The 49,258-nt window shown below is 72.3% G+C and carries 45 protein-coding genes, 1 tRNA gene and 2 pseudogenes; 22 read left to right on the top strand and 26 right to left on the bottom strand.

What is annotated here, in order from left to right:
* Positions 1 to 130: 130 nt before the first annotated feature.
* A complete protein-coding gene (locus tag ACFXAE_RS29705) occupies positions 131 to 403 on the top strand; it encodes a hypothetical protein (protein WP_384720492.1) in 273 nt (90 codons plus the stop codon).
* Between the two features lie 178 nt (positions 404 to 581).
* Here the strand turns inward: ACFXAE_RS29705 and ACFXAE_RS29700 are convergent, their stop codons facing one another.
* The 5 genes and pseudogenes from ACFXAE_RS29700 to ACFXAE_RS29680 all read right to left on the bottom strand — a co-directional run bounded on the left by ACFXAE_RS29700 (position 582) and on the right by ACFXAE_RS29680 (position 4,546).
* The gene (locus tag ACFXAE_RS29700; RefSeq protein WP_384720489.1) at positions 582 to 1,505 is read right to left on the bottom strand and encodes an alpha/beta fold hydrolase; all 924 of its coding nucleotides are present in this window, start codon (positions 1,503 to 1,505) and stop codon (positions 582 to 584) included.
* Between the two features lie 450 nt (positions 1,506 to 1,955).
* A complete protein-coding gene (locus ACFXAE_RS29695) occupies positions 1,956 to 2,486 on the bottom strand; it encodes a hypothetical protein (protein WP_384720486.1) in 531 nt (176 codons plus the stop codon).
* Between the two features lie 151 nt (positions 2,487 to 2,637).
* Positions 2,638 to 3,242: pseudogene (locus ACFXAE_RS29690) on the bottom strand (GntR family transcriptional regulator).
* A gap of 544 nt (positions 3,243 to 3,786) precedes the next feature.
* The gene (locus tag ACFXAE_RS29685; RefSeq protein WP_384720482.1) at positions 3,787 to 3,954 is read right to left on the bottom strand and encodes a hypothetical protein; all 168 of its coding nucleotides are present in this window, start codon (positions 3,952 to 3,954) and stop codon (positions 3,787 to 3,789) included.
* Between the two features lie 142 nt (positions 3,955 to 4,096).
* Positions 4,097 to 4,546: a hypothetical protein gene (locus ACFXAE_RS29680; protein WP_384720479.1), complete on the bottom strand. Its 450-nt coding sequence runs from the start codon at positions 4,544 to 4,546 to the stop codon at positions 4,097 to 4,099.
* A 69-nt stretch (positions 4,547 to 4,615) separates the two neighbouring features.
* Between ACFXAE_RS29680 and ACFXAE_RS29675 the strand changes: the two genes are divergently transcribed.
* The 6 genes from ACFXAE_RS29675 to ACFXAE_RS29650 all read left to right on the top strand — a co-directional run bounded on the left by ACFXAE_RS29675 (position 4,616) and on the right by ACFXAE_RS29650 (position 8,432).
* Positions 4,616 to 4,804, top strand: a complete 189-nt coding sequence (locus tag ACFXAE_RS29675) for a hypothetical protein (RefSeq protein ID WP_384720476.1) — start codon at positions 4,616 to 4,618, stop codon at positions 4,802 to 4,804.
* A 145-nt stretch (positions 4,805 to 4,949) separates the two neighbouring features.
* The gene (locus tag ACFXAE_RS29670) at positions 4,950 to 5,174 is read left to right on the top strand and encodes a hypothetical protein (RefSeq protein WP_384720473.1); all 225 of its coding nucleotides are present in this window, start codon (positions 4,950 to 4,952) and stop codon (positions 5,172 to 5,174) included.
* A complete protein-coding gene (locus ACFXAE_RS29665) occupies positions 5,155 to 5,646 on the top strand; it encodes a hypothetical protein (protein ID WP_384720470.1) in 492 nt (163 codons plus the stop codon). The genes ACFXAE_RS29670 and ACFXAE_RS29665 overlap by 20 nt, the downstream gene beginning before the upstream one ends.
* Complete coding sequence (gene istB / locus ACFXAE_RS29660) at positions 5,643 to 6,401, top strand: IS21-like element helper ATPase IstB (RefSeq protein ID WP_384720467.1); 759 nt, start codon at positions 5,643 to 5,645, stop codon at positions 6,399 to 6,401. Before ACFXAE_RS29665 ends, istB begins: the two co-directional genes overlap by 4 nt.
* A gap of 342 nt (positions 6,402 to 6,743) precedes the next feature.
* Positions 6,744 to 7,547 carry a class I SAM-dependent methyltransferase gene (locus tag ACFXAE_RS29655; protein ID WP_384720464.1) on the top strand — a complete coding sequence of 268 codons (804 nt, stop codon included), beginning with the start codon at positions 6,744 to 6,746 and terminating at the stop codon, positions 7,545 to 7,547.
* Positions 7,548 to 7,877: 330 nt separating this feature from the next.
* Positions 7,878 to 8,432, top strand: coding sequence for a hypothetical protein (locus ACFXAE_RS29650; RefSeq protein WP_384720461.1), 555 nt, complete (start codon positions 7,878 to 7,880; stop codon positions 8,430 to 8,432).
* A gap of 178 nt (positions 8,433 to 8,610) precedes the next feature.
* Here the strand turns inward: ACFXAE_RS29650 and ACFXAE_RS29645 are convergent.
* Positions 8,611 to 8,683 (bottom strand) — tRNA-Arg (locus ACFXAE_RS29645).
* A 321-nt stretch (positions 8,684 to 9,004) separates the two neighbouring features.
* Between ACFXAE_RS29645 and ACFXAE_RS29640 the strand changes: the two genes are divergently transcribed.
* From ACFXAE_RS29640 to ACFXAE_RS29605, 8 genes are all read left to right on the top strand, one after another.
* On the top strand, positions 9,005 to 10,615 hold the full coding sequence (locus ACFXAE_RS29640) for a dynamin family protein (protein ID WP_384720458.1): 1,611 nt from the start codon (positions 9,005 to 9,007) through the stop codon (positions 10,613 to 10,615).
* A 3-nt stretch (positions 10,616 to 10,618) separates the two neighbouring features.
* Positions 10,619 to 12,418 carry a GTPase gene (locus ACFXAE_RS29635; protein ID WP_384720455.1) on the top strand — a complete coding sequence of 600 codons (1,800 nt, stop codon included), beginning with the start codon at positions 10,619 to 10,621 and terminating at the stop codon, positions 12,416 to 12,418.
* A 242-nt stretch (positions 12,419 to 12,660) separates the two neighbouring features.
* Entirely contained in the window at positions 12,661 to 13,140 is a 480-nt protein-coding gene (locus tag ACFXAE_RS29630; protein ID WP_384720452.1) for a single-stranded DNA-binding protein, read from the top strand.
* A gap of 280 nt (positions 13,141 to 13,420) precedes the next feature.
* Complete coding sequence (locus ACFXAE_RS29625) at positions 13,421 to 14,833, top strand: TQXA domain-containing protein (protein ID WP_384720449.1); 1,413 nt, start codon at positions 13,421 to 13,423, stop codon at positions 14,831 to 14,833.
* A gap of 229 nt (positions 14,834 to 15,062) precedes the next feature.
* Positions 15,063 to 15,428 carry a VOC family protein gene (locus ACFXAE_RS29620; protein WP_384720446.1) on the top strand — a complete coding sequence of 122 codons (366 nt, stop codon included), beginning with the start codon at positions 15,063 to 15,065 and terminating at the stop codon, positions 15,426 to 15,428.
* 198 nt (positions 15,429 to 15,626) lie between these two features.
* On the top strand, positions 15,627 to 17,291 hold the full coding sequence (ettA, locus tag ACFXAE_RS29615) for an energy-dependent translational throttle protein EttA (protein ID WP_384720444.1): 1,665 nt from the start codon (positions 15,627 to 15,629) through the stop codon (positions 17,289 to 17,291).
* 4 nt (positions 17,292 to 17,295) lie between these two features.
* On the top strand, positions 17,296 to 17,715 hold the full coding sequence (locus ACFXAE_RS29610) for an acyl-CoA thioesterase (RefSeq protein ID WP_384720441.1): 420 nt from the start codon (positions 17,296 to 17,298) through the stop codon (positions 17,713 to 17,715).
* Positions 17,712 to 18,377 (top strand): hypothetical protein, encoded by a 666-nt coding sequence (locus ACFXAE_RS29605; RefSeq protein WP_384720438.1) that lies wholly within the window; start codon positions 17,712 to 17,714, stop codon positions 18,375 to 18,377. The genes ACFXAE_RS29610 and ACFXAE_RS29605 overlap by 4 nt, the downstream gene beginning before the upstream one ends.
* A gap of 111 nt (positions 18,378 to 18,488) precedes the next feature.
* Here ACFXAE_RS29605 and ACFXAE_RS29600 read toward each other — a convergent pair whose 3' ends face one another.
* The 9 genes from ACFXAE_RS29600 to ACFXAE_RS29560 form a co-directional block, all read right to left on the bottom strand.
* Entirely contained in the window at positions 18,489 to 18,902 is a 414-nt protein-coding gene (locus tag ACFXAE_RS29600; protein WP_384720436.1) for a globin, read from the bottom strand.
* 351 nt (positions 18,903 to 19,253) lie between these two features.
* The gene (locus ACFXAE_RS29595) at positions 19,254 to 20,960 is read right to left on the bottom strand and encodes an FHA domain-containing protein (RefSeq protein ID WP_384720433.1); all 1,707 of its coding nucleotides are present in this window, start codon (positions 20,958 to 20,960) and stop codon (positions 19,254 to 19,256) included.
* 82 nt (positions 20,961 to 21,042) lie between these two features.
* Positions 21,043 to 22,392: a VWA domain-containing protein gene (locus tag ACFXAE_RS29590; RefSeq protein WP_384720430.1), complete on the bottom strand. Its 1,350-nt coding sequence runs from the start codon at positions 22,390 to 22,392 to the stop codon at positions 21,043 to 21,045.
* Positions 22,393 to 22,506: 114 nt separating this feature from the next.
* Positions 22,507 to 24,111 (bottom strand): PP2C family serine/threonine-protein phosphatase, encoded by a 1,605-nt coding sequence (locus tag ACFXAE_RS29585; RefSeq protein WP_384720427.1) that lies wholly within the window; start codon positions 24,109 to 24,111, stop codon positions 22,507 to 22,509.
* A 3-nt stretch (positions 24,112 to 24,114) separates the two neighbouring features.
* Entirely contained in the window at positions 24,115 to 26,637 is a 2,523-nt protein-coding gene (locus ACFXAE_RS29580; RefSeq protein ID WP_384720424.1) for a tetratricopeptide repeat protein, read from the bottom strand.
* A gap of 22 nt (positions 26,638 to 26,659) precedes the next feature.
* Positions 26,660 to 27,994, bottom strand: a complete 1,335-nt coding sequence (locus tag ACFXAE_RS29575; protein ID WP_384720421.1) for a hypothetical protein — start codon at positions 27,992 to 27,994, stop codon at positions 26,660 to 26,662.
* A gap of 66 nt (positions 27,995 to 28,060) precedes the next feature.
* Positions 28,061 to 29,104, bottom strand: a complete 1,044-nt coding sequence (locus tag ACFXAE_RS29570; RefSeq protein WP_384720418.1) for a glutamate ABC transporter substrate-binding protein — start codon at positions 29,102 to 29,104, stop codon at positions 28,061 to 28,063.
* Between the two features lie 35 nt (positions 29,105 to 29,139).
* Positions 29,140 to 30,579: a hypothetical protein gene (locus ACFXAE_RS29565; RefSeq protein WP_384720415.1), complete on the bottom strand. Its 1,440-nt coding sequence runs from the start codon at positions 30,577 to 30,579 to the stop codon at positions 29,140 to 29,142.
* Between the two features lie 234 nt (positions 30,580 to 30,813).
* Positions 30,814 to 31,899, bottom strand: coding sequence for a mechanosensitive ion channel family protein (locus ACFXAE_RS29560; RefSeq protein ID WP_384720412.1), 1,086 nt, complete (start codon positions 31,897 to 31,899; stop codon positions 30,814 to 30,816).
* A 314-nt stretch (positions 31,900 to 32,213) separates the two neighbouring features.
* Between ACFXAE_RS29560 and ACFXAE_RS29555 the strand changes: the two genes are divergently transcribed.
* Complete coding sequence (locus ACFXAE_RS29555; protein WP_384720409.1) at positions 32,214 to 32,750, top strand: HNH endonuclease; 537 nt, start codon at positions 32,214 to 32,216, stop codon at positions 32,748 to 32,750.
* Between the two features lie 74 nt (positions 32,751 to 32,824).
* Here ACFXAE_RS29555 and ACFXAE_RS29550 read toward each other — a convergent pair whose 3' ends face one another.
* Positions 32,825 to 33,394, bottom strand: coding sequence for an ATP-binding protein (locus ACFXAE_RS29550; protein WP_384720406.1), 570 nt, complete (start codon positions 33,392 to 33,394; stop codon positions 32,825 to 32,827).
* A 196-nt stretch (positions 33,395 to 33,590) separates the two neighbouring features.
* On the opposite strand from ACFXAE_RS29550, the gene ACFXAE_RS29545 reads away from it, so the two are divergent.
* Both ACFXAE_RS29545 and ACFXAE_RS29540 read left to right on the top strand, forming a co-directional pair.
* Entirely contained in the window at positions 33,591 to 34,475 is an 885-nt protein-coding gene (locus ACFXAE_RS29545) for a DUF5753 domain-containing protein (protein WP_384720403.1), read from the top strand.
* A 3-nt stretch (positions 34,476 to 34,478) separates the two neighbouring features.
* Positions 34,479 to 34,691, top strand: a complete 213-nt coding sequence (locus tag ACFXAE_RS29540) for a DUF397 domain-containing protein (protein ID WP_384720400.1) — start codon at positions 34,479 to 34,481, stop codon at positions 34,689 to 34,691.
* On the opposite strand, the pseudogene ACFXAE_RS29535 reads toward ACFXAE_RS29540, so the two are convergent.
* From ACFXAE_RS29535 to ACFXAE_RS29505, 7 genes and pseudogenes are all read right to left on the bottom strand, one after another.
* A pseudogene (locus tag ACFXAE_RS29535) lies at positions 34,664 to 35,316 on the bottom strand (class I SAM-dependent methyltransferase). The gene ACFXAE_RS29540 and the pseudogene ACFXAE_RS29535 sit on opposite strands and share 28 nt — an antisense overlap.
* A gap of 465 nt (positions 35,317 to 35,781) precedes the next feature.
* On the bottom strand, positions 35,782 to 36,387 hold the full coding sequence (locus ACFXAE_RS29530) for a hypothetical protein (RefSeq protein ID WP_384720397.1): 606 nt from the start codon (positions 36,385 to 36,387) through the stop codon (positions 35,782 to 35,784).
* A complete protein-coding gene (locus ACFXAE_RS29525; RefSeq protein ID WP_384720394.1) occupies positions 36,384 to 37,739 on the bottom strand; it encodes a hypothetical protein in 1,356 nt (451 codons plus the stop codon). Before ACFXAE_RS29525 ends, ACFXAE_RS29530 begins: the two co-directional genes overlap by 4 nt.
* The gene (locus tag ACFXAE_RS29520; RefSeq protein WP_384720391.1) at positions 37,736 to 38,548 is read right to left on the bottom strand and encodes an ABC transporter ATP-binding protein; all 813 of its coding nucleotides are present in this window, start codon (positions 38,546 to 38,548) and stop codon (positions 37,736 to 37,738) included. The genes ACFXAE_RS29525 and ACFXAE_RS29520 overlap by 4 nt, the downstream gene beginning before the upstream one ends.
* A gap of 29 nt (positions 38,549 to 38,577) precedes the next feature.
* On the bottom strand, positions 38,578 to 39,603 hold the full coding sequence (locus ACFXAE_RS29515; protein ID WP_384720388.1) for a zf-HC2 domain-containing protein: 1,026 nt from the start codon (positions 39,601 to 39,603) through the stop codon (positions 38,578 to 38,580).
* Positions 39,600 to 40,208, bottom strand: coding sequence for an RNA polymerase sigma factor (locus ACFXAE_RS29510; RefSeq protein ID WP_384720385.1), 609 nt, complete (start codon positions 40,206 to 40,208; stop codon positions 39,600 to 39,602). Before ACFXAE_RS29510 ends, ACFXAE_RS29515 begins: the two co-directional genes overlap by 4 nt.
* A 72-nt stretch (positions 40,209 to 40,280) precedes the next feature.
* Positions 40,281 to 43,178, bottom strand: a complete 2,898-nt coding sequence (locus ACFXAE_RS29505; RefSeq protein ID WP_384720382.1) for a beta-N-acetylglucosaminidase domain-containing protein — start codon at positions 43,176 to 43,178, stop codon at positions 40,281 to 40,283.
* A 297-nt stretch (positions 43,179 to 43,475) separates the two neighbouring features.
* On the opposite strand from ACFXAE_RS29505, the gene ACFXAE_RS29500 reads away from it, so the two are divergent.
* From ACFXAE_RS29500 to ACFXAE_RS29490, 3 genes are all read left to right on the top strand, one after another.
* Positions 43,476 to 43,757, top strand: coding sequence for a hypothetical protein (locus tag ACFXAE_RS29500; RefSeq protein WP_384720379.1), 282 nt, complete (start codon positions 43,476 to 43,478; stop codon positions 43,755 to 43,757).
* Position 43,758: 1 nt separating this feature from the next.
* A complete protein-coding gene (gene malQ / locus ACFXAE_RS29495; protein WP_384720376.1) occupies positions 43,759 to 45,816 on the top strand; it encodes a 4-alpha-glucanotransferase in 2,058 nt (685 codons plus the stop codon).
* Between the two features lie 187 nt (positions 45,817 to 46,003).
* Positions 46,004 to 46,279, top strand: coding sequence for a hypothetical protein (locus ACFXAE_RS29490; protein ID WP_384720373.1), 276 nt, complete (start codon positions 46,004 to 46,006; stop codon positions 46,277 to 46,279).
* A gap of 169 nt (positions 46,280 to 46,448) precedes the next feature.
* On the opposite strand, the gene ACFXAE_RS29485 is transcribed toward ACFXAE_RS29490, so the two are convergent.
* Positions 46,449 to 46,955, bottom strand: a complete 507-nt coding sequence (locus ACFXAE_RS29485) for a MarR family winged helix-turn-helix transcriptional regulator (protein ID WP_384720370.1) — start codon at positions 46,953 to 46,955, stop codon at positions 46,449 to 46,451.
* A gap of 110 nt (positions 46,956 to 47,065) precedes the next feature.
* Between ACFXAE_RS29485 and ACFXAE_RS29480 the strand changes: the two genes are divergently transcribed.
* On the top strand, positions 47,066 to 48,025 hold the full coding sequence (locus tag ACFXAE_RS29480) for an EamA family transporter (RefSeq protein ID WP_384720367.1): 960 nt from the start codon (positions 47,066 to 47,068) through the stop codon (positions 48,023 to 48,025).
* 202 nt (positions 48,026 to 48,227) lie between these two features.
* Here ACFXAE_RS29480 and ACFXAE_RS29475 read toward each other — a convergent pair whose 3' ends face one another.
* Together ACFXAE_RS29475 and ACFXAE_RS29470 are read right to left on the bottom strand one after the other, a co-directional pair.
* The gene (locus ACFXAE_RS29475; RefSeq protein ID WP_384720364.1) at positions 48,228 to 48,593 is read right to left on the bottom strand and encodes a hypothetical protein; all 366 of its coding nucleotides are present in this window, start codon (positions 48,591 to 48,593) and stop codon (positions 48,228 to 48,230) included.
* A 2-nt stretch (positions 48,594 to 48,595) separates the two neighbouring features.
* Complete coding sequence (locus tag ACFXAE_RS29470; protein WP_384720361.1) at positions 48,596 to 49,084, bottom strand: TetR/AcrR family transcriptional regulator; 489 nt, start codon at positions 49,082 to 49,084, stop codon at positions 48,596 to 48,598.
* Positions 49,085 to 49,258 lie beyond the last annotated feature (174 nt).

The following is a 49,258-nucleotide window of genomic DNA, read 5'->3' as shown; positions in this document are numbered from 1 at the left end:
TCTTACGCACGCCCCGGTACTGGGCCCATGGGGCCGAGTCCCGGGACTTGCCAGGCCTATGTGCTGATTCGAACATTCGGAACGACGCCGCTGCCCAGTCAGGCGGGTCGACCGTAAAGGAAAAGAGTAAATGGTTACTTCGAAGAAGATCGCAGCGGTAGCGGGAGTTCTGGGGAGCCTCGCTCTGGTCGGCGCCGGGGCCGGCCATGCCTTCGCCGAGAGCGAGCCCGCGAAATGCGTTGAGGACGACAAGGGCAACGTGCGCTGCGTTCTGGTCAGCGAGTACCGGTTCACCGACAAGGACGGAAAGGTCCAGGTCGTCAGCCACTCCTCGCAGACCTGCTCGGGTTCGGGTTACGTCAGCTGCAGCAGCAACGTCGTCCTTCCCGCCAAGAAGTCCTGACTTCCCGCCGAGGCGGCCGAGGCGTTCCTCCGGCACCGGCACCCGGCGTGTGAACCACCCGGCAACGGCCGGGATCCGACATCGGATCCCGGCCGTTCGGTGCTGCCCGAGTGTCGAACGGGACAGGCCGCCTCCTGCCGATGACGGCGCATCACCGGCAAGAGGCGGCTTCTCCGTGTCAGGCCGTCGCGCGGACGGCATCGGCGCACGGTGACTCGACCGGGGTGCAGTACGGCAGGCCGTCGATGGAGCGGTCGGTGCAGAAGCGGGTGATCAGGTCCGCGGACTCCTCACGGCGTTCGACCGTCACCAGGTGGTCCGCCTCCTTGATGGTGACGAACCGCGCCCCCGGCATCGTCGCGGTGAGTTCACGCCCCATCTGGGGGGTGCACAGGGTGTCGTACTCACCGGTGAACACCAAGGTCGGCACGTAGGGGACCGGCAGGGGTTCGTAACAACCGTGCCTCACCAGCCTGGTGTTGTGCTCGACGGCCTTCCTGATCTCGTCCGGCGTCTGGGCCATGAACTGCCGCTGGAGAAGCCGTGCAACGGCCGCGTGCCTACGGACCTTGCCGGCGCTCGGGTTCGACATGAACAGCCGTACCAGTCCGTCGGCGGCCCCCTCGATGTCGCCCCGGCCAAGCGCGTCCGACAGTCGCGGCACGGCGTCGGTGTAGACGTCGGGAAGACGGATCGCCGCGCCGGAGAAGACGATGCGCCGGACGGACTCCGGATGGCGCTGCGCGAAGCGGAGGCCGACGACCTCGCCGAAGCAGCCGCCGAACAGGTTCACCTCGGGTACGTCGACCTCCGTCAGCATGTGCTGGACGGCGTCGGCGAGGAAGCCGATGTCGTAGCGGGCCGGCAGGAAGTCCGAGTCGCCGTATCCCGGAAGGTCCACGGTGATCAACGTGCACAGCGGCGCCAGCCATCTCTCGTGTCCCTGCCAGGAGTACCGGTTCTGCGACGACCCCCCGAGCAGCAGCAACGGAGCCGTCCGCGGCGCACCCTGATGGACGATCCGGCACGTGTACGCGAAACCCTCGAAGGTGAGGACCCGCTCCTCCACGGAGTCCTGGACGGCGGTGACGGCAGTACGCATGAACGGCTCCGGGAAGGGCGAAAGACAGCGAACCGTTCCATGATTACCAGGAGCCCGGTGAATCCGGCGTAATCACTCCAAGGTGGGCGATCCGGGACCCGTGGTGCGACACGACGCGAAAGGGCCGGTGTTTCCGCCGGCCAGAAGGTGGTGGCGCCCCCGGCAGGACTCGAACCTGCGGCCAAGCGCTTAGAAGGCGCTTGGCGGGTTGGGCGCCGTACCCTTGCTGGCCTGCTTCTCTTCTCCCACTCGGCGTCCCGACGACCTGCCTTCGGCATGGATTCGACACGCAATGCAGGCGGGCCCTGTCGCTTCTGGACGGCTCCACAGCCGGCAACGGGATCAACCGAATACCGGCGCAGCCGACCGAGCTGCCGTTCCGGTGCCGTGGTCGCGTCGGGCCAGTGATCTCTCGCAGCGCAGGTTGAGCGTTCACACCGAAAGCTGGAATCACACCTGGCGGCGCCGGTAGTACGCATACGTGAGAACCAGGAGCAGCGGGCCCCACAGGTTCATCAGTCCGCTCATCGTCATTGCGACGATGTCCCAGCCCTCGTCGTACGGCCAGGCCGCCGTGCCGACGGTAACGGCCTCGTACAGCCAGTGGATGCCTATTGCGGTGAAGAAGAGGCCGCCGAAGGTTGCGGGGACGATCGCGGCGGCCGGTGGGATGCGTCGCCCGCCCAGCCTCGGCACCCAGTGCGGAACGACCTCGCCCCAGCGGCGGACCAATCCGAAGCTGAGTAGCGCGAGGATCTCGGTGAGGACCGTCAGTCCGATGACGTAAGGGGCGTTGTACCAGGCAGGGGGCATGGGCTCTCCGCCCATGCCGTACCCGAAGGCGAAGGGCAGTCGCCAGATGCCGACGGGCAGCACAACCAGTGGGATGGCGTGTGCGACACGCTCCGCCCAGACGGGCACGCTGTGATGTGCGGGGCCCGTCGCTTCGAGGGCCAAGTGGGGGTGCCTTGTCGTCGTCATGCATCCAGCCTGACGTGAGGCATGGCGTCGCGGATCAGCTCGGAGGGCGGCTTTGTTCCGCCCCGCGTCCGCCCCGCGGCGGAGCAAGGTCAACCTGCGAGATGAGGGGGCGCGGCTTGAAGCCGCGTCACCAGGAGGCGCAGACGGGCCGCTACCGACGGTTGATCGGAATCTCGTAAACGATCTCGCAGTGAGCGGCGGGCACCACGATGTCCGCCGTCTCCACGGGCCGCCCCTGGTCGCTGTAGTACGTCCGGCGGATGTGCGTGACGAGCGCGGACTTCTGGATGCCCAGGAGTGACGCCTCCTCGGCGGTCGCCTGCCTCGGCTCCGGCTGCTCCACGGCATGGCTGACGGTGATGCGGATCGCGGCCATGCGGTTCACGACCCCTGCCCCGGCGTGCGGCCCTCCCTCGGGGAGGACGACGAGCGTGCCGCCAGTGAGGTCGTACGGCTCCCAGCTCGTCGACAACTGCATCGGTCTGCCGTCGGCCAGGAACTCGTACGTCGTGCGGACGCACAGGTCGCCCTCGGCGATGCCGAGCCGCCCGCGATGTCCGCGGGCGCCGACACCTTGGCGTCGGTCCGGCTCTCCCAATCCCCTTGCCTGCCCAAGGCCTTCATGTCCGCCCGGAACGGCGACCCGTCAGGCCGCTCACGCGCGGACGACCGGACCATACGCACGCGCTGCCGGGGCTCGGAGACGTACGTGCCCGAACCGGCGCGGCCCTCCAGCACGCCCTGGGAGATCAGCAGCTCCTGAGTGGAGCGGCCACGTACGAACGACCTTTACGCCCGGTGCCGTGTCTGCTCGGCTCTGCCTGGGGCGATGGCAGACAGGATGGGAGTTCCCCCACCGCGACAACCCACCGGCCGGCACCCGCCTGCGGGCCCCTCCATCCCGGTCCGTGATCTCGGGATTTGTGTTGGAGCGGGTGGCGAGAATCGAACTCGCGCTCTCAGCTCGGGAAGCTTGGGTTTCTTGGCGGCGGTTGCTGCGCTGACCGGCGGTGAAGTGGTGAGAGGACCTGCTTGACCGCCGGCCTGGCCCCCGCTATTCCCCGTGGTTCCCCGCACGATCTGGCACGCACCTGGCACGTGGGTCTTGGGTGGTTGCCGCCTCGTGGTCGTTGACCAAGTGGTTAGAAGATGCGGGCACACCTTGATGGGACGGCCCGCCGGCACTCTGCCGTTACCGTGCCGGGCCGCCCAGCACCGCTGACGTCCGCTGTCGTTGCCGTCACTGCCGTCGGTACCTTGGCGGCGAAGAGACGACCGGGCAGCCGTGGCGCCGGCACAACTACCTCTTGCAGTGCCGGCAGGCTGCAAGCCCCTGCTCCTTGGCCTTCTCCTCGGACATCGACTCCTGACCCATGTAGGTGCCTTGCTTCCCGTTCAGCGACGGACAGTCGACGTCCGTGTGGTACTTGGTCCGGTAGTCCCCGGTGCGTACGTGGACAATGCCCATGAGGCCTCCTGAGTTGGCCGCTTGACGGCGTGTAAGCCGGACGCAGTAAGGAAACACCCCATCCCGCCGCACCGCCGCCCCTGGGCGGAAGGTCGTGTCCCTTGATGTGCAACACCGTTGCCTTTGGAGAGGGACGCTGCTGTCAAGGGGCCCATCCGTCAGGGATCACTTCGGTGTGGAGGGTGTACTTCTGGGCTTTCCGGGGGTGCCCTTTCCGGTTGAAGGGGTACTTGCTGTACCTCTTCGGCATTCGTGACTTCATCCGCCACCTCCGTTGCTCTGGGACCAGGTTTGCCAAGACAACATGGCCGATGGCGCCGACCAGCGTCACCGGCTCGGTGCCGGTGGTCCCGTTCCCGGCGACGATCTGGTCTGCGGCAGCCTGCAACAGGATCGTGAAGCTCACCTGCCGGGGAGACAGCTCGGGGTGTGCCGTGGTGAGGTCGCCGGCCATCCGGATCAACGCCTGGTAGACGGTCAGCAGGGCGTAGATCTCCTGCTCGAGGCCCTCAAGGGACTTACCCGAGGTCCCGTCCTGCTGTTCGCCTCCTTGACGACCCACCCACCGGCCTAACGCAACGGTGTTGCACATCAAGGGACACGACCCAGGCAAGCGGCGGCCTGGTCCCGGAAGCGCAACCGCCGGATCCTCAACGTCGTCATGAAGTACGCGGTCCGGCGGCGCATCCTGCGGGTCAATCCTCTTCCCAAGGGCAAGGAGTCGACGGCGGTCACGAAGACCTCGAACGCCGTGGACAAGCGGTCCCTGCTGAACCCCGAGCAGGCGGCGGCGATCCTCGTGTCGACGATCAAGTTTTTCCCCAGGTTGGGCGGTTTGAGCGTCATGTAATTCCCCATGCCGAATTCTCCTAATTAGCCATGGATAGCGCGGAGGTTGGGATCGAGGGACCTGGTCGTCGCGGAGCTGGTCAAGTTCCTCGTCCCGTGGTTCGGATGGCCGATGGGCAGCCCGGATGGCGAGGAGAACATTCGTCGTGGTCGACATCACTGAGATCTACGTCCACTGGTACGCAGGCCGCTCGAAGAGCGAACTGGCCGCGTCGCTGGGGGTGGACCGCAAGACGGTCAGGAAGTACTTGGCCCCGGCCGAAGGGGCCGGGATCAGCCCGGGCGGCCCGCCGATGAGCGAGTCCGACTGGTCGAAGCTGATCAAGGAGTGGTTCCCGGTCGACCGCGACGATGGTCCAGGTCTTCCATGACGGCTCCCTGGTCAAGACCCACACCGCTCTTGACCAGGGGAAACGCACGGACAAGAGCGACTATCCGCTGGAGAAGATCGCGTTCCAGATGCGGACGCCGGTCTGGTGCCGCAGCCAGGCGTCCGAGGTCGGCGACGCCTGCCGCGAAGTCGTCGACCAGCTGCTGGAGGTCAACGTCCTCTATAGGCTCCGCGCAGCCCAGGGGGTCCTCGGGCTGCGGAAGAAATACGGCGACACACGTCTGGAGGCCGCCTGCGCGAGGGCCATCGCGGTTGGCGACCCGTCCTACCGCACCATCAAGGGCATCCTCATCGCCGACCCCGAGCCCGAGCCCGAGACCAGCGGTGATGCCGGGGCCGCGGCCTTCCTCCACGGCCCGGCCCGGCTGTTCGCCACCGTCGCGACCCCCGAGACGGCGGATAACGACCACGACGACCAGGTCCACGACGAAGCCGAGGTGGAAGCCCGATGACCGTGATGGATGCCGCCCTGCGGGAGTCGCTCAAGGCCCTGCGACTGTCCGGCATGCTGGAGACCCTCGACGCTCGCCTCGCCCAGGCCCACGGAGGCGAGCCCGGCCACCTGGACTTCCTCCAGGTCCTCTGCCAGGACGAGATCACCCGTCGCGAGACCGTAGCGTTCCAACGGCGCTTGCAGCGAGCGAAGTTCGAGCAGCAGGTCACCCTGGAGGAGTTCGACTTCACCGCCTCCTCGAAACTGCCCGCCGCCCAGATTCGCGACCTGGGAGCCCTGCGCTGGCTCCACGCCGGCGAGTCGGTCATCCTCTTCGGCCCCGTCGGCGTCGGCAAGACCCACATCGCCCAGGCCCTCGGCCACCTCGCTGTCCGCCAGGGCGCCCACGTCCGCTTCGCCAAGACCAGCCGCATCCTCGCCGACCTTGCCGGCGGCCACGCGGACCGTACCTGGGAGAAACGCGTCCGCGAACTCGTTCGCCCCGACGTCCTCATCCTCGACGACTTCGCCATGCGCCAACTGTCCGCGGCCCAGGCCGACGACCTCTACGAACTCGTCTCCGAGCGTCAGGGCCGGTCTCTGATCATCACGAGCAACAGGGCGCCCAGCGACTGGTATCCCCTCTTCCCCAACCCCGTCGTCGCCGAGTCCCTCCTGGACCGGCTCATCAACACCAGCCATCAGGTGATCATGAATGGGCCCAGCTACCGCCCGAACAAGCGGCCCAGGAACCCCACCGACAAGACCAAGTAGGAAAGGCCGGCGGACGTCGTCGGGATACTTGGCAGTAGAGGTGGTCGCTGGCGGTCCTTCATCCGGACGCGGCGTTTCGGCAATCAGTTTGGATGGCTGTGCCTATAGCGCTCCGCAGTGAACGCGCGCTTGCTGGCCGCGGTCCCCATCGTGGCCGATGGGGCGCCGGTGGAATGGGGACCTGCGTCGGTGCGGCGTGCCGCAGTTTCCCACGAAATCCGGTGGAGTTTCAGCGGCCGGAAGTGGTTGGGTCCTGCTCAATGCTTCGCTGACACGGCCCGGCACAGTGCGAGGCGCAAGGTCCGAATCGCAGGCGCGGTCTAGCCCGAGTGTCGTCGAGTGATGGAGGTTGTCGCGGTGGCTGGTTATGGGGCGCTTTCCGACGTATACGAGTGGCTGATCGGGGACGACAGGTTGACCCCCGCCAAGGCAGCCGCGGTTTACTACAGCGATGTCGTGGGCTCTCTGCCGCCCAACGCGCGCGTCCTCGACTGTGCGTGTGGAACCGGCCAGCTCGCCGTTGGTCTCGCGAGTCTTGGCCTTGACGTGGTTGCCGCAGACGCCAGTGATGGGATGGTTCGCCGGACCGAGAAGGCCGCCGACGAGCAGGGTGTCTCGCTTCGAGTCCTCCGCGCGAGCTGGGACGAGCTGCCTGACCACCTGGAGGACTCCACGTTCGATCTGGTGTTCTGCGTCGGTAATTCGCTCGGGCACGCCGAGGGCGCAACCGGGCGCCTGACCGCGCTGGACGCGATGTCGCGGCTGCTGAATCCGGGCGGACGCCTTGTGCTCCACTCACGCAACTGGGAGCTCGTGCGCTCCGCCGGCTCACGGGTAGACGTCCGCGATCGACTCATCCGCCGCAACGACCGCGATGCGGTCGTCAGCTACTGCTGGCAGATCGAGCAGCGTTGGGAGCAGGAACACTTCCTCGAGATCGTGGTCGCCCAGATCGAGCCGGATGGGGCAGTGCGAGCCTGCTCGGAGCGGTTGTCCATCTGGCCCTACCGGTACGAGGACCTCGTGGCGCAGTTGCGCAGTGTCGGGCTCACGGTGCAGTCCACCACCTTCGACCCCGAGAGCAATGGATACCTGGTGGTCGCCAGCCGCGACCAGGCGCGAGGCACGTCTGAGCCGGTGCGTTGATCTGCCTTTCGTCGTTGTCGTTGCCGACCTGCCGGCTCGCGACCGCCTGCAGCGGGTTCTTCGCGAAGTGTTCAGCGATTGAAGCGGTTGCTGCGGGTGCGGCCCTCACCTTGCATCTGACCTGCTCAAGCTGATGTTGGAAACAGCTCGCGATCTTCCTTCCGTCAGCTCGCGTCAGTGGCTGGGGAATTACGTGAACTTCCGCCTGGGGAATTTCGCGATCGTCCACACCTCGACTGGATACGGTGCCGGCCGCGCGGTGGCAGGCGGCTCCACGCCTTCTTCGCCACGCTGTACTACTGCGGCCCGCGCCCCGAAGAAGCCGTGGTCATGCGAGTGGAGGACGTCAGGCTGCCCCGACCCGACGCCGAGGACCAATGGTGCGAGCTGCTGATCCACACGGCGACTCCGGAGGTCGGGAAGCAGTGGACCCACACGGGGGAGATCCACGAACGGCGTGATCTGAAGGGCCGTGCGGAGGGCGAGACACGCACCGTGCCGGGGCATCCGGCCCTCAGGCGCATCCTGCGGCAGCACATCCAGGACGAGCGGCTGCGGCCGGGCGATCTGTTGTTCCAGGGGGAGTCGGGCGGCATCCTCGCCGGGTCGGTCATCCGTCGGGCGTGGCGTAGTGCGCGGAAAGCCGTGCTGCCTCCACACGTCTTCGAGTCGCCGACCGGACGGCGCGTGTACGGCAACCGGCACACGCGCCTGACCAAGTGGCTCAACGACGGCATCCCGCCCGCCCAAGTGGCGGAGTGGGCCGGGAACAGCGTGGCTGTGCTGCTCGCCACATACGCCCGCTGCGTCGACGGGCAGTTGCCGGACCTGAAACGGCGGCTCGAAGCCGCGGGCGACCTGCCGGAGGCGCCCGGCGCCGGCTGATCCTCCGGCCGGGAACTTCGACACGTATTCGACACGGCCACCCGCGAAAACCCGGTGACAGCCGGACGGCCCCGGAGTCCGCCCTTGATCATCAAGAGGGCGTCCGGGGCTTCGTCGTGACAGCTGGCACTGGGCCTGACCAGCAAAAAGCCCTCCCTGGCGGGAGGGCAGAGACTTGCGCCCCCGGCAGGACTCGAACCTGCGGCCAAGCGCTTAGAAGGCGCCTGCTCTATCCACTGAGCTACGGGGGCCGGTGTGGTGGCCTGTCGTCGCGGTGCCCGGGTCCGGGCCCGTCCGTGACGTCGCCGGAGACAAGGATAGGGCTCCCGCATCCTTGCCCCTGTTGCCTCGCCTCCGTGGCTCGATGTGGAGGTTCGGTGAAGCGGTCCTGATAATCGCAGGCAGGTACGAATCGTGCACCGTTTTCGGTCTCTCGCGCACCGGGTGTTGTGCACTCGTTATGCCTGGAGCGCGCATGCGTCGCGGTCGTCCCTTCCGTCCGTTGTGTCCTGTCGGCGCGCAGGCATACTCATATGCTTCAGAATTCCCCCAAAATTGGGCATTCTTCGCATGTGGTGACCTTGGACGTACGGCCCCAGCTGCTCGACGCACTCTCCGCCCTGCGCGACCGTGTCGCCGCCGCACGCTTCCCGCTGCCCCTGGCGGGGGCCGCACGCGCGCGTGCCAACCGCGACGAACTGCTCGCGCAGCTCGACGACTATCTGGTGCCCCGGCTGAGAGACCCCGAAGCGCCCCTGCTGGCCGTCGTCGGAGGATCCACCGGAGCCGGGAAGTCCACCCTGGTGAACTCCCTGGTGGGCCGCCGGGTCAGCGAGGCGGGCGTGCTGCGGCCCACGACCCGGACGCCGGTGCTCGTCTGCCATCCGGAGGACCACCACTGGTTCAGCGGGATGAGGGTGCTGCCCGACCTCACGCGCGTGTGGGTGCCCCACCACCGGGACCCCGCGGACGACCTGCTCCTGCCCGGCGAGAACCCCGCGCGGGTGCTGCGCGTCGAGACCGCCGACACCCTGCCGCCCGGCCTCGCCCTCCTGGACGCGCCCGACATCGACAGCCTCGTCTCCGACAACCGGGTCCTCGCCGCCGAACTCATCAGCGCCGCGGACATCTGGGTCATGGTCACCACCGCCGCCCGCTACGCCGACGCCGTGCCCTGGCACATGCTGCGCACCGCCAAGGAGTACGACGTCACCCTGGTGACCGTCCTGGACCGCGTACCCCACCAGGTCGTCTCCGAGGTGTCACGGCAGTACGGCGCCCTGCTCACCAAGGCCGGACTCGGCGACGTACCGCGCTTCACCGTGCCCGAGCTGCCCGAGTCGGCCTGGGGCGGCGGACTGCTGCCCGCCACCGCCGTGGCCTCGCTGCGGACCTGGCTGGTCCACCAGACGCTGGATCCCGCGGCCCGGCAGCACGTGATGGCCCGCACCGCGTACGGCGTCCTCGCCTCCCTCGACGCCCGCATGCCCGGACTGGCCGGTGCCGCCGCCGCGCAGTACGCGGCCGCGCTGCGGCTCACCGCCGCCGTCGACGGGGCGTACGACAGCGAGCACGCGCGCGTGCGGGGCCGGCTGCAGGCCGGGGCCGTACTCGCCGGCGACGCGCTCAGACGGTGGCGCGCCTTCCCCCTGGACTGCACCCCGGGCGAACTCCTCGACACCCTGGTGGAGAGTCTGGGCGCGCTGCTGCTGTGCGCCGTCGCCGCCGCCGACGAGCGCGTCGACGACGCCTGGCGGCGCGAACCCGCGGCGGCCGCCCCCGAGCTCGCCGGCCGTGACACCGCGCCCGAGAGCGCCGAGCACCGCATCGGGCTGGCCGTACGGCGCTGGCGGCGCGAGATCGAGGAGTACGCCGAGGACGAGGTGCGGCAGCTGGACCGCAGCGCCGCGCCCGACCCCGAGACGGTCGCCGCGCTGGTCGCCACGGCCCTGCTGGGCGGCCGCCGGGCCCGGATCGCCGGGGAGGGGCTCGCCGAGCGGATCGGCGCCCACGGCGCGCTGCGGCTGCGCGACCGGGGCGGACGGCTGCTCGTCGAACACGTGGACCGTGTCATGCACGCCGAACGCGAACGCCGGCTCGCCCCGCTCGACGCGCTCGAGGTGCACGCGGAGCCCCAGGCCGAACTCATCGCCGCGTTGTCCGTACTGCAGAAGGAGAGGTGACCGGTGACCGCCGTCACTGACCAGGACCACACCGAGCACCCCGAGCACCCCGAGCACTCCGACCGCGACGCCGGAGGACCACCCCGTACGGACACCGCGAGCCCTTGGGACGACGGGCTGATCGCGCGCCGGGTGGACGAGAGCGCCGGTGAGGAGCAGGGCGGGGTGGCGGCAGCCCGCACACCCGCGCCGCAGACCGTGACCCCGCTCGCGTACGACCCGTGGCTGCGGTCGCGGCTCGACGCGCTGCGCGAGCTGGTGGGGCTCTCCCGCGCCCGGCTCGACAACCGGACCCTCGCGCAGGCGGGCCGGGTCCTGGAGGAGGCCACCGCGCGGCGCCGGCTCTCCGGACAGCACACCGTCGTCGCCCTCGCGGGCGCCACCGGCAGCGGCAAGTCGCAGCTGTTCAACGCGCTGGCCGGAGTGCCCGTCTCGGAGACCGGTGTACGGCGGCCGACCACCGCCGCACCCATCGCGTGCAGCTGGAGCGACGGCGCGGCGAGCCTCATCGAACGCCTCGGCATCCCGCCCCGGCTCAGGCGGCGCCCCCTCCAGGCGACCGCGGACGCCGACGAGCGGCTGCGCGGACTGGTCCTGGTCGACCTGCCCGACCACGACTCGGCGGCCGTCCAGCACCGGGAGCAGGTGGACCGCGTCCTGGGACTGGTCGACGCGGTCATCTGGGTCGTCGACCCGGAGAAGTACGCCGACGCCATGCTGCACGAGCGCTATCTGCGGCCCATGGCGGCCCACGCGGAGGTCATGTTCGTCGTCCTCAACCAGACCGACCGGCTGCCCGGGGAGGCCGCCGAGCAGGTCCTGGACGATCTGCGGCGACTGCTCGACGAGGACGGCATCGCCCTGGGGGAGTACGGCGAACCCGGCACGACCGTGCTGGCGCTGTCCGCGCTCACCGGGGACGGGGTCGGCGAACTGCGGGAATCGCTCGCCCGGTTCGTGGCCGAACGCGGGGCCCCGGCCCGGCGGATCTCCGCGGACGTGGACATCGCGGCGGCCCGGCTGTGGCCCGTGTACGCCACCCACCGGCGCACCGGACTGAGCGAGGAGGCGCGCGAGGAGTTCGCCGACCGGCTCGCGGACGCCGTGGGGGCCACCGCCACGGGCGAGGCGGCCGAACGCGCGTGGCTGCGCAACGCGGGCCGCGCGTGCGGCACGCCCTGGCTGCGGCTGTGGCGCTGGTGCCAGGAGCGGAGCGAGCCGTCCACCGGCCGGGTCGCCCTGCGCGGTCAGCCCGACGAGGAGACGACGGCCCGCCAGCGCGTGGAACAGGCGGTACGCACGGTGGCCGACCGCGCCTGTACCGGACTGCCGGCGCCGTGGGCACAGGCGGTGCGGGAGGCGGCCGTACGCGGCTCCCAGGGCCTGCCGGAGGCGCTGGACGAGCTGGCCGTACGCGCGGGACTGCCGCCGGGGCGGCCGCCGCGGCCCGGGTGGTGGCCGCTGGCCGTGTTCGCCCAGGTGTCGATGACGGTCCTCCAGTTCGTCGGTGGTCTGTGGCTGCTGGCGCAGATCATCGGGATCATGGCGCCGAACCTGGGGGTGCCGGTGCTGCTGATGGTGATCGGCATCGTCGGCGGCCCGCTCGTCGAGTGGAGCTGCCGCATGGCGGCCCGGGGGCCCGCCCGGCGGTACGGGCAGGAGGCGGAGAGACGGCTGCGGGAGGCGGCCGCGGGGTGCGGGCGGGCCCGCGTCCTGGATCCGGTGGCGGCGGAGCTGCTGCGCTACCGGGAGGTACGGGAGCAGTACGGGCGGGTCGTGGGGGCGGGGACCGGCCGCGCTTGACGCCGGCGGGGTAAGGCGGATCCGGGGCGGAACGCCTCGTTCGGGTGGCGGGGATGTCCACAGGCCGGAGGTGGTCCACAGCGCTCAGCGGGCCCGGCCCGGCGGAGGCAGTCTGGCTTCGCGGCGAGCGCGGGACGGTTCGCGGTCGCCCTGCCGGACGGCAGCCGTACGGGACGGACCCGTACGCGTACCGGCCCGGCGCCGGTGTCGTAGCCGGCGGGCGGGCGAGGGAGGGAAACACGATGAACGAGACGATGGTGTGCGTGGTGGGCAACGTGGCGACGCGGCCGGTGTACCGGGAGATGGCGTCCGGCCCCGCGGCCAGGTTCCGGATCGCGGTCACGTCCCGGTACTGGGACCGGGAGAAGAGCGCCTGGGCGGACGGACACACCAACTTCTTCACGGTGTGGGCGAACCGGCAGCTCGCCACCAACGCGGCGGCGTCGCTGTCGGTGGGCGAACCGGTGATCGTGCAGGGCCGGCTGAAGGTGCGTTCGGAGACGCGCGAGGGACAGCAGGGGTGGATGTCGGCGGACATCGACGCGGTGTCGATCGGTCACGACCTCGCCCGGGGCACGGCCGCCTTCCGGCGCGCGCAGCGACCGGAGCGGGCCCCCACGCCGGAGCGTCCCGAGCCCAACTGGGAAAGCGAACCGGAGAATTCGGCGACCGCGGACGGAACCGCGCCCCAACAGCACCCGGAGCCGGCGGCGGTGACATGAGGTCAGCGACCCGGCCTCGACACCGGTGCTGACCGAACTGAGGCTTATCGGCAGATGCGCCCCGAACCATCCCGGGTGGATTTGTCGATAAGCCCCGCTCGCGGCGGCTTCCGCGATAACGATTCCGAGTCGGATCACTCCTCCGACGCGATCATCGGCAAGCGCGCATCGCCGTCTCCTTAGGATGCCGGGCATGGCTCCCGGGACTCTCGGGGCCGGTGATTCTGCTGGTGGGACCATCACCCCCCACGTCAACGGGTCCCGCCCGGGAAGGATTTCGGTGTTTTCTTCGTTCTCCGCGGGGCCCGCGCGCGGACGCGGGGCGGTCCGCCCCGCCGCAGGGACGCTGGTGTCCGGACTCGTCGCCGCAGCCGTACTGGCCGGTGCCGGGACGGCAGCCGCCGACGAGGAGACGGCACCGGATCACAGCGGAGCGGCCGCGACCGTAGGCGGACTCAAGACCTACGGCACGGCCGTGATACGCGGCGCCGCCGGGGACCAGCAGGTGTCGGCGGGACTGTTCGAGATGTCCGTCGAGGGCGGCGGCATGCTGCAGACGTACTGCGTCGACATCCAGACGCCCACGCAGAAGGACGCCAAGTACCACGAGACCGCCTGGAGCGGGACCTCGCTGGGCGCCAACAAGGACGCCGGCCGGATCCGCTGGATCCTGCGGAACTCCTACCCGCAGGTGAACGACCTCGCGGCGCTCGCGAAGAAGGCCGGCATACGCGGCAGGCTCACCGAGCAGGACGCGGCGGCCGGCACCCAGGTGGCCATCTGGCGGTACTCCGACGACGTCTCCGTGGACGCCGCCGACCCCCAGGCCGAGCAGCTCGCCGACTACCTGCAGGAGAACGCCCGCAACGAGGAGGAGCCGAAGGCGTCGCTGGCCCTGGACCCGCCCGCGGTCTCCGGCCGCCCGGGTGAGCCGGTCGGTCCGGTGACGGTGCGCACGGACGCGCGCAGCGTGACCATCTCCCCGCCGGCGGACGCCGCCACGAGCGGGGTGCGGATCGTGGACGAGAACGGCGAGCCCGTCACCACCGCGGCCGACGGCAGCCAGATCTTCTTCGAGGTGCCCGAGGACGCGGCGCCGGACACCGCGGAGCTCACCGCGCAGGCATCGACCACGGTGCCCGTCGGCCGTGCCTTCGTCTCCGACAGCCGCAGCCAGACACAGATCCTCGCCGGTTCCAGCGAGTCGACCGTATCGGCGACGGCGAGTGCCACCTGGGCGCTCAAGGGCGCGATACCCGCGCTGTCCGCCCGCGAGAACTGCGCCGAGGGCGGTGTGGACGTCACCGTCACCAACCAGGACGACGAGCCGTTCACCTTCGAACTGGCGGGTGCCGAGCACACCGTCGCGGGCGGAGAGTCCCGGACGGTGACGGTTCCGCTGAGCGAGGACCGGCCGTACGACTTCACGGTCACGGGTCCGGTCGGCTTCGAGCAGCGGTTCACCGGCATGCTCGACTGCCTCACCCGAGCCGCCGAGACCGGCACCACCACCCACACCCTCACGGGCCCGAGCCCCACCCCCCTGGCCGGCACCCCCACCGACACCAACCTCGCCGAGACCGGCTCCTCCGGCGCCACCCCGTGGATCGCCGGCACCGCCATCGCCCTGGTCGTCCTCGGCGGCGCGGGCCTGGTCGTCACCCGCCGCGGGAACACCCCCTCCGGCGCCTGAGCGCCCTTCCCCGATCCACTCGGCGGTCCCGGGGTGCACGATCGCCTGCCTCGGCGTGGAGGGCCCGGACGGCGGCCTTCTCCACGTGGAGATCGTCGCGGACCACGCGAGGTCGCAGTGGTGCTGGACGCCGACGACGGCGAACACCGTCACCGGGCCGGCCGACCGGGTCCGCACGGAAACGGAAAAGGACCTGCTCTCCGAGCCCTGGCGGGTTTAGGCTCGGCCGATGACCTTGCAGTGGCAGCATGTCATCGTTCACTCGGCGGATCCGGTGGCCCTGGGGCAGTGGTGGGCCGAGGCTCTCGACTGGGTCGTGGTCCACTCCTCCGAGGAGGAGTTCACGATCCGCGCCGAGCCGGATCGTCTGCCGGGGCTGGAGTTCATCCGGCTCGACGAGGCCAAGAAGGCCAAGAGCCGACTGCACCTCGACTTCGTGCCCGATGACCAGGACGCCGAGGTGGCCCGCCTCGAAGCCCTTGGCGCGAAGCGTGTCGACATCGGTCAGGGCGACCAGTCGTGGATCGTCATGGCCGACCCCGAGGGCAACGAGTTCTGCGTCCTCGGCCGCCGGGGTCAGCAGACGGCTCCCTGAGACACCTGTCCCCGGGGCGTGCGAGAGGGTCCGGGAGCGGTCGACACCGGCCGCCGGTGACAGGTGGCGTGCCGACGTCGTCCGCGAAACGCAAGGTCAGAGCCCCCGGCCTCTATGCGTTTCCGCCCAGGGGTGGCGGTGCGGCAAGATGGGGTGTATCTGCCCACTGCCTGATTTCAAGCTGCCGGACGGTTTCTCTTGGCTGAGTACATTTACACCATGCGCAAGGCGCGTAAAGCGCACGGCGACAAGGTGATCCTCGACGACGTCACCCTGAGCTTCCTGCCGGGAGCGAAGATCGGTGTCGTCGGTCCGAACGGCGCTGGTAAGTCGACGGTCCTGAAGATCATGGCGGGGTTGGAGCAGCCGTCGAACGGTGACGCCTTCCTCACTCCCGGTTACACCGTGGGCATCCTGCTCCAGGAGCCCCCGCTGAACGAGGACAAGACCGTCCTGGAGAACGTCCAGGAGGGTGTCGCCGAGGTCAAGGGCAAGCTCGACCGGTTCAACGAGATCGCCGAGCAGATGGCGACCGAGTACACCGACGAGCTCATGGACGAGATGGGCAAGCTGCAGGAGCAGCTCGACCACGCCAACGCCTGGGACCTCGACGCCCAGCTGGAGCAGGCCATGGACGCCCTGGGCTGCCCGCCCGGCGACTGGCCGGTGGCCAACCTCTCCGGTGGCGAGAAGCGCCGCGTGGCGCTGTGCAAGCTGCTCCTCGAGGCGCCCGACCTGCTGCTGCTCGACGAGCCCACCAACCACCTCGACGCCGAGTCGGTGAACTGGCTGGAGCAGCACCTCGCCAAGTACGAGGGCACCGTCGTGGCCGTCACCCACGACCGGTACTTCCTGGACAACGTCGCCGGGTGGATCTGCGAGGTCGACCGCGGCCGGCTGCACGGCTACGAGGGCAACTACTCCAAGTACCTGGAGACCAAGGCCACCCGCCTCAAGGTCGAGGGCGCGAAGGACGCCAAGCGGCAGAAGCGCCTCAAGGAAGAGCTCGAGTGGGTGCGGTCCAACGCCAAGGGGCGGCAGGCCAAGTCCAAGGCGCGTCTGGCCCGGTACGAGGAGATGGCCGCCGAGGCCGACAAGATGCGGAAGCTGGACTTCGAGGAGATCCAGATCCCGCCGGGCCCGCGGCTGGGCAGTGTGGTCGTCGAGGTCAACAACCTGACCAAGGGCTTCGGGGACAAGCTCCTCATCGACGACCTGAGCTTCACGCTGCCGCGCAACGGCATCGTCGGCATCATCGGCCCCAACGGCGCGGGCAAGACCACGCTGTTCAAGATGATCCAGGGCATCGAGGAGCCCGACTCCGGGAACATCAAGGTCGGCGAGACCGTCAAGATCTCGTACGTCGACCAGAGCCGCGAGAACATCGACCCGAAGAAGACCCTGTGGGCCGTCGTCTCCGACGAGCTCGACTACATCAACGTCGGCCAGGTCGAGATGCCCTCGCGGGCCTACGTCTCCGCCTTCGGGTTCAAGGGTCCTGACCAGCAGAAGCCGGCCGGGGTGCTCTCCGGCGGTGAGCGCAACCGGCTGAACCTCGCGCTCACCCTCAAGCAGGGCGGCAACCTGCTGCTCCTCGACGAGCCGACCAACGACCTCGACGTCGAGACCCTCTCCAGCCTCGAGAACGCCCTTCTCGAGTTCCCCGGGTGCGCCGTGGTCGTCTCCCACGACCGGTGGTTCCTGGACCGGGTCGCCACGCACATCCTCGCCTACGAGGGCGAGTCCAAGTGGTTCTGGTTCGAGGGCAACTTCGAGTCGTACGAGAAGAACAAGGTCGAGCGGCTCGGTGCGGACGCCGCGCGTCCGCACCGCGCCACCTACAAGAAGCTGACCCGGGGCTGATCTCTTGCGGCACATCTACCGCTGCCCGCTGCGCTGGGCGGACATGGACGCGTACGGCCACGTCAACAACGTGGTGTTCCTCCGCTACCTGGAGGAAGCCCGTATCGACTTCCTGTTCCGCCCGGAGAAGGACTTCAAGCAGGGGTCCGTGGTGGCGCGCCACGAGATCGACTACAAGCGGCAGCTCGTCCACCGGCACCACCCGGTCGACATCGAGCTGTGGGTCACGGAGATCAGGGCGGCGTCCTTCACCCTCACCTACGAGGTGAAGGACGACGACCTCGTCTACGTCCGCGCGTCGACGGTGATAGTGCCGTTCGACTTCGAGGCGCAGCGTCCGCGCCGTATCACCGCGGAGGAGCGCGAGTTCCTCCGGGAGTACACGGACGACACCGCCGGTGAAGAGGAGGCCGTCGCCGCATGACGGTGCTCCACCTCGCCGACGAGGGGGAGGCCGCGGATCTCGCGGCCTTCCTCTCCCGGCTGCTGCACTATGACCGTTCCGCCGCGGTGCGGTTGCAGGCGGCCGGCACGGCGCTCGCCGTCTTCGGCCGGCCCCCGTCGTTCGAGGTGCTGGCGATCCGCGCCGTACGGCTCGCGAAGCCCTACGAGAACGGGCTGGACGTCGCGCTGGACGTGACCGTGTCCGCCGGTGAGCTGCTGGAGTCGGTGGACGAGTCCGCCGCCACGGCCGTCGTGCCGGGCGCGGTGACCGGTCCGCCGTGGGCCGGGGTGCTGCCGCCGCGCGGCGGCTGGCAGGCCGAGTCCGGGCTGCCGGCGCCGCAGGAGCTGCGCGGGCTCGTCGCCGCGTCGGTCGCGGAGTTCCGGTCCCGTACGGAGGAGTTGGCGCCCGAGCGACGCACCCGCGCCGAACTCGACCGGATCGGGCGGGAGATCTGGTCCCGCACGGTCGCGGAGACCGGGCTTCCGGTGCGGGCGGTGCACGCCGCCCAGTCGCTGGGGTTCCTGCGGGGCGGCGAACAGGGACTGTTCTCCTCGGGGTCCTGGCTCCGGCTGCGTACGCCCTACGGGTCGGTCGCCGTGCGCCGGGCGGGGCTCGGGGCGCTGGGCCTCAGCGTGCGCTGAGACCGGCCGCTCACCGCCCTTCCCGTCCCGTCCGCTCCAGGAGGGCTTTGCCCCCTGGAGCCCCGCTCCTCAAGCTCCCCGGAAGGGCTGGACGGTGCCGGCGGGATTGTCTCAGTCCGGGGAGTTGATCATCGACGCCGCCGCGTACGTCAGGTACTTCCACAGGGTCTGTTCGTGTTCCTCGGACAGGCCCAGTTCGTCGACGGCGTCGCGCATGTGCTTCAGCCAGGCGTCGTGTGCCGCCCGGTCGACCTTGAACGGGACGTGGCGCATCCGCAGGCGCGGGTGGCCGCGGTTCTCGCTGTAGGTGGTCGGACCGCCCCAGTACTGCATGAGGAACAGCGCCAGCCGCTCCTCGGCCGGGCCCAGGTCCTCCTCGGGGTACATGGGCTTCAGCAGCGGGTCCTCGGCCACTCCCTGGTAGAAACGGTGGACGAGCCGGCGGAAGGTCTCCTCCCCGCCGACCTGCTCGTAGAAGGTCTGCTCCTGAAGCGTGCCGCGCCGAATCTCTGTCACGTCGTCCATGGTCTCAGACGCGGCGGCATAGGACTCGAGGCCTAGGACCGGCCTACTGCGGAGAGGTGGGCGGACGGGACCCGTGAGGTGCGGGCCGCGCTCGTGCGGGAGATCGGTGCGAGCGGGGCGTTCGACGCCGACCCGGTGTGACGGGAGGCGTTCACCGCCGTGCCGCGCCACCTGTCCGTGCCGTCCTCCTGCGTGGGCGTCGCCGGCGGTGACGAACGCCACGACCTCCGGGAGCGCGGGGGGAGGCCGCAGCGCGAACGCTACGGCCTCACGGCCGACGCCGAGGGCGACCGGCTGGACGACCCCGGAGGTACGCACGTCCGGCCGGTGCCCGCCGCCTGGGGCTGTCGTTCAGCCCCGGCGGACGGTGATCGTCGTCCAGGCGCCCACGTGGACCCGGTCGCCGTCCTGGAGCGGGACCGGGACGAACGGCTGGATCGGCTCGTCCGAGCCGTTGACCGTCGTGCCGTTCGTCGAGTTCTGGTCGACGACCGCCCACGTGCCGTCCGGCTGCTGCACCAGCACCGCGTGCTGGTGGGAGACGCCCGGGTCCTCCGGCGGGGTCGACAGATCGATGTCGGGGGTGTCGCCGGTGGAGTGGCGGCGGCGCCCGATGGTGATCTGGTTGCCGGTGAGCGTGCGCTGCTGCTCGGGCGAGTACGCGGGCAGGTTCAGGCCCGCGGCCTCGGGGCCGGAGCGCTGCATCATCGCCATGAAGTACTCGCGGTCCGGACCGATGGTCGCGGTCCAGGTCGCCGGGCCCTGCGGCGGCCGGGGCTGCTGCGGGAAGCCGCCGGGTCCGGGCGGCGCCTGGGTCGCACCGGGCTGCGGGTAGCCGTAACCGCCGCGCGGACCGGGGCCGTTCGGACCGCCGGGCCCAGGGCCGGGACCGCCGGGACCGCCGGTCGGCGGGGAGATCACCCAGTCGTCGTCACCGCCGCCGAAGGGCGGCCCGCCCGGCTGGGGGCGGCCGGTCTCCTGCGGGAATCCGGACGGGGCCGACGACCCGGGCTGGAACGCCTGCGGAGCACCGGGGCCGTTCGGGCCGCCGGGGCCGTTCGGGCCACCAGGCCCGCCGGGACCACCGAAGCCACCGGGGCCGCCGGGACCACCGAAGCCACCAGGCCCACCGGGGCCGCCGGGACCGTTAGGTCCGCCGGGACCACTGAAGCCGCCAGGCCCACCGGGACCGTTCGGGCCACCGGGCCCACCGGAACCGTTCGGACCACCGGGCCCACCGAAGCCGCCGGGCCCACCGGGGCCGTTCGGGCCGCCGGGGCCGTTCGGGCCACCAGGTCCGCCGGGACCACCGAAGCCACCAGGCCCACCGGGGCCGCCGGGCCCACCGGGGCCGTTCGGGCCGCCGGGACCACTGAAGCCGCCAGACCCACCGGGACCGTTCGGGCCACCGGGCCCACCGGAACCGTTCGGACCACCAGGCCCACCAGGCCCACCGGGCCCACCGAAGCCGCCGGGACCGTTCGGCCCGCCGGGAGCACCGAATCCACCAGGTCCACCGGGACCACCAGGTCCGCCCGGGCCGGGCGGGGGCGGTACGGGTCGTGAGGGGTCGCCGCCGAAGCCGGCCGGGCCCGGCGGGATCGGCTCGGCGGGGCGGTTCATCTGCGAGGGACGCGAGCCCTGGTAGTCGTACGAGTCACCACCGCCGTACGACGGTCCGCCGGGCGGCTGCTGGAAGGGACCGCCCGGACCCGGACCCGGACCCGGGCCGGGGGCCGGCGGGCGCGGGGCGGCCGGGGTGTAGGAGGTCGCCGTGTTCGTCAGGAAGTTCCACCGGCACTCCTCGCAGAACGGCGCCGCGCCCTCACGCGGCGTACGGCACTGCGGGCACAGCTCCTGACGGCCGCCGCCGGGGCCGCCGAAACCACCGGGGCCGCCAGGGCCGTCGGCGGAGCCGCCGGGCGGCGGGAATCCGTAGCCGCCGCCGGGTGCGGGCGGTGGGGGAGGAGGTGGGGGCACGGCACCCGCCATGCGGTGACCGCACACCTCGCACCAGTCGTCGGAACCCGACTGGTGTCCGTTCGGGCAGGTCGGCATGTCGGCGCTTCCCCCTCTCCTCGTCCGGCCGGTTCCGGCCGGTTTCTCCAACCCCGAGGGGCCAGGCTCGACTACTTACGGATCACTTCTTCACACGAACAGTCTTCGTCGACCGAGTCTCGAGCGTCATCTCGTCGGCCTCCTCGACCTTCGCCTTCAGTCGCACAGTACCCGTCGCGGCATCGACCACGTCCACCACCTTCGCAAGCAGTTTCGCAGTATCCGCGTTGCCGGACGCGCTCGCGAGCTGCACGGCCCTGCCCAGTTTGGCCGTCGCTCCGCCGATGTTTCCCTCTTTGCGTAGATCCAGACCCTGTTGGATGACTTCCGCCAGTTCCGCCTGCCCGGTGTAGTGGGCGACCTGGGGGTTGATCGACGTCGAGGCGGCCATGTCGTCCGTCCACACGGCCCGGACCAGGCCCTGCGCCCCGAGGTTGCGCACGCCGCCGTCGGACGGCTGCGGAATCACCAGCGACAGCCGGGCCGCCAGCATCTCCTGCCCGATGTCCGCGGGCGGCACCTCGACGCAGACGTGGTAGTCGCGGGACTCGTCACCCCAGGAACCCAGCGGGTAGTCGCCCGCGCGCGGACCCGCCTCCGTGCGGCGGCCGGTCAGCTCCTCGACCGTCGGTGCGACCTGCTTGACGAACCTCACCGTCGTGCCGACCGGGGTCCACAGCCGCAGCGAGACGTCCGCGACCTCCTTGCCCATCGCCGTCTCCATCATCCGCGTGAAGTCGGCGGCGAGACCGGCCGGGTCGGCGACGATGTCGGAGGTGCCGAGGAGGGCGGAGGCGATGGCTGTGACTTCTTTCACTTCCCAGTCGGTGCCCACGCCGCGGGCGTCACAGGTGAACCGTCCGGCGCAGGCGTCCAGCGCCGCCTTCAGGTCCTCGGGCGACTCGTGCTCGTTGCGGCCGTCGGTGAGCAGGATGCCGTGCCGGATCGCCACGTCCGCCGACGCCAGCAGCCGGTCGGCCAGCCGCAGCCAGGTGCCGATCGCCGTGCCCCCGCCCGCGCTCAGCTTCCGCAGCGCCTGCTTGGCCTGTTCCCGCGTGCCGGCGTCGGCGACCGCCAGACCGCCGCCGCCCGGATACACCTCCTTGGCCACGTGCGTGCCGCCGACCACCGCGAAGTTCACGCCGTCGCGCAGGGAGTCGATCGCGGTGGCCGTCGCGTCGCGGGCGTTGCGCATCTTGGCCGGCGGGTAGTCCATCGAGCCCGAGCAGTCGACCATGAGGACCACGGCCGCCGACGGCCCCTCACCGGGCGGGTAGAGGTGGGGCGCCGCCACCGCGCTGCCGATGGTGCCGCCGCCGGTCGCGGTCACCGTGACGATGGCGTTGACCTCGCGGCCGCCCTCCGGCAGGTACTCGTTCTGGTACACGTCCACCGAGAACTGCGGCACGTTCGATTTCGAGAAATTGGCCATGCCCTGTTCGCTCCCCCTTGGATGCCCCGACGGCGCGGGGCGACGACGGATGACGGACCGGTCCCCTCCGGTCCGTTGAGGCTTCCCCGCGAGGGGCTTCCCGTAAGCGGCCCCTCAGGCCGATCCTGCCCCCTGCGGGACGGCCGGGAACGGCACGAGGGCCACTGTTACGTTGTCGTGGCCCCCGCCGTCGAGGGCGTGGCCGACCAGTACCCGGGCACCGTGCAGCGGCCGTACGGCCGCGTCCGCGGGCACGGCCTCGGCCATCTCGTCGGCCGACTCCGCGTAGTTCCACAGGCCGTCCGTGCAGACCACGACCACACCGGGCCGGTCGGGCTTGAACGAGGCGGTGTGCGGCTCCAGTTCGTACGCGTCGGCGCCGAGCCAGCCGGTGATCGCGTGCGCGCGCCGGTCGGCGTACGCCTCGGCCTCGCCCATCAGGCCCGCGGCGACCATCTGCGCGGCCCACGAGTCGTCCTCGGTGAGCCGGGCCGCCGGGGCGGAGCGGTCGACCGGCACCCAGTAGACGCGGCTGTCGCCGACCCAGCCGACGACCAGCAGACCGGTCGTCACCACGGCGCCGACGATCGTGCACGCCGGGGCGTTCTGGTGCGGGGCGTGCTCGCCGGCCGCCGCGGGCGCGTCGGCCAGCGCGTTGACCGCGTCGGCGGCGGCGACGATCGCGTCGTGCATCGCCGTCTGCGGGTGCGTGCCGCGCGGCAGGGCCGCGAGCAGGGACTCGCTCGCCGCGCGGGAGGCGGCGAGCGACGCCTCGTCGGGGCGGGTGGCGGAGGAGACGCCGTCGCAGACGATCGCCACGGAGGCGGGGGAGCCGTCGGGCAGCGCCGTGGTGCTCACGGCGAAGGCGTCCTCGTTGCGGTGGTGGCGCAGTCCGCGGTCGCTGACCGCGGCCACGGGGCCGCGTTCCTGTTCCATGTGGTCCCGCTCTCGTGGCTGGGCGTGACCGCAGTTCTCGCAGTAGCCGTCGTCGTCGACCCGGCCCGCACGGCAGGCCACGCACACCGCGGCGCCACCGGCGGCCGGCCCCTGCTCGGCCGTCACCCGCGGGTCCGGCGCCTGGAGCGGGTACTCGTCGGGCTGCGCGGCCGGCCGGTCGGCGGCGGCCTGCTCCTCCGGCTGCGTACGCCGGTCGAAGCGCACCCCGGACGACGGCGCGGCGGGTGCCGCAGGCGGGGGCGGTGGTACGGCGCCCTGCGTCAAGGCCGGTGACACGGGGGTGTCTTCGGCCCGGGACGGGGGCACGGGCGTCACCTGGGCCGGGGGCGGCGGCACGTGGGTGCCCTGGGCCGGAGCCGGTGGCGGCACAGGGGCACCCTGGGCGCCGGGCGCCGGGGGCGGTGGTACGGGGGTGCCCTGGGCCGGTGTTCCCCGGCCGGCCGGAGCGTCGGGCAGGGGGGAGCCGTCCGCGTTCGTTGCGGGCAGGCCGTCCGGGCGGGGGGCCGGTGGGACGGTGGGGCCGTCCGGGGCGGGCCAGGCCGGTGCGGCGGGCGGGGCCGACGGCGGGCGGGGCCGGCCACGCTCCGCCGGGGCCTGCGACGGCACCGAGCCGTTCATGGCGATCGTCGGCTCGTCCCGCGGCCGTGCGGGGACCGCGGACAGGTCGTATCCGCACGCGCCGCAGAAGCGATCACCCGACTCGAGGGGTTCCTCGCAGCTCGGGCATTTCGACAGAGCGGCCTGCTGAGGCATCTGCGACATCAACTACACCCACGTCCGGGGGCGGTAACGATTGGCACGTTCCACCAGGTCGATCCTCTCCTCGCCGCTGCGCGCCAGCCGGGCCAGCGTGCGGTACGAACGCTCCAGGCCGAAACGGAGGCCCCGCTCGTCCAGACCGCTGCCGAGCAGCGTCCGTCCCCCGGCGGCGGGAGGGGCGGAACCCCGGCCCCCGGAGAGTACCCAGTCCAGCCCGCAGCCGAGGACCTCGGCCGACAACAGCTCGCGCCGTGCCGGGTCCAGACCGTACGCCTCCAGGGCCTCGACCTGCCCGGCGGCGGCGGTCAGGTCGTCCAGGAACGGTACGTCACCGGCGGCGGCCGCACGCCCGCGCAGCCGCGCCCGGACGGACGCCACCCGCGCGGCCGTGTAGTGGATGGAGGACTCCGGCACCGACACCAGCGTCCGTACGGCGCCGCCGCGGTCCCCGGCCGCCAACTGCACCCGGGCCAGCCCGAACGCGGCGCTCACATGGCTCGGATCGGTCGACCACACCAGGCGGTAGTACTCGGCGGCGTTGTCCAACTGGCCCAGCACCTCCGCGCACACGCCGAGCGCCAGCTTCGGCGCGATCTCGCCGGGGAACGCGTCGTAGACCGCGTCGAAGGCGAGCGCGGCGCCCTCGTGGTCGCCGGTGACGAGCGCGGCCACCCCCCGGTACCAGACCACCCGCCAGTCGTCGGGGTCCCGCTCCTCCAGCGTGTCCAGCGCCGCCAGCGCGGTGGACCACTCGCCGGTCTCCAGCCGGGCGCGGACCTCGCGCAGCCGGGTCTCCGCCGACGGGGCGGGCGCGGCGGCGAGCGCGTTGATCAGCTCACCGGGCGCGGACGTCAGCAGACCCGCGAGGAAACCGGCGTTGGGGTCGAAGGGGTGGACGTGCGGCACGGGCAGGGCGAGCGCGGCGGCGGCGCAGTCGACGGGCTTGACGAGGGCGGAGGCGCCGGCGGCGGGCGGGAGCGCGTGGGGTGCCCCCTTGCGGGGGCGGTCCGGACGGGTGCCGAGGCGGGAGACGTCACCGTTCAGCGCGGGGAACAACTCCGTGTCCGTCACCCGCAGTTCCGGGCCGAAGAGCGTGGACAGCGCGGGGCGGGCGCGGCCCGACTGCAGGGAGACCACCTCGCGCAGCACACCCGTCAGCTGCTCGGTCATCTCCTGCGCGGAGGCGAACCTGCGGGCCGGATCCGGGTCGGTGGCGCGGACCAGGAGGCGGTAGAAGGACTCGTACCGCCGGAAGACCTCGATGGTGTCCGGGTCGGGCAGCGAGTCCGCGTAGACGTTCGTGTAGCCCTGGAAGTCGAACGTGAGGACGGCGAGCGTACGGGCCACCGTGTACAGGTCCGACGCCACCGAAGGACCGACGTCGGCGACCTCGGGCGCCTGGTAGCCGACCGTGCCGTAGATGGCCGACTCCTCGTCGTCCGTCCGGCGTACCGCGCCCATGTCGATCAGCTTCAGCTGGTCCTCGGTCTGGATCGCGTTGTCGACCTTGAAGTCGCAGTACAGCAGGTTCCGGCTGTGCAGGTGGCCGAGCGCCTCGAGGGCCTCGATGCCGTACGCGCACGCCTGCTCCACCGGCAGCGGATCGCGTCTGCCCTCCGGTGTGCGGCGGCCGTTGGCGATCTCCTTCAGCGACTTGCCGCCCAGGTACTCCATGACGATGTAGCCGTCGAGGGAGCCGGTGCGCTGGTCGAGGTGCTCCACGAAGTTGTAGATCCGCACGATGTTGGCGTGCTCGATCTCCGCGAGGAAGCGCCGCTCGGAGATCGCCGCCGCCATCGCGTCCTGGTCCCCCGTGTCCAGCAGGCCCTTCAGCACCACCCAGCGGTCCGAGACCGCCCGGTCCACGGCGAGGTAGACCCAGCCCAGACCGCCGTGCGCCAGACAGCCGACCACCTCGTACTGGCCGTGCACGATGTCGCCGCCCCGCAGCTTCGGGACGAACGAGTACGGGTGGCCGCACTTGGTGCAGAAGCCCTCCGTGCGCCCCGGCCGGCCGCTGCGGGCCCGGCCCACCGGCGCCCCGCAGTCCGAGCGCGAGCAGAACCGCTTCCGCTCGGGCACCTCGGGGTTCTCCAGCACCATCGCGCGCGGATCGGGGCGCGGGATCGGCGGCACCTCGACAAGACCGGCACCGAGGCGGCCCCGGCCGGACGAGCCGGCGCCCGCGCCGGAACTGCGCACCGACACCGAGCGGCCCGTGGTCCGGCCCGACACCGAGCGGGAGAGCCGTCCGGAGACCGAACGGCGGGACTTCGACGACTGGGACGACGTGCGGGAACTGCGACCGCTGCGACCGCTGGAGCGTCCGCTGCCCGCCGAGCCGCGCGAGTCGCGGCCGCCCGCCGTGATGCCGGTCGGGGCCGAGCCGACCATGCCGGTCGGGGACACCACCGGGGCGAGGCCGCAGGTGTCGCAGTACAGCTCGCCGCCGCCGACGTCCTCGTACGCGCCGCCGCAGCCGGGGCGCTGACAAGTGCGTCGCGCCTGCCCGTTCTCCGGTTCGCTCATGACGCGGCCTCCCCCTTGTCGCTCATGCGCCGGGCCCCCTCCGGTCGTCGGGCGTTCCCTGGCCCGGTACCCGCGGCACCGTGCCGAGGACTTCCGTGGCCGCCTGCTGGTAGCGCAGCACCGCCCGGTCGGCGGCGCGCAGGTCGCAGGGCGCGCTCCACAGCATCCGGCGCGCCTTCTCGTACCGCTCCACCAGGACGGGATCCTCCGCCAGGCCGTGCCGGGCCACCTTCGCCTTGTACGCGTCCAGCCGCCCGCGCAGCTCGGCGCGGACCGCCAGCGGTGCCGTCACCGCGGTCAACGACTCGCGGGCGCGCAGCAGTTCGTCCTCCGCCTTCTGCTCGAGGGACTCCAGGAGCGGGGACAGGCGGTGCCACTGGGCGTGTCTGCGGTACTCCGCGGCCGTCGACAGCTGCTCCTGCAGCACGGTCGGCGGTCCGCTGACCACCGGCACCTCCGTCGCGGCGATCTTCGCCAGCACCTCGCCGCGCGCGGTGCGGGCCTCGGCGAGGGTGCGGTCGGCACGGGACAGCACGTCCCGCAGCCTGACGATGCGTTTCTCCGCGTCCTGGCGCACCGTCAGCACCGCGTCGATCTCCCGGCGCACGTCCTCCAGCGCGCGCGCCTCGCGGTCGTAGACCGTGGTGTCGGGCCGTCCGCCGCCGGGCGCCGAACTGCCCTCCGCCCGCTTCCAGTACGCCAGCGGGTCGGACACCACCTGCTCGCGCAGCCTCGTCAGCGTGCGGGTGATCCGCTCCAGGTCGTCGCCCGCCGGATGCTCGCCCGGGCGCACGCCGACCGAGTGCGCGAGCCGGCTGGTGCGCTGGAGCTCGGCGGCGAGCAGATCGATCCGGGCGGGCAGCGCCGACCACACCGCGTCGGCGGCGACGACCATGTCCAGCGAGGTCGCGTACAGCTCGTTCATCCGGTCGACGAGAGCGGCCAGCGAGTAGCGTTCGCTGAGTTTCCCGGGGGCGGCGTGGAGGGCCGGCACGCCGGCCGTCGCCGCGGCGCCGCCCGCCACCGTCACCGCGTCGCCGCGCAGCAGCTCCGTCAGCTCCACCAGGTCCTCACGGCTGGACCAGCGGCGGCGGGACCGGATGTCCCGGGCCGTGCGCAGCGCGTCCGTGTACGCGTCGAAGTACGTCCACAGCAGCGTGATCGACGCCTCCGTGGCCGTCCAGCGCTCCTCGGTGATGCCGGTGAGCCGCGCGCCCTCCAGGAGTCTTCGGCCCGCGTGGTCCTGCAGGGCGAGGAGCGAGGTCTCGATCGCCTCGTGCTCCGCGCCGAGCCGCGCCAGCGCACGGTCCACCTCGTCCCGGTCCATCACCGGCCCGGTGGGATCCGTGTCGGCCATCGATCACCTCTCGCTGGGGGGTTGTTGACGGTTGGGGTGTGTCCGGCCGGGGTCGTCGCCCGGGGGTCAGCTCTCGCGCAGGTACTCCGGGGCCGGGGGCCTCGACCCGGAGGAGTCGGCGCCCAGCGTGGCCGAGAGCCACTCGGTGTACGCGTCCTGCCAGCCGTCCGTGGTGTCCGCGCGGAAGTCCACCAGGATCCGGTTGACCCGGCGGACCAGGTCGTCCGCGTCCTTCTTCATCGCCACGCCGTAGTACTCGGTCGTGAAGGCCTCGCCCTTGAGCCGGACCGTCGGATCCTGCGCGGCCTGGCTGGCCGCGAGCGCGCCGTCGGTGACCACGGCGTCGACCTCGCCGAGCTGCAGCCGCACCAGGCAGTCCAGCTGGTTGGGAACGGTGGTGCGGATGTCGGCGGACGCCGGCAGCCTGCCCGCCTCCTTGTCCGCCTCCAGCTTCGTGTACGCGGTCGAGCCCGCCGCCGTGCAGATCTCCCGGCCCGCGAGCGTCTCGTCGTACCCCTCGACCGGTGAGGACTTCGGGGCCAGCACCTGCTGGCCCGTCTTGAAGTACGGCGCGGAGAACGCCACGTCCTCGATGCGGTCGCAGTTGATCGTCATCGTACGGACGACCATGTCGACCCGGCCCGCCTTGATCGCCGGGATGCGCTGGTCGGTGGGGATCGCCTTGAACTGGACCGCGTCCCGGTCGCCGAGTATGTCCTCGGCGATGCGGTGCACCAGGTCGATGTCGAAGCCCTCGAGGGTGCCGCCCTCCCCGCTGTTGGGGTCGCGGTAGCCCCAGCGGTAGCTGTTCTGGTCGACTCCCACGATGAGTTTGCGCTTCTCGCCCCGGCGGTTCTTGATCGCCTCGATGGTGGGGCCGTCGGCGGTGTCGGGGGAGAGGGTCTGCTTCTCCGGGGCCGTGCAGTCCTCGTCCGCCTCGGCCCGCGCGGCGTGGGACACGGTCTGGCCGGTGGTCTTCGAGGGGGCGCCGGCCGGGGCGCCGGCGCAGGTCAGGACCAGCGCGAAGACCAGTGCCAGGGCGCAGGCGGTCGCCATCGCGCCCACGCCGCCCCAGCCCTTCAGACGGGCCCGCAGGTGTCGTGCGACCATCGTCATGGCCCCCTTCGGCTCTTTCACGCGTCCGTTCATCGGTACTCCGACAGCCTGCGGCCGATGCCCAGCACCGCGCCGGCCGCGCCCAGCACGGCGAGCACGGCCGCGCCGGCCGGCAGGCCCGTCAGCGCGTCCCGGCCGTCGCCGGCCGCCTGCTCGAACTCCTTCTCCTCGTGCGCGAGCGCCGCGGCCAGGTTCTTGTCGACGCTGTCGAAGCACTCGCCGGTCGCGCCCTTCGGGCCGATCACCATGTCCAGCGCCTGCTGGTAGTTGCCGTTCTCGTCCTGCTCACGGGCCGCCGCGTGGCGCTTCTTCCACTCCGTCATGTTGCCCACCGCCGAGTCGACCGGCTTCTCGCCGCTGTCGTCGTCCGCGAGTTGCTCCGCGCGGGTCAGGCCCTTGGCGAGGGTGTCCATGTCGCGGCCGAAGTCGTGGTCGTAGGCGTCGAACGTCTCGTCGCCGACCTTCGTCGTCTCGGCGCCGCGGGCCACCAGGGTCAGGTTCTCGTTGCCCCGCGCCTTCAGGGAGGCGATCCGGGCGTCGTGCAGCACGTTGAGCGAGCGGACGCCGTGGTCGTAGGAGTCGTTCAGGCCGGAGCGGGCGAGGGCGTGGCCGGCCGTCAGCCAGAGCAGGACGGCCGTGGCCGCCGTCGTCGCCGCCACCAGGCCGTGGTTGAGGACCCGGTTGGTGCGCAGGTAGGTGCGGCGCATCGCCCAGGCGAGGGCGGCGAGGGCGAGGACGCCGAGGGCGATGGCGGGCCAGGGGTGGGGAGTCGCGTCCGCGTAGTCGTCGCGGAGGCGCTGGTTCTCCTTGGTGTAGAGGTCCTCCGCCGCCGGGAGCATCTCCTTCTGCATCTTCTCGTTCGCGTACCGCAGGTAGGCGCCGCCCACGGGGAAGCCCTGGCGGTTGTAGGTGCGGGCGCGTTCGACCAGGCCCTTGTACTCGGGGAGCAGGCGGTTGAGTTCGGTGATGGTCTTCGCGGAGGGGGAGTCGGGGTCCGAGTTGGCCGCGGCGTTGACGAGCTTCGCGGCGGCGGTGCGGATGTCGTTCTCGTAGCGGTCCCTGGAGGCGGCGGTCTCCTGACCGCCGGCCAGGAAGCCGCTGGACGCGGCGGTGTTGGCGTCGGCGAGGGAGCGGTAGATGTCGGCGGCGTCCGAGCTGAGGGGCTGGCTGCTGGTGAGGACGTCGTCGGCGGCCGCGGCCCGGTCGGCCATCTGCCAGGCGGTCACCGCGCCGAAGGCGACGACGAGGGCGGCGAGGACCGCGCCGATGATGCGGAGGCGGCCGGGTTCGGTGGTGGCGGCCTTGCGGAGGCGGTCGACGCCCTCGGCGAAGGCGGTGCGGCGGGCGTCCGGCGGTGGCGCGGTGGGGGTGGGGACGGTGGCGGGGGTGGGCTGGGGCGGTACCGCCGGCAGCGTGGGCACGGGCGTGCCGGTGCCGGGTGGCGCCGTGCTGTTCGGTGTGTGTGTCATGTGACCTCCCCCATGGTCATCCCTCGCGGCAAGTATCGCCGCCGCGAGGGACATATGCACCGGCCTTGGCGCGATCTTGATCCGATCGCGGCGCGATCGCCGGAGATTCCGCCCCCACCCTGCCCACGAACACGCCCGGGAAATCAGTTCGGTTCCCACCCGGGGAGCGTCAGGAGCGGTACGGGGAAGGGCGGCACCCGGGGAGTTCCGGGTGCCGCCCTTCGGGGCCGGCGGTTACTTCGTGGCGCTCGGCGGGGGCAGCGGGGACGCCGCCGCCGACTGCGGGGAGATCGTGCTCGAGTAGACCGACGGAGGTGCGACGCCCGCCGTGGGGTCGGGGGCCGCCACGTCCTCCATGGCCGTGGCGCCGCCGACGATCCGGATGCCCCTCGCGTCGAAGGCCCGCTTGACGCGCCAGCGCAGCTCCCGCTCCACGGTCAGGGACTTGCCCGGCATGGTCTTCGCGGAGAGGCGGATCACCATGGAGTCCAGCAGCACCGAGTCCAGGCCGAGCACCTCGATCGGGCTCCACAGGAGCTCGTTCCAGGGCTCCTCCTTGCCCATCTTCTCGGCGACCTCGCTCAGCGTGGCCTTCACCCGGTCCAGGTCCTCGTCGGAACGGACCGTGACGTCGACGCCCGCGGTCGCCCAGCCCTGGGAGAGGTTGCCGATGCGCTTGACCTCGCCGTTGCGGACGTACCAGATCTCACCGTTGTCGCCGCGCAGCTTGGTCACCCGCAGTCCGACCTCGATCACCTCGCCGGACGCCACGCCCGCGTCGACGGTGTCGCCGACGCCGTACTGGTCCTCCAGGATCATGAAGACGCCGGAGAGGAAGTCCGTGACCAGGTTGCGCGCGCCGAAACCGATCGCGACACCCGCGACACCGGCCGAGGCCAGCAGCGGGGCCAGGTTGATCTGGAAGGTGCCGAGGACCATCAGTGCGGCCGTGCCCATGATCAGGAACGACGCCACCGAGCGCAGCACCGAGCCGATCGCCTGCGAGCGCTGCCGGCGTCGTTCGGCGTTGACCAGCAGACCGCCGAGCGCGGTGCCGTCCACCGCCTGGCCGGTCCGGGACATCCGGTCGACCAGCTTGGTGATCGCCCGCCGCACCATGACTCTCAGCACCGTCGCGATCACCAGGACCAGCAGGACCCTGAGCCCGATCGCGAGCCACGTCGACCAGTTCTCCTCGACCCAGCCGGCGGCGTTGCCGGCGGTCTCCTGGGCGTCCTGGAGCGAGGGCACCCGCGGTGTCCCGGACTCCGAGGGGGTCGGCGACGGATCGGCGGCCGACAGGACGGCGGACAAGGACACGGCAGGTACCTCCAGGTGCATGTCTGCCCCCGGTGCGGCGGTCAATATCTTCAAGGTCACGAAAGGGTCACCGGTGCGGGCAGAACCACCACACTAACGGGGCATTGTGAGTGGATCGGCGGCATCTGCGAAGAAGAGACCGTCCTCACCCACGCTTGAGCAGGCCATGATCCTGGGGATGAATCGGGATGTGGTCGAAAACACTCCCAGCCCGTTACCGGGACATGGTGGCGCGTCCACCAGGCATGAGGGGAGACTGACTACGGATCGTCCCGGCGCGAGCCACGCGCCGCCGGCGTACAAGGAGGCCGTCCGTGCCGCATGTCCTGGTCCTCAACACGTCGTACGAGCCGCTCGGCGTCGTACCGCTCCGCCGCGCGCTCGTGCTCGTCCTCGAGAACAAGGCAGTCTGCCTCGAGGAGACCGGCGCCCACCTGCACAGCGCGACCGTCACAATCCCCGCACCCAGCGTGGTCCGGCTCAAGCGTTTCGTGCGGGTCCCCTACCGGGGGCCCGTTCCGCTCACCCGCCGGGCGTTGTTCGCCCGTGACGGGGGCCGGTGCATGTACTGCGGTGGCGTCGCAACCAGCGTCGACCACGTCATCCCGCGCAGCCGCGGGGGCAAGCACGTCTGGGACAACGTGGTGGCGTCCTGCCGCCGCTGCAACCACGTGAAGGCCGACCGCCACCTGTTCGAGCTGGGCTGGCGCCTGCGCCACAAACCCGCCCCGCCCACCGGTCTGGCCTGGCGCATCATCGGCACCGGCCACCGGGACCCGCGCTGGCTGCCCTACCTGCAGCCGTACGGCGCGGACGACGCGCTGGCCCGGATCGACGGCATCTCCGCCTGACGCCGCCGACCCGGGCCTTCGTGCGGTAAGGGCTCCGCTCCGGGGTACTCCGCGGAAGCGTGAACACTTCGGCGTCACGTGTTCACGGTTTCGCCGGTGGGTCCTGGGGGCGAGGGCGTGCCTTCCGCTGCCCCGACGGCATGCCGGGTGAGGTCTTCGACCTCGGTGGCACCCAGGTGGGGCGGACCGGCGGGCACGGGCTTCGGCGTGGGCGACGTCCGGTCGGGGGTGTCCCACTCGGCGTACACCGTCTTGCCGACGGTCCGCGGTTCCCAGCCCCACCGCGCGGCGACCGCCTCGACCAGGAGGAGTCCCCGTCCGAACTGATCGGCGGCGTCGCCCCCGGCCGGACGCGGCCTCGGCGGCCGCTCGCCGCGCGGGTCGCTCACCTCGACCCGCAGGGTGCGGTGACCGAGGGTGACGCGTACGCGGATGAGCCGTCCCCGGACGCTGCCGTGCAGCAGGGCGTTGGTCATCAACTCCGACACGACGAGGGCGACGTCCCCGGCGAGTCCCGGTTGCCCCCACTCGGTGACGAGCCGCGCGGTTCTGCGCCGGGCGAGGGGGACGCTCCGCTGGGTGGGGGTGTAGTCGAGCAGGTCTTCGCGCAGGAGCGGTACGGGCAAGGGGGCGGGTTCTGCCATGGGGGATGCCTCCGGGTGGGGCGGCGGTGTCTCTGCCGTGCCTGTGTGGAGACAGGACGGTGCACTTCCGCCGAGCGCGGACCGCAGAGTGAGCGGCTGAGCACTGAAAGTAGCGGCTGGCTCGCGCTCGGTGCAACTGGATCGGAGACATTTGTCTCCAGGGTGGGCTGTGTGCCGAGTCCGGCACCATGTGGGGGTGACTCGAACCACGCAACTCGGGAACCGGACGTCAACTGTGCTCGGGCGTAGGCTCGGTGGTGAACTCCTGCGCTTGCGGGACGCCGCGGCCAAGACGCAGCAGCAGGCCGCCGAGGTCATCAGCGCGACCAACTCGAAGATCGTCAAGATGGAGCGCGGCTGGGTGCCGATGCGCGATCCGGACATCCGCGCGCTGTGCGAGTTCTACGGTCTGGCGGACGGGAAAGCCGTGACCCGGTTGCTGGAACTGGCCAGGCTCGACCGTGAGAGGCGCAAGGCGAAGGGGTGGTGGCAGGACTCACCCCACCCTGGCGCGCTGACCGAGTACATCGCCATGGAGGACGCGGCCAGTCGTGTGCGTACATGGCAGCTCTCGCTGGTGCCGGGTCTGTTCCAGACTCCGGAGTACGCGCGAGCACTGGCCGTCAGTGAGGGGGTCGGTCCCTGGGAGGACCCTGCGGAGATCGAGCGGGTCGTCGACATCCGGATGCGTCGGCAGGATCGTCTGACGGGGGAGCTTCCGCTCAAGGTGTATGCCGTCGTCTGGGAGGCGGCGTTGCGGCAGTTGATCGGCGGTTCTGCGACCATGCGAGGACAGTTGGAACGGCTCCTGGAAATCGCCGCACTGGAGAATGTGCGCCTCCAGGTTCTGCCGTTCCATGCCGGCGGGCACCCGTGCGTCACGGGCCCGTTCACCATCCTGTCGTTCAGCGAGGACGAGGCAGTGGACGTGGTCCAGGCCGACACCATCGCGTCCAGCGTGTGGGTGGAGAACGAAGTGGCGAGCAGCGCCTACGGCGACCTCTTCGACCGCACGGCACGACGGAGTCTTGCTCAGCGAGACTCCATCCAGCTCATCGAGGCTATCCGACAGGAGATTTGACCGGTGTCCGAGTTCGTCTTCGTGAAGTCCAGCTACAGCAATACCTCCGGCGAGTGCGTCGAGGTCGCCCTCAACGTCCCGGAGACCGTCGCCGTCCGCGATTCCAAGGACTCCGGTGACGGCCCGATACTCCGCCTCGCGCCGCAGGCCTGGGTACGGTTCGCGGGGGCACTGGGGCGGCTGCCTGCTCAGATGCGCCGCCACGAGAGCGTGTAGCGCCGGAAGAGCCGCCGACGCAGCCGGGCGCCGGGCAGGACCTCGCGGGCCTCACCGGCGATGTCGGAGAAGGTCATGCCGGCCGGGTCCGCGCGGTCGTCGAGACGGGCCGGGGCGCTCTGCGGCCCTTGTTCTTGAGCCACCCGGTGGCGGCGTTCAGCGGGGTGACGGCTGCGCCGAGCAGGTGGTCCGTGGCGGTCCGCGGCCGGAAGAGGCCCACGACGACCAGGGTGCCGCCGGGAGCCAGGTGCCGCCGGAAGTTGGTGAGGGCCTCGGTGAACGGCAGACGGTGGATGGTGGCGACGCAGGTGATGACGTCGTGGGGTCCGGCGGGGAGTCCCGTCGGAGCGTCCGCGACCGCGAAGGACACCGGCGTCGCCTCAGGGGTCGGTGTGCGCGCCCGCGAGGTGATCGCGGGGTCGGAGTCGATGCCCCGGACCTCGTCGGCGCGTGTGGCGAGGAGCCGGGCCAGGTCGCCGGTGCCGGAGCCGACGTCCAGTGCACGGCCGAACCGGCGGGGGAGTCGCCGCAGGATCCACCGGTGGTAGTGGGCGTTGTGGTCCCAGGGATGGGCGGCGTTGAACCGGTCGAGCGCCTGGAGGACTCGGTGCGGCAGTGGCGTCATGTGATTCCTCGGAGGACGGCCCGCGCTACGGAACCGAGCTGAGCGGGTGAAGAGGAGGAGCCGGAATCAGTTGCGGGCCGGCGACCGCGGACGTGTCGTCAGGAGACGGCCCCGACATCGCGCGCGGCCGACCTGCCGTCAGTACCGTCGGCGATCCCCGGACCGCGCTGATGGGGCGGTGACCCGCGTACTCCACGTACTCGACCGGCTGCACCCCCCGACGGGACACGACCCCCGAGGACTCATGACACCTCCCCTGCCGAAAAGAGTGAGCATCTGACGGGCGAATGCAACCCGCTCACTCAAATGAGCGGAACATGAACACCAGAGGCTGAGATGCTCCCGATTTTCAGCGGATGCATGCCTCCCGGCGGTGCGGCGAGGCATCGGTCCCACGATGTGATGCGGGCGGTCAAGGTCTTCGCGTCCCGGTACCAGGGCCGTGGCGAGCCCCCACGCGGCACGTCAGTTGCGCGGCCCCTCCGGCCGCGCCCCGCGCACGACGTACAGCGCCGTGCCCGCCACCAGGAGCACGACGGCGGTCACCCAGGCGACGTGCTGCCCGGCCGGCTGCACCGGCCACGCCCACACCGGAACCAGCGTGCCGCGTGCACTCGCGGAGCCCACGTACACGGCGCTGATGTAACCGAAGACCGGCAGCCAGCTCAGCCGGGCCCCCGACACGGCGACCGCGCCGGCGGCGAGGCCCGTGCACCCCAGTGTGTTGCGGATCATCGCCCACGGACCGAACGGGGACGAGGGGCCGAGTACGGTCGCCGCCAGCAGGAGCGCGGCGCAGCCGGTCAGCGCCAGCAGATGGATCAGACGCCGGCGCCACCAGGGACGTACGGCGGTGCGGTCCAGTTCCTCGGACGCGCTGTGCAGGCTCGTGCCGATCACCGCCGCCGCGAACAGCGGGGCCAGCGCGACGACCGGGACCTGCCGGGACGGGTCCAGATACGCGTTCAGGTTGCGGGCACCCAGGACGGCGAGGGCGGCGGTCGCGACGAGCACGAGCACGGTGCGCGGAACGGTGCGCGCGCGGGCGTACAGCAGGAAGCCGTGCGTCACAGTGCCGGCACCCCGTTCCGGCCGCACTCGTCCCGCGTCGCGAAGTACGCCGACAGCCACGCGCGGCGCTCCTCCTCACCCATCGACGCCAGACGCTCGCGCGCCGCGATCCGTTCCCTGAGCTCGGCGCGCTCGGCAGCGCTGCCCCGCGCGTACTGCTCGTCGAATTGCCGCCGCAGCGGGCTGGGAGCCAGGTAGTACTCGACGGCGTCGTCCGCGGCGGCCACCCGCGGCGCCACCTCGTCGCAGTCCCCGCGGCCCTGCAACGCCATCCCCGCCGCCCACGCGTACTCCTCGGGATCGGCGAGCCGACCTCGTACGACGGACCAGCCGATCGGTGTGACCATCGGCAGTTCGACCTCGTTCGGTCCCGGCCGGCCCGGTAGGTCCTCGAAGCGCACCGGCAGGTTTTCCACGCCCTCCAGACGGCCCGTCATCCCGGACAGGGCCTCGGTGATCCGGGGGAGCAGATCCTTGTGGCGGGCGTTCACGCAGATCTGCGGGGTGGTGGAGGTGTCGCACACCTGACGCCGGGTGAGCGGGTCGGTGTGCCACAGACCGTCGCCGGCATGGACGAGCAGCGTGCCGGCGGCGGCCGCGGTCACCAGCGGCAGCAGGGCGACCGTGCGGCGGCGCGCGGCGTACGCGAGGACCGCGGCGGCCGTGAGGCCGCCCGTCCACACCACCGTCACCAAGGGCTGCCACCACACCGGTATCGAGGTGGACAAGACGTCGACGAAGGGCGACAGGTGACGGACGGAGCCGTGGTGCTCGTATCCGACGACGCCGAGCACGACGTACCCGGCCGCCGCCAGCAGCGGCGCCGCCAGCCGCCAGGCCACCAGACGGCCCACGACCTGCCCGGTCAGCGCGGCGCACGCCAGGACGGCGGCGTCCGCGAGCGGTGTGCCCCAGTGGGGCCGGTCACCCATGGCGCAGTACCAGGTGGCGAGCAGCGCGAGGGCCGTCGCGACGGCGTACCCGGCGACCAGCCACAGCGCGACCGGCAGAGCCGACCCGAGCAACACCGTCGTCCGGCCACGCACGGCCGTCCCCAGCAACTCCCCCGTCCCGCGCCTGCGTTCCCGCCCGCCCTGCCAGCAGCCGGTCGCCAGGGCCAGCGGGACACCGAGGATCATCGCCGCCGTGTGCACATACGCACGGGTCTCCGCCCAGCCCCCCTGCCACTGCTCCGACCCGACCGCCAGCGTCACCACGAGCGTGAGCGTCATCGCCGCTCCGGCCCAGGGGGCGAAACCGCGTACGGCCTCCGCCCGCAGGGGGTGCCGGGTGAGGGGCGGGTGCGGCGACGCACCGCGTTCCCCGGACGTCCGTTCCGTCAGAAGGGTCATCGGACCGTCCCTTCGGAAGCCGACGGCCGGACCGTCCGCGCCTCCGGCGCGCGGTGTGCCCGCAGCGCCGCCGTGTAGCCGCGCTCGATCGGGTGGTCGCCGGGGCCGCCCGCCGACTCGCCGAGCGCGGCGAGCGCCGAGGGCGTTCCGCGGTAGGCGACCCGGCCCGCGTCGACGAGGGTGACTTCCGTGCAGGCCGCCGCCACGTCCTCCACCAGGTGTGTGGAGACGATGACGGTGGACGAGGCGCCCAGTTCGCGCAGCAGTTCACGGAACTCCACGCGCTGTTCCGGGTCCAGGCCGGCGGTCGGCTCGTCGAGGAGCAGCACCCGGGGGTCGTTCACGACGGCCTGGGCGATGCCGACGCGGCGGATCATGCCGCCGGACAGTCCGCGCACCTTCGCGTCGATGCGGTCGGCCAGGCCGACGCGGGCGACGGCCCGCTCGACGGCGGCCGGGACGTGGTCCGCCGGCATCTCCTTCAGCCAGGCCACGTAGGCGACGAACTCCCGCACCGTGAAGCCCGGGTAGTAGCCGAAGTCCTGCGGCAGATAACCCAGGTGCCGACGGACCTCGCCGCGCCGCCGGTGGTCGCGGGTGTCGTGGCCGAGGATCTCCACCCGGCCGCCGGACGGTTCGGCGACCGTGGCGAGGACGCGGATCAGCGAGGTCTTGCCGGCACCGTTGGGACCGAGCAGACCGTGCACGCCGGTGCCGAAGTCCAGGTCCACCGAGTCCAGGGCGACGGTTCTGCGGTGCCGTACGTGCAGGCCGGTGGTCCGGACGGTGGCGGCCGGTGCTTCGGGCACGGGGCGGGAAGTGGTGTGCGGAGCCGTACTCAACTCTTCTCCAGGAAGTGGAAGGCGGGGCGGCGTGCGGCCAGCAGGGCGGCGGACAGGAGGGCCGCGACCGCCCAGCCTCCCTGCGCCGGGGCGCCGCCGAGGTACGAGGACAGCCGCAGGCCCAGCTCGTCGGTGGGCCCGCCGGGTGCGGCGAGCACCGGACCGAGGACGGCGCACAGCCAGCCACCGCCGGTCACGGTGGTGGCCGCACGCAGGCCGACGTATCCGGCGAGGGCCAGTGAGGCCAGGGTCAGCGCGAGACCGGGCAGCAGCCAGGCGGCGGCGCTCGGTGCGTCCGTGGACGGCAGCAGTGCCCCGGCGAGGGTCAGCAGCGGCAGACTCACCGCCAGCACGGCGGCCGTGCGCATCAGGACCAGCCGCAACCCGGCCGAAGGCGTGGCCGCGGTGATCTCGTGCATCGGGTCGGCGTGCGGCCCGTAGGACAGGGCGACCCCGGCGACCGGTACGACCGGTGCCAGGGCCAACAGCCAGGGCCGCGCGTTCGTGATACCGCCCCCGTGGGCGAGCACGACGGCGCCGACGGCGACGAGCAGCACGGCCGGCAGCCAGGCACCGCGCACGGCCGGCCCCAGGGCCCACAGCACGCGCACGGCTCCCGAACCGGCGGACGGCCACCGGCGCGCGCTCAGCCGGGCCCGGGCCGGGAATTCGGCGGGGCGCGCGGGAACCGGCGCCCCGGAGACCGGGTCGTGCGCCGGTGAGGCCGCCGGTACGGTCCTTGGGGCTGCTCCGGGCGCACCGGCCGGCGTTGCCCTGTACGCATCGGTCCGGGCCGTCATGCCGATGTCTGCCCGCGCCGCCTCGTGGACGTCGGCCAGGACTGCCTCGCGGATGCCGGCCAGGACCGCTCCCGCCGCCGTCGCGCGCACCGTCCGCGAGACCCGCAGCGCGCAGTCGCCGCAGCACTCCAGGTGTCTCTCCAGCGACCACGCGTCCGACTCCGGCAGACAGCCGTCGGCGTAACGGGTGACGAGGTGGTCGGACGCGTGCCAGCCGGTCATGCCGGACCTCCCATCGGTGACGGGCTCATCTGTGCCAGGACCGCCCGCAGTTCGGTGCGGGCGCGCATCGCGCGGGACTTGACGGTCCCCTCGGGAATGCCCAGCAGCCGCGCGGCCTCACGGGTGCTCAGCCCGTCGACGACGGTGGCGCGCAGCACCTCCCGCAGTTCGGGCGAGATCCGGTCCAGGGCGGTGCCCACATCGCCGTACTCCAGGCCTGCCAGCACCCGGTCCTCGGCGGACGGCGCCGCGGCCCCGGCCGGCGGGAGGCCGTCCCACGCCTCCTCCATCGGCGCCGTGCGCAGCCGCGCGGACCGCTCCTGCGCCCGGTAGGTGTCGACCAGGCGCCGCGCGGCGATGGTCCACAGCCAGCCGCCGGCCTGCTCGCCGCGGTGGGCGTCCGCCGACCGCCACACCGTGACGAACGTGTCCTGGAGCACCTCCCGCACGGTCTCGGGGTCGGCGCAGCGCCGGCTCAGCCGCGCGTACAGCCATCCCGCGTGCCGGTCGTACAACGTGGCCAGCGCCGCCGGGTCCCCGCCCGCGACGGCCCGGAGCAGCGCCGCGTCGGAGTCCCCCTCGTCCTTCTCCCGGTGGCCCCCCATGGGGCGGAACAGTCTCACACCCCGTCTATCGACGGCCGCGGGGACGCCGGTTCACGGCATCGGCCGGCCCGGTCACCGGGCGACCGCGTACGCCTCCACCGACCACAGCGAGTAGCCGTACCGGGTCGCCCGCTTCTCGCCCTGCACGCGGATATGGCGTACGTCCCGCTCATCCATGCGGACGGTCTCCCGGCCGCCCCCGCCGTCCCCGACCTCCGCCGCCGTGCGCCAGCCGCGGCCGTCCGCCGACACCTGCACGCGGTACGCCGACGGGTACGCGTCCTGCCAGTGCAGCGCGACCTTCCCCAGTCGCACCGGGCGCTCCAGTTCGACCTGCCACCAGGCGTCGTCCTCCACGGGGGAGGACCAACGGGTCTCCGGATCGCCGTCGTTCGCCGCCGAGGCGGGGAAGTCGGGCGTCTCGTCGGCCGAGGAGCCCGCCCGGCCGGTGCGGGCCAGGTCGGGGCCGCCGACGCGGGGAACGGCGTGGACCGTCAGCGTGCGGGTCGCCCCGCCGAAGCCGAGCCGTACGTCGTACGACCCGGTGGGCGTGCCCGGCTCCACGGTCACCTCGACCGGTACCTCCAGCGGCGTCCCGCGCGGGACGGTCAGCGCGTCCTCCGGCACCCGGACCCCGACCCCCTTCGGCGCCTTCGCCGTCAGCCTGCCGCGCACCTCGTCGGGGCGCAGCGAGCCGACCGAGACCGTCAGCCGCCGGGTGCCGCCGATGTCGGTGTCCGCGCGGTCGTCGGGCAGCTCCAGGGAGGCGGCGGGCGCGTCCGCGAACCAGGGGACCAGGTGCCGCACCCGGGAGGCGTCGACGCCGGTGACCCGGACGGAGTCCACCGGATCGTCGCCGGGCGGCAGTTCGGTGGCGCCCGTCGCGGACAGCGCGCCCAGGCTGCGCCACCCCTCGCCCGGCACGTGGACCTCCACGGCCCCCCGCGTGCCGGGCTCGGTGAGCACCGTCACGGCGTCCATCGCGCGGGCGAGCGGGAGGCGGAGCGTGCGGTCGCCGCCGGATCGCGCGGGCGGCTCGTGGCCGATGCCCGCCCAGCTCTCGTACGCCTTCTGCGCCCGGCTCAGGAACGGGTCCAGCACCCCCTCGCCGACCGTCACCCGGGAGGACTCCAGCCGCGCCCGCTGCTCGCCCAGCCGCCGGTACGCCGTCCAGGCGGCGCCCGCGTCCCCGGCCCGCTGCGCGCGGAGCAGGTCCAGGGCCGTGGTGCCCGCCCCGCCGTAACGGGCCAGCCGCCGGGACCACGGGCCGGTCTCGGCGGCGAGCCCGGTCCCGGACAGCCGCTCCGGCAGCTCGCGCAGGACGGTGAAGGCCGCACGCAGCCGTCCGGCCTCCCGCGTCCCGTCCGTGCCGCGGGCGGTCGTACGGGTCCGCCAGAACGCCTCCATCAGCGGCCGCAGGTACGCCGACTCCTCGCTGCCCAGCACCGAGGACGCGGTGTTCCCGGCGAGCGCGGTCAGGGCCTCCCCGCGCCGGACGTCACCGCCGGCGAGGTCGGCGATCGCGGCCCGCCAGGACTCCTGGGGGCGGTAGTCGCGCGGGTTCCAGGCGAAGTCGGCGGCGGTGAACAGCGGGATGCGGGACGCCTCTGGCTGCTCCATCGCGTTGGCGAGCAGCGCGGCCGAGCCCGCGGCGACGGCCGGTTCGCGGCCCTGGTAGGGACCGAGGAAGATCCGGCCGGGGGCGTAGTCGTTCACCGGGTAGTTGTCCATGGTCACCAGCGGATGTCCGAACACCTCCCGCGCCTGCGCCAGTTGGCCGCCCGTGATGGTGCGCGGCACCACTCCGACCCCGGTCCACGCCACCTCGACCCCCGCGTCCAGTTCCTCCGCGAGGGCTCGCCGGTACGCCGTCGGGCCCTCCTCGTAGAACTCGGTGGGCATCAAGGACAGGGCGGCGGAGTCCGGGTGGCGCTCCGTCAGGTGCCGGGCCACCGCGTTCGCCACGTGCGCCTGCGCGCGGGCGGCGGCGCCGGGGCCCGAACCGAACCGGTCGGCGTCCGCCCCGCAGTGCCACTCGCTGTAGCTGACGTCCTGGAACTGCAGTTGGAAGGCGCGGAAGCCCAGCGCCCGCATCGCGTCCAGCTTGCGGGTCAGCGCCCGCAGGTCGTCGTCCGAGGAGAAGCACATCGCCTGGCCCGGCGCCACCGCCCAGCCGGGCGTGACGTGGTTGCGCCGCGCCCGTTCGGCCAGCTCCCGGAACTCCGCCCGCCGCCCGGCCGGGTACGGCTCGCGCCAGCGGGCCTGCCGGTAGAGGTCCTCGCCGGGTGCGTAGAGGTACCGGTTCTGCTTGGTGCGGCCCATGAAGTCCAGCTGGGCCAGTCGCTGTCCGTGCGTCCACGGGGTGCCGTAGAAGCCCTCGGTGATGCCGCGCACGGCGGTGCCGGGCCAGTCGCGGACGACGGCCGCGGTGAGCGTGGTGCCGTCCGGGCGCAGCAACTGGCGCAGCGTCTGCACGGCGTGGAACAGGCCGTCGCCGTCCGCGCCGGAGAGGGAGACGGCCCCCTTGCCGACGGTCAGCGCGTAGCCGCCGGCGGGGAGGGTGTGCCGGGGGTCGGCCGAGGCGTGTTCCGTACCCACGCGCACCACGAGCGCCCCTTCGGGCACCGGTGCGCCGGGGGCGGTGAACCGGCGCGCGCCCGCTTCCCGCAGCAGCGCGCGCAACGCGTCGAGGGCGTACGCGTCGGCCGTCGCGTCCGCGGTCAGGGCGACCTCCTCGGTCACCGCGACCGGGGCGCCGTTCGCGCGCAGGGAATGGGGGCGCGGCCACACGGACGGCTCCGCCGCCCGGGCCGGGTCGGCGGCCCGGGACGCGGTGGTGCCCGGCGCGGGCGGCGCGGCCACGGCGGCGGGCGCGGTGCCCAGGGTCCCGGCGCCCAGGGTCCCGGCGAGGACGGCGAGGGCGAGGGCGGCCCTCCTGGCGTTCGCCGTCCTCCCACGCCGCAGCTGCACAGGGCCCTCCCGGTTGCTCGACGGGCCACTCGGCCCGATGGCCGATGCGGCCGTGTCCATTCCGTTATCGAGAAACCCCGAGCCCACCATTTCTGCGGTGAACGTGTCAATGAGAGGGGACGTTGTGGCGTGTTTGTCCTACTGCGGAGGGAGGGGGCGGAGGAAGAATGTGATCAGGAGCACGCGGGAAGACTTTGTGCGTCTGGCATCGCGCCCACTGGGTAGGGCTGCGAGATGACCCGCACGACCCGCACGCCCCGCGTGATCCGCGTGCCGTGCCCGATGAGGAGGCCATCTGTGGTCGCACCGGCTTACGTTCCTTCCCCCGTCCTGTCCAAACGCGCGGCGGAGCTCTCCGCCGACTTCGAAGAGCCGCACTTCTGTGTCTTCAGCGCGGAAGGATCCTGCGCCGAGGTCCCGCTGACCAGCGAACCCCCGCTGCCCGACGCCGAACCCCTCACCAGCGAACCGCCGCTCGCCGACACCACCCCCCTGACCAGCGAGTCCGACGCCTTCCTGGACACCTCGGACTCCTCCGGACTCGACTCCTTCCCGGCCCAGTACCGCCCGGAGCCCTAGGGTGGGCGCGCCACGGCCGGCCGAGCCCCCTTCCGAGGAGCTGTCCCGGCTCGCCGCCCTGCACGGCGTCGCCACCTCCTACCACCCCTCCCCGGACCGCACGGTCGCGGCCTCGGCCACCGCCGTCACCCTCGCGCTGGCCGCCCTCGGCGTGGACGCGGCCACCCCGGAGGCCGTCCGCGCCGCCCGCACCGCCCGCGAACGGGAACTCGGCGCGCGGCTGCTGCCCCCCACCGTGGTCGGCTGGGACACCCGCACCCCCGCCGCCCTGGCCGCACTCCCCGAGGGCACCCGGCTGCACGTCGTCACCGAACAGGGCGAGCCCCGCGCGTCCGCCGAGCACCTCCCGCCCGGCGTGCACGAGGTGACCGCCACCGCCCCCGACGGCCGCACCGCCCGCGCCCACCTGATCGTCGCCCCGCCCAGGCTGCCCGCGCCGCCGGAACGCTCGTACGGGCTCCTGGTCCAGCTCTACTCCCTGCTCTCCCGCCGCTCCTGGGGCATGGGCGACCTCGCCGACCTCGGCGAACTCGCCGGCTGGGCCGGACGCGCCCTCGGCGCCGGATTCGTCCAGGTCAACCCCCTGCACGCGGCCGTCCCCGGCCCGCCGGCCGACCCCTCCCCCTACCGCCCCTCCTCCCGCCGCTTCCCCGACCCGGTCCACCTGCGGATCGAGGACGTCCCCGAGTTCGCGTACCTCGCGGACCAGGACCGCGTACGCACGCTGCTGGAGCGGGCCGGACGGCTGCGCGAGGCGGTGCTGGACAAGGGCGCCCTGATCGACCGGGACGCCGTGTGGGAGGCCAAGCGGGAGGCGCTGGAACTGGTGTACGAGGTCCCGCTGGGGCCCGGCCGCCGCGCCGCCTACGACGACTTCCGCGCCGGACAGGGCCGGGCCCTTCAGGACCACGCCACCTGGTGCGCGCTCGCCGAGGTCCACGGCGCTGACTGGCACCGCTGGCCCGCCGGACTGCGCGACCCGCGCTCACCCGGGACCGCCCGCGCCCGGCGCGAGCTGGCGGACCGCGTCGACTTCCACTCCCGGCTCCTCTGGCTCACCGACACCCAGCTCCGCGCGGCCCAGCGGGCCGCGCGCGAGGCCGGGATGCCGGTCGGGATCGTCCACGACCTCGCCGTCGGTGTCCACCCCGGCGGCGCCGACGCCTGGGCGCAGCAGGAGTACTTCGCGGCCGGCATGTCCGTCGGCGCGCCCCCGGACGCCTTCAACGCGCGCGGCCAGGACTGGGGCCTGCCGCCCTGGCGCCCCGACCGGCTCGCCGACTCCGGGTACGCCCCGTTCCGCGCCCTGCTCCGGGCCCTGTTCCGGTACGCGGGAGCCCTGCGCATCGACCACGTCATGGGCCTGTTCCGGCTCTGGTGGGTCCCCGCGGGCCACCCGCCCACGGAGGGCACGTACGTCCGCTACGACGCCGAGGCGATGCTCGCCGTCCTCGTCCTGGAGGCGTCCCGGGCCGGGGCGATGGTGATCGGCGAGGACCTGGGCACCGTCGAGCCCGGCGTGCGCGAGGCACTGCGCGAACGGGGCGTGTACGGCACGTCGGTGCTGTGGTTCGAACGGGACTGGGACGGCGACCGGCGCCCGCTGCCGCCGGACGGCTGGCGCGCGGACTGCCTGGCGACCGCGACCACCCACGATCTGCCGCCGACGGCCGCGCGCCTCAACGGGGAGCACGTGGCGCTCCGGGACAGTCTGGGGCTGCTCACACGGCCCCTGGCGGAGGAGCGGGCGGAGGCGGCGGCCGACACGACGGAGTGGCGGGAGCTGTTCGCACGGCTGGGGCTGATGGGGGCGGGCGCCTCCGAGGAGGCGGAGATCCGGGCCGTCCACCGGTACCTGCTGCGGACGCCGGCGCGGATGATCGGTGTGTGGCTGCCCGACGGGGTCGGGGACCGGCGCCCGCAGAACCTGCCCGGTACGTGGGACCAGTACCCGAACTGGCGGCTGCCGATCGCCGACGCGAGGGGGAGGCCGGTGACACTGGAGGAGCTGGCGGGGTCGGCGAGACTCCGGGCACTGATCGACGTGCTGAGGGAGTGAGGCGTCATCGCGGGCAGTCGTGCCGCAGGGCGGCACGGGTGGGCGCGCCGGCACCCCGCGGGCGCCGGGCCGCGCGAATACGTCCCGGCCCACACCGACACGAGGCACCGCGTGAAGCCGGGGGCGGTCCGCCCCTTACGGCACCCCGCCCGAGCGAAGCCCGACCGCGTTGGATAGTTTGGGGAGCGTGGACAAGAAGAACGCCCTGCGCGCCGGCGCCCTGGCAGCCGGTACGACGCTGATGATGCTGCTCATGTCGTCCCCCGCGCTCGCGCTCACCCGCGACGACGGTGACGACCCCGGCACGGGCCTGAGCGTCATCGAGACGCTGGGCCTCTACGTCGTGGCCCCGATCGCGCTGTTCGCGGTCATCGCCGCCCTGGTGATGATCGGCGACAAGTCGCACCAGAAGAAGGACACGACCAGCTCCAACATCGCCACCAAGGCCGAAGCCAAGGCCTGACCCGGGGCTCACCCGCTTTCAAGAGGGCGCCGTCACCGTCGTACGCGGGACCGGCGCCCTCCGCGCTGCCGGAACGCGCCCTCGCGCGTCCGCCGCGGCACGGTCTCCTCGCGGGTGGCGCCGAGAAGCGCGCCCGCGAAATCAGTGACGCCTCCCGCCGCGGGGCCTCCTACCTCTCCGTCGTGAGCAGCAGTTCCCGCAGCAGGACGGCCAACTGCCCCGCCCGTTCCCCGTCCAGGGTGGACAGGGCCTCCGTCTGGACGGCGAGACCCGCGCCGACCGCCGCGTCGATCAGACGCAGCCCCTCCTCGGTGAGCGTGACCTGGAGCCCGCGGCGGTCGTGCGGGTCGGGGGAGCGGCGGAGCAGTCCCGCGCGCTCCAGCTTGTCCAGGCGGCCGGTCATCCCGCCGGTGGTGAGCATCAGCGTGCCCGAGAGCTGCCGGGGGGAGAGGGTGTAGGGCTCCCCGGAGCGGCGCAGGGTGGCGAGGACGTCGAACTCGCCCCGCGAGATCCCGTACGCGGCGTACGCCTTCTCCATCCGGTCGCCCATGGCGCGCGCGAGTCGGAAGACGCGCCCGAAGACCTCCATGCCGGCCGTGTCGAGATCGGGCCGGACCTCGGCCCACTGCTCGATGATCGCGTCGACGGGGTCCCGGGGGTGCTGCTCTGCGGTCATGGGCAGGAGTATCCGCCGGAAGCGGGTTGCCCGCAAGAAAGTAGCTCGATGGAAAGTTGCTTGAAGCTAAGCTACTTTTAACCGACCTACTTCGGAAGAGGTGCGCCGTCATGGCCGCGAACCGCGCCACCCTCATCGCGCTCACCGCCCTCGCCCCCGTCTCCTGGGGCACCACCTACGCCGTGACCACGGAGTTCCTCCCGCCCGACCGCCCCCTGTTCACCGGCCTGATGCGCGCCCTGCCCGCCGGACTGGTCCTGCTCGCACTCGTCCGGGTGCTGCCGCGCGGAGCCTGGTGGTGGAAGGCGACGGTGCTCGGCGCGCTCAACATCGGCGCCTTCTTCCCGCTGCTGTTCCTCTCCGCGTACCGGCTGCCCGGGGGCATGGCGGCGGTGGTCGGCTCGGTGGGCCCCCTGCTCGTGGTCGGCCTCTCGGCGCTGCTGCTGGGGCAGCGGCCGACGGCGCGGAACGTGATCACCGGGGTCGTGGCCGCGTCCGGCGTCAGCCTGGTGGTCCTGAAGGCGGCCGGCGCCCTGGATCCGCTGGGCGTGCTCGCGGCCCTCGCCTCCACCGCCTCGATGTCCGCCGGCACCGTCCTCACCAAGCGCTGGGGCCGCCCGGAGGGCGTCGGCCCGCTCGCCCTGACGGGCTGGCAGTTGACGGCCGGGGGCCTGTTGATCGCACCCGTCGCCGTCCTGGCCGAGGGCGCGCCCCCCACCCTGGACGCCCCCGCGCTCGGCGGCTACCTCTACCTCGCCCTGGCGAACACGGCGATCGCGTACTGGCTCTGGTTCCGGGGCATCGGCCGCCTCACCGCCACCCAGGTCACCTTCCTCGGGCCGCTCTCCCCGCTCACTGCGGCGGTGGTCGGCTGGGCGGCCCTCGGCGAGACGCTGACCGCGCCGCAACTGGCGGGCATGGCGCTGGCGTTCGGGGCGACGGTGGCGGGACAGACCGGCCCGCCCGCCCGGACGGCCCGCGCCGCGGGATCATCGGGGGGACCCGGCGGAACGGTCACGGTCCCCTGCCCGGCCCCGGCGAACGCCCCTTCGCGACAGGGGAGTGCGTGACGGTCCGCCGTCCCGGACGAGCAGAGGCACGACGTGCGGTGGACGGTGCACGGTGAACACGCGCTCCACGACACCTCCTGGGTGCGGCTGCGCCCGCTCGCCGGGAGATCGCCGGCAGTGCGGCACTCGTCGGCGTGATGGCGCTGCTGCCGGACCCGGAACAGGGCTGAAGGGGCGTCCGGGCCGGGGGTGCGCCTCGGCCTCAGTCGCGAGAGACGGAGCGTTCGACGAGGGCGACGGTGGCACGGGGGTCGTCGACCTCGACGACGAGGCGGTCGTAGGTCTCGGCGTCGGCGAGCTCGATGACGACCGCCTTGTCCGGGTTCTTGACGTCCCAGAAGAGGCGTTCGCCGTCGCGACGGAAGCGGCCGGCGGTGATGACGCCGGGGAAGTGGGTGCCGCCGATGCGGATGCCCTTCGGCTCGCGGGCCATCCCGGGGTCGTGGGTGGCACCGCGGACATGGGCGAGGGGGACCTCCAGGCGGCTCTTGAGCGTCCAGAGCTTGTCGAGGCCCTGGAACTCGACGGTCAGCAGGCCGCGTTCGCGGTCGACGGAGATCAGGGCCATGTTCAGTGCTCCTTGGAGGCGGTCGGCAGGGCGGCGCGCAGCCGCAGGCGGGCGCCGAGGACGGTGGAGGCGAGTCGGGGGGCGGCATCGCCGTGGGAGGGGCGCAGGGCGTCCTCCAGCGCGGTGATGCCCTCCGCGACCAGGGCGGCGACCTCCCGGTCGTGGGGGGCGCGTTCGGCGGCGGCGAGGAGGAGGAGTCCGGCGGCCGGGCCGTTGTCGTACGAGGCGATGGCCGTCGTCAGTGCCTGCTCGGGGTCGGTGAGGGTGGCGATGGCGGCGGTGGTCGGGTGGATCTCGTGGTCGAGGTGGTTGCGGAGGGCGGTCAGATGCAGGCTCCGCTTGGAACCGAACACCTTGTAGAGGCTGCCCCGGTGGATGCCGGTGGCGGTGACCAGGTCGTCCACGGAGGTGCCCTCGTAGCCGTGCGTGGCGAAGAGAGCGGCCGCGGTCTCGATCGCGTGGTCGGTGTCGAAGGCGCGTGGTCGTCCCATGGCGGTGACCTTACGGGGTTAAAGAACGGTCAGTCAAGAACGACCGTTCTCATACTGCTGCGCGCACTCCTTGTGTCCAGTGACCGTTGGGCCACTCGCTTCTTTGTCAGTGTCGTGCTTCCGCGGTCCGCGTCAAGGGCGCTGCGTTCCGCTGCGCTGCACTCCGCGTCGCCT

It is taken from the genome of Streptomyces sp. NPDC059454, from assembly GCF_042749965.1.
GTDB lineage: Bacteria > Actinomycetota > Actinomycetes > Streptomycetales > Streptomycetaceae > Streptomyces.
The sequence above is the reverse complement of the archived record's forward strand: the minus strand, read 5'-3'. Positions and strand labels throughout refer to the sequence as shown.

Coding starts and splice junctions, on each gene's coding strand:
- ACFXAE_RS29705 (WP_384720492.1), top strand. CDS start 131: ATGGTTACTTCGAAGAAGATCGCAGCGGTAGCGGGAGTTCTGGGGAGC.
- ACFXAE_RS29700 (WP_384720489.1), bottom strand. CDS start 1,505: ATGCGTACTGCCGTCACCGCCGTCCAGGACTCCGTGGAGGAGCGGGTC.
- ACFXAE_RS29695 (WP_384720486.1), bottom strand. CDS start 2,486: ATGACGACGACAAGGCACCCCCACTTGGCCCTCGAAGCGACGGGCCCC.
- ACFXAE_RS29685 (WP_384720482.1), bottom strand. CDS start 3,954: ATGGGCATTGTCCACGTACGCACCGGGGACTACCGGACCAAGTACCAC.
- ACFXAE_RS29680 (WP_384720479.1), bottom strand. CDS start 4,546: ATGTGCAACACCGTTGCGTTAGGCCGGTGGGTGGGTCGTCAAGGAGGC.
- ACFXAE_RS29675 (WP_384720476.1), top strand. CDS start 4,616: ATGAAGTACGCGGTCCGGCGGCGCATCCTGCGGGTCAATCCTCTTCCC.
- ACFXAE_RS29665 (WP_384720470.1), top strand. CDS start 5,155: ATGGTCCAGGTCTTCCATGACGGCTCCCTGGTCAAGACCCACACCGCT.
- istB (WP_384720467.1), top strand. CDS start 5,643: ATGACCGTGATGGATGCCGCCCTGCGGGAGTCGCTCAAGGCCCTGCGA.
- ACFXAE_RS29655 (WP_384720464.1), top strand. CDS start 6,744: ATGGAGGTTGTCGCGGTGGCTGGTTATGGGGCGCTTTCCGACGTATAC.
- ACFXAE_RS29650 (WP_384720461.1), top strand. CDS start 7,878: ATGCGAGTGGAGGACGTCAGGCTGCCCCGACCCGACGCCGAGGACCAA.
- ACFXAE_RS29630 (WP_384720452.1), top strand. CDS start 12,661: ATGAACGAGACGATGGTGTGCGTGGTGGGCAACGTGGCGACGCGGCCG.
- ACFXAE_RS29620 (WP_384720446.1), top strand. CDS start 15,063: ATGACCTTGCAGTGGCAGCATGTCATCGTTCACTCGGCGGATCCGGTG.
- ACFXAE_RS29605 (WP_384720438.1), top strand. CDS start 17,712: ATGACGGTGCTCCACCTCGCCGACGAGGGGGAGGCCGCGGATCTCGCG.
- ACFXAE_RS29600 (WP_384720436.1), bottom strand. CDS start 18,902: ATGGACGACGTGACAGAGATTCGGCGCGGCACGCTTCAGGAGCAGACC.
- ACFXAE_RS29595 (WP_384720433.1), bottom strand. CDS start 20,960: ATGCCGACCTGCCCGAACGGACACCAGTCGGGTTCCGACGACTGGTGC.
- ACFXAE_RS29590 (WP_384720430.1), bottom strand. CDS start 22,392: ATGGCCAATTTCTCGAAATCGAACGTGCCGCAGTTCTCGGTGGACGTG.
- ACFXAE_RS29585 (WP_384720427.1), bottom strand. CDS start 24,111: ATGTCGCAGATGCCTCAGCAGGCCGCTCTGTCGAAATGCCCGAGCTGC.
- ACFXAE_RS29580 (WP_384720424.1), bottom strand. CDS start 26,637: ATGAGCGAACCGGAGAACGGGCAGGCGCGACGCACTTGTCAGCGCCCC.
- ACFXAE_RS29575 (WP_384720421.1), bottom strand. CDS start 27,994: ATGGCCGACACGGATCCCACCGGGCCGGTGATGGACCGGGACGAGGTG.
- ACFXAE_RS29570 (WP_384720418.1), bottom strand. CDS start 29,104: ATGGTCGCACGACACCTGCGGGCCCGTCTGAAGGGCTGGGGCGGCGTG.
- ACFXAE_RS29565 (WP_384720415.1), bottom strand. CDS start 30,579: ATGACACACACACCGAACAGCACGGCGCCACCCGGCACCGGCACGCCC.
- ACFXAE_RS29550 (WP_384720406.1), bottom strand. CDS start 33,394: ATGGCAGAACCCGCCCCCTTGCCCGTACCGCTCCTGCGCGAAGACCTG.
- ACFXAE_RS29525 (WP_384720394.1), bottom strand. CDS start 37,739: ATGACCCTTCTGACGGAACGGACGTCCGGGGAACGCGGTGCGTCGCCG.
- ACFXAE_RS29515 (WP_384720388.1), bottom strand. CDS start 39,603: ATGACCGGCTGGCACGCGTCCGACCACCTCGTCACCCGTTACGCCGAC.
- ACFXAE_RS29510 (WP_384720385.1), bottom strand. CDS start 40,208: ATGGGGGGCCACCGGGAGAAGGACGAGGGGGACTCCGACGCGGCGCTG.
- ACFXAE_RS29485 (WP_384720370.1), bottom strand. CDS start 46,955: ATGACCGCAGAGCAGCACCCCCGGGACCCCGTCGACGCGATCATCGAG.
- ACFXAE_RS29480 (WP_384720367.1), top strand. CDS start 47,066: ATGGCCGCGAACCGCGCCACCCTCATCGCGCTCACCGCCCTCGCCCCC.
- ACFXAE_RS29475 (WP_384720364.1), bottom strand. CDS start 48,593: ATGGCCCTGATCTCCGTCGACCGCGAACGCGGCCTGCTGACCGTCGAG.
- ACFXAE_RS29470 (WP_384720361.1), bottom strand. CDS start 49,084: ATGGGACGACCACGCGCCTTCGACACCGACCACGCGATCGAGACCGCG.